The sequence below is a fragment of the Rhodoferax sp. genome, from assembly GCF_023700745.1.
Classification (GTDB): Bacteria; Pseudomonadota; Gammaproteobacteria; order Burkholderiales; family Burkholderiaceae_C; genus Rhodoferax.
Window position 1 is genome coordinate 1 of the sequence record NZ_JAMPYG010000001.1, and the last position, 55,383, is coordinate 55,383.

At 60.2% G+C, this 55,383-nt stretch carries 60 protein-coding genes (1 of these 60 only partly in view); 42 read left to right on the plus strand and 18 right to left on the minus strand.

Annotated features, from left to right (window positions below):
* On the minus strand, positions 1-558 hold a 558-nt coding region (locus NDJ10_RS00005), incomplete at its 3' end, for an NAD(P)/FAD-dependent oxidoreductase (RefSeq protein ID WP_296158973.1).
* Positions 559-802: 244 nt separating this feature from the next.
* Here NDJ10_RS00005 and NDJ10_RS00010 point away from each other — a divergent pair.
* From NDJ10_RS00010 to NDJ10_RS00020, 3 genes are read left to right on the plus strand one after another with little or no spacing between them, the layout of a single operon-like run.
* On the plus strand, positions 803-1,702 hold the full coding sequence (locus tag NDJ10_RS00010) for a DMT family transporter (RefSeq protein WP_296158974.1): 900 nt from the start codon (positions 803-805) through the stop codon (positions 1,700-1,702).
* Positions 1,702-2,286, plus strand: coding sequence for a chorismate lyase (locus NDJ10_RS00015; protein WP_296158975.1), 585 nt, complete (start codon positions 1,702-1,704; stop codon positions 2,284-2,286). The genes NDJ10_RS00010 and NDJ10_RS00015 overlap by 1 nt, the downstream gene beginning before the upstream one ends.
* The gene (locus NDJ10_RS00020; RefSeq protein ID WP_296158976.1) at positions 2,283-2,702 is read left to right on the plus strand and encodes an acyl-CoA thioesterase; all 420 of its coding nucleotides are present in this window, start codon (positions 2,283-2,285) and stop codon (positions 2,700-2,702) included. The genes NDJ10_RS00015 and NDJ10_RS00020 overlap by 4 nt, the downstream gene beginning before the upstream one ends.
* A gap of 27 nt (positions 2,703-2,729) precedes the next feature.
* Here NDJ10_RS00020 and NDJ10_RS00025 read toward each other — a convergent pair whose 3' ends face one another.
* On the minus strand, positions 2,730-2,882 hold the full coding sequence (locus NDJ10_RS00025) for a DUF2934 domain-containing protein (protein WP_296158977.1): 153 nt from the start codon (positions 2,880-2,882) through the stop codon (positions 2,730-2,732).
* A gap of 10 nt (positions 2,883-2,892) precedes the next feature.
* Between NDJ10_RS00025 and NDJ10_RS00030 the strand changes: the two genes are divergently transcribed.
* Complete coding sequence (locus NDJ10_RS00030; protein ID WP_296158979.1) at positions 2,893-3,114, plus strand: hypothetical protein; 222 nt, start codon at positions 2,893-2,895, stop codon at positions 3,112-3,114.
* Here NDJ10_RS00030 and NDJ10_RS00035 read toward each other — a convergent pair.
* The gene (locus NDJ10_RS00035) at positions 3,111-3,665 is read right to left on the minus strand and encodes a PAS and helix-turn-helix domain-containing protein (protein ID WP_296158980.1); all 555 of its coding nucleotides are present in this window, start codon (positions 3,663-3,665) and stop codon (positions 3,111-3,113) included. The genes NDJ10_RS00030 and NDJ10_RS00035 overlap by 4 nt on opposite strands.
* Before the next feature lie 114 nt (positions 3,666-3,779).
* On the opposite strand from NDJ10_RS00035, the gene NDJ10_RS00040 reads away from it, so the two are divergent.
* A complete protein-coding gene (locus NDJ10_RS00040; protein ID WP_296158981.1) occupies positions 3,780-4,496 on the plus strand; it encodes a CoA transferase subunit A in 717 nt (238 codons plus the stop codon).
* Between the two features lie 2 nt (positions 4,497-4,498).
* The gene (locus NDJ10_RS00045; protein ID WP_296158982.1) at positions 4,499-5,137 is read left to right on the plus strand and encodes a 3-oxoacid CoA-transferase subunit B; all 639 of its coding nucleotides are present in this window, start codon (positions 4,499-4,501) and stop codon (positions 5,135-5,137) included.
* Here the strand turns inward: NDJ10_RS00045 and NDJ10_RS00050 are convergent, their stop codons facing one another.
* The 3 genes from NDJ10_RS00050 to NDJ10_RS00060 form a co-directional block, all read right to left on the minus strand.
* Entirely contained in the window at positions 5,138-6,571 is a 1,434-nt protein-coding gene (locus tag NDJ10_RS00050) for an MATE family efflux transporter (RefSeq protein WP_363318676.1), read from the minus strand.
* A gap of 11 nt (positions 6,572-6,582) precedes the next feature.
* Positions 6,583-8,418, minus strand: a complete 1,836-nt coding sequence (gene mutL, locus NDJ10_RS00055; RefSeq protein WP_296159402.1) for a DNA mismatch repair endonuclease MutL — start codon at positions 8,416-8,418, stop codon at positions 6,583-6,585.
* 65 nt (positions 8,419-8,483) lie between these two features.
* A complete protein-coding gene (locus NDJ10_RS00060) occupies positions 8,484-9,830 on the minus strand; it encodes an anaerobic C4-dicarboxylate transporter (RefSeq protein ID WP_296158983.1) in 1,347 nt (448 codons plus the stop codon).
* Between the two features lie 182 nt (positions 9,831-10,012).
* Here NDJ10_RS00060 and NDJ10_RS00065 point away from each other — a divergent pair, with 182 nt between their 5' ends.
* Positions 10,013-10,654, plus strand: a complete 642-nt coding sequence (locus NDJ10_RS00065) for a VTT domain-containing protein (protein WP_296158984.1) — start codon at positions 10,013-10,015, stop codon at positions 10,652-10,654.
* Between the two features lie 7 nt (positions 10,655-10,661).
* Here the strand turns inward: NDJ10_RS00065 and NDJ10_RS00070 are convergent, their stop codons facing one another.
* The 5 genes from NDJ10_RS00070 to NDJ10_RS00090 all read right to left on the minus strand — a co-directional run bounded on the left by NDJ10_RS00070 (position 10,662) and on the right by NDJ10_RS00090 (position 15,147).
* Positions 10,662-11,891 (minus strand): ROK family transcriptional regulator, encoded by a 1,230-nt coding sequence (locus NDJ10_RS00070; RefSeq protein WP_296158985.1) that lies wholly within the window; start codon positions 11,889-11,891, stop codon positions 10,662-10,664.
* The gene (locus NDJ10_RS00075; RefSeq protein WP_296158986.1) at positions 11,888-12,340 is read right to left on the minus strand and encodes an RbsD/FucU domain-containing protein; all 453 of its coding nucleotides are present in this window, start codon (positions 12,338-12,340) and stop codon (positions 11,888-11,890) included. Before NDJ10_RS00075 ends, NDJ10_RS00070 begins: the two co-directional genes overlap by 4 nt.
* Positions 12,333-13,130 carry an ATP-binding cassette domain-containing protein gene (locus NDJ10_RS00080; RefSeq protein WP_296158988.1) on the minus strand — a complete coding sequence of 266 codons (798 nt, stop codon included), beginning with the start codon at positions 13,128-13,130 and terminating at the stop codon, positions 12,333-12,335. Before NDJ10_RS00080 ends, NDJ10_RS00075 begins: the two co-directional genes overlap by 8 nt.
* Positions 13,130-14,089 carry an ABC transporter permease gene (locus NDJ10_RS00085; RefSeq protein ID WP_296158989.1) on the minus strand — a complete coding sequence of 320 codons (960 nt, stop codon included), beginning with the start codon at positions 14,087-14,089 and terminating at the stop codon, positions 13,130-13,132. The genes NDJ10_RS00080 and NDJ10_RS00085 overlap by 1 nt, the downstream gene beginning before the upstream one ends.
* A gap of 71 nt (positions 14,090-14,160) precedes the next feature.
* Complete coding sequence (locus NDJ10_RS00090) at positions 14,161-15,147, minus strand: sugar ABC transporter substrate-binding protein (RefSeq protein WP_296158990.1); 987 nt, start codon at positions 15,145-15,147, stop codon at positions 14,161-14,163.
* A 155-nt stretch (positions 15,148-15,302) separates the two neighbouring features.
* Between NDJ10_RS00090 and NDJ10_RS00095 the strand changes: the two genes are divergently transcribed.
* A complete protein-coding gene (locus NDJ10_RS00095) occupies positions 15,303-16,295 on the plus strand; it encodes a PfkB family carbohydrate kinase (protein ID WP_296159403.1) in 993 nt (330 codons plus the stop codon).
* Positions 16,296-16,317: 22 nt separating this feature from the next.
* On the plus strand, positions 16,318-16,953 hold the full coding sequence (locus NDJ10_RS00100; RefSeq protein ID WP_363318677.1) for a nucleoside/nucleotide kinase family protein: 636 nt from the start codon (positions 16,318-16,320) through the stop codon (positions 16,951-16,953).
* 1 nt (position 16,954) lies between these two features.
* Here NDJ10_RS00100 and NDJ10_RS00105 read toward each other — a convergent pair whose 3' ends face one another.
* The gene (locus NDJ10_RS00105; protein ID WP_296158992.1) at positions 16,955-18,292 is read right to left on the minus strand and encodes an N-acetylmuramoyl-L-alanine amidase; all 1,338 of its coding nucleotides are present in this window, start codon (positions 18,290-18,292) and stop codon (positions 16,955-16,957) included.
* Positions 18,289-18,783 (minus strand): tRNA (adenosine(37)-N6)-threonylcarbamoyltransferase complex ATPase subunit type 1 TsaE, encoded by a 495-nt coding sequence (tsaE, locus tag NDJ10_RS00110; protein WP_296159404.1) that lies wholly within the window; start codon positions 18,781-18,783, stop codon positions 18,289-18,291. Before tsaE ends, NDJ10_RS00105 begins: the two co-directional genes overlap by 4 nt.
* Positions 18,784-18,795: 12 nt before the next feature.
* Between tsaE and queG the strand changes: the two genes are divergently transcribed.
* Complete coding sequence (gene queG / locus NDJ10_RS00115) at positions 18,796-19,881, plus strand: tRNA epoxyqueuosine(34) reductase QueG (protein WP_296158994.1); 1,086 nt, start codon at positions 18,796-18,798, stop codon at positions 19,879-19,881.
* Positions 19,882-20,062: 181 nt separating this feature from the next.
* Here the strand turns inward: queG and NDJ10_RS00120 are convergent, their stop codons facing one another.
* Complete coding sequence (locus NDJ10_RS00120) at positions 20,063-20,977, minus strand: AEC family transporter (RefSeq protein ID WP_296158995.1); 915 nt, start codon at positions 20,975-20,977, stop codon at positions 20,063-20,065.
* A 99-nt stretch (positions 20,978-21,076) separates the two neighbouring features.
* Between NDJ10_RS00120 and xerD the strand changes: the two genes are divergently transcribed.
* Positions 21,077-22,018 (plus strand): site-specific tyrosine recombinase XerD, encoded by a 942-nt coding sequence (gene xerD / locus NDJ10_RS00125; RefSeq protein ID WP_296158996.1) that lies wholly within the window; start codon positions 21,077-21,079, stop codon positions 22,016-22,018.
* A 14-nt stretch (positions 22,019-22,032) separates the two neighbouring features.
* Here the strand turns inward: xerD and NDJ10_RS00130 are convergent, their stop codons facing one another.
* Entirely contained in the window at positions 22,033-22,863 is an 831-nt protein-coding gene (locus tag NDJ10_RS00130) for a ferritin-like domain-containing protein (protein WP_296158997.1), read from the minus strand.
* A 51-nt stretch (positions 22,864-22,914) separates the two neighbouring features.
* On the opposite strand from NDJ10_RS00130, the gene NDJ10_RS00135 reads away from it, so the two are divergent.
* From NDJ10_RS00135 to NDJ10_RS00245, 23 genes are all read left to right on the plus strand, one after another.
* Complete coding sequence (locus tag NDJ10_RS00135) at positions 22,915-23,439, plus strand: gamma carbonic anhydrase family protein (RefSeq protein WP_296158998.1); 525 nt, start codon at positions 22,915-22,917, stop codon at positions 23,437-23,439.
* A gap of 37 nt (positions 23,440-23,476) precedes the next feature.
* Positions 23,477-24,460 carry an Hsp33 family molecular chaperone HslO gene (locus NDJ10_RS00140; RefSeq protein WP_296158999.1) on the plus strand — a complete coding sequence of 328 codons (984 nt, stop codon included), beginning with the start codon at positions 23,477-23,479 and terminating at the stop codon, positions 24,458-24,460.
* Positions 24,461-24,646: 186 nt separating this feature from the next.
* Positions 24,647-25,399, plus strand: a complete 753-nt coding sequence (gene rpsB, locus NDJ10_RS00145) for a 30S ribosomal protein S2 (RefSeq protein ID WP_296159000.1) — start codon at positions 24,647-24,649, stop codon at positions 25,397-25,399.
* 89 nt (positions 25,400-25,488) lie between these two features.
* Positions 25,489-26,412, plus strand: coding sequence for a translation elongation factor Ts (gene tsf, locus NDJ10_RS00150; RefSeq protein ID WP_296159001.1), 924 nt, complete (start codon positions 25,489-25,491; stop codon positions 26,410-26,412).
* Positions 26,413-26,461: 49 nt separating this feature from the next.
* Positions 26,462-27,184 (plus strand): UMP kinase, encoded by a 723-nt coding sequence (gene pyrH / locus NDJ10_RS00155; protein WP_296159003.1) that lies wholly within the window; start codon positions 26,462-26,464, stop codon positions 27,182-27,184.
* A 67-nt stretch (positions 27,185-27,251) separates the two neighbouring features.
* The gene (gene frr, locus NDJ10_RS00160) at positions 27,252-27,812 is read left to right on the plus strand and encodes a ribosome recycling factor (RefSeq protein WP_296159004.1); all 561 of its coding nucleotides are present in this window, start codon (positions 27,252-27,254) and stop codon (positions 27,810-27,812) included.
* Positions 27,813-27,818: 6 nt separating this feature from the next.
* Positions 27,819-28,547, plus strand: a complete 729-nt coding sequence (gene uppS / locus NDJ10_RS00165) for a polyprenyl diphosphate synthase (protein WP_296159005.1) — start codon at positions 27,819-27,821, stop codon at positions 28,545-28,547.
* 11 nt (positions 28,548-28,558) lie between these two features.
* The gene (locus NDJ10_RS00170) at positions 28,559-29,404 is read left to right on the plus strand and encodes a phosphatidate cytidylyltransferase (protein ID WP_296159006.1); all 846 of its coding nucleotides are present in this window, start codon (positions 28,559-28,561) and stop codon (positions 29,402-29,404) included.
* Positions 29,405-29,412: 8 nt separating this feature from the next.
* Positions 29,413-30,624, plus strand: a complete 1,212-nt coding sequence (gene ispC, locus NDJ10_RS00175) for a 1-deoxy-D-xylulose-5-phosphate reductoisomerase (RefSeq protein ID WP_296159007.1) — start codon at positions 29,413-29,415, stop codon at positions 30,622-30,624.
* Between the two features lie 4 nt (positions 30,625-30,628).
* On the plus strand, positions 30,629-31,990 hold the full coding sequence (rseP, locus tag NDJ10_RS00180; protein WP_296159008.1) for an RIP metalloprotease RseP: 1,362 nt from the start codon (positions 30,629-30,631) through the stop codon (positions 31,988-31,990).
* A 44-nt stretch (positions 31,991-32,034) separates the two neighbouring features.
* The gene (bamA, locus tag NDJ10_RS00185; RefSeq protein ID WP_296159010.1) at positions 32,035-34,326 is read left to right on the plus strand and encodes an outer membrane protein assembly factor BamA; all 2,292 of its coding nucleotides are present in this window, start codon (positions 32,035-32,037) and stop codon (positions 34,324-34,326) included.
* A complete protein-coding gene (locus tag NDJ10_RS00190) occupies positions 34,326-34,838 on the plus strand; it encodes an OmpH family outer membrane protein (RefSeq protein ID WP_296159011.1) in 513 nt (170 codons plus the stop codon). The genes bamA and NDJ10_RS00190 overlap by 1 nt, the downstream gene beginning before the upstream one ends.
* Before the next feature lie 24 nt (positions 34,839-34,862).
* Positions 34,863-35,837, plus strand: a complete 975-nt coding sequence (lpxD, locus tag NDJ10_RS00195) for a UDP-3-O-(3-hydroxymyristoyl)glucosamine N-acyltransferase (protein WP_296159012.1) — start codon at positions 34,863-34,865, stop codon at positions 35,835-35,837.
* Between the two features lie 21 nt (positions 35,838-35,858).
* Entirely contained in the window at positions 35,859-36,296 is a 438-nt protein-coding gene (gene fabZ / locus NDJ10_RS00200) for a 3-hydroxyacyl-ACP dehydratase FabZ (protein ID WP_296159013.1), read from the plus strand.
* 10 nt (positions 36,297-36,306) lie between these two features.
* Positions 36,307-37,101 (plus strand): acyl-ACP--UDP-N-acetylglucosamine O-acyltransferase, encoded by a 795-nt coding sequence (gene lpxA, locus NDJ10_RS00205; protein ID WP_296159014.1) that lies wholly within the window; start codon positions 36,307-36,309, stop codon positions 37,099-37,101.
* Between the two features lie 18 nt (positions 37,102-37,119).
* Positions 37,120-38,265 (plus strand): lipid-A-disaccharide synthase, encoded by a 1,146-nt coding sequence (gene lpxB / locus NDJ10_RS00210; protein ID WP_296159015.1) that lies wholly within the window; start codon positions 37,120-37,122, stop codon positions 38,263-38,265.
* A complete protein-coding gene (gene rnhB, locus NDJ10_RS00215; RefSeq protein ID WP_296159016.1) occupies positions 38,237-38,896 on the plus strand; it encodes a ribonuclease HII in 660 nt (219 codons plus the stop codon). Before lpxB ends, rnhB begins: the two co-directional genes overlap by 29 nt.
* Positions 38,893-39,684, plus strand: a complete 792-nt coding sequence (locus tag NDJ10_RS00220) for an RNA methyltransferase (protein WP_296159017.1) — start codon at positions 38,893-38,895, stop codon at positions 39,682-39,684. Before rnhB ends, NDJ10_RS00220 begins: the two co-directional genes overlap by 4 nt.
* Before the next feature lie 139 nt (positions 39,685-39,823).
* Positions 39,824-41,011: a glutamine-hydrolyzing carbamoyl-phosphate synthase small subunit gene (carA, locus tag NDJ10_RS00225; RefSeq protein ID WP_296159019.1), complete on the plus strand. Its 1,188-nt coding sequence runs from the start codon at positions 39,824-39,826 to the stop codon at positions 41,009-41,011.
* The gene (gene leuE / locus NDJ10_RS00230; protein WP_296159020.1) at positions 41,008-41,688 is read left to right on the plus strand and encodes a leucine efflux protein LeuE; all 681 of its coding nucleotides are present in this window, start codon (positions 41,008-41,010) and stop codon (positions 41,686-41,688) included. Before carA ends, leuE begins: the two co-directional genes overlap by 4 nt.
* A 25-nt stretch (positions 41,689-41,713) precedes the next feature.
* Positions 41,714-45,016, plus strand: coding sequence for a carbamoyl-phosphate synthase large subunit (gene carB, locus NDJ10_RS00235; protein WP_296159021.1), 3,303 nt, complete (start codon positions 41,714-41,716; stop codon positions 45,014-45,016).
* A 106-nt stretch (positions 45,017-45,122) separates the two neighbouring features.
* Complete coding sequence (greA, locus tag NDJ10_RS00240) at positions 45,123-45,599, plus strand: transcription elongation factor GreA (RefSeq protein WP_296159022.1); 477 nt, start codon at positions 45,123-45,125, stop codon at positions 45,597-45,599.
* 5 nt (positions 45,600-45,604) lie between these two features.
* Positions 45,605-46,027 (plus strand): DUF4149 domain-containing protein, encoded by a 423-nt coding sequence (locus NDJ10_RS00245; protein ID WP_296159023.1) that lies wholly within the window; start codon positions 45,605-45,607, stop codon positions 46,025-46,027.
* 10 nt (positions 46,028-46,037) lie between these two features.
* On the opposite strand, the gene NDJ10_RS00250 is transcribed toward NDJ10_RS00245, so the two are convergent.
* The gene (locus tag NDJ10_RS00250; protein ID WP_296159024.1) at positions 46,038-46,511 is read right to left on the minus strand and encodes a YhbY family RNA-binding protein; all 474 of its coding nucleotides are present in this window, start codon (positions 46,509-46,511) and stop codon (positions 46,038-46,040) included.
* 22 nt (positions 46,512-46,533) lie between these two features.
* Between NDJ10_RS00250 and NDJ10_RS00255 the strand changes: the two genes are divergently transcribed.
* The 8 genes from NDJ10_RS00255 to NDJ10_RS00290 all read left to right on the plus strand — a co-directional run bounded on the left by NDJ10_RS00255 (position 46,534) and on the right by NDJ10_RS00290 (position 54,150).
* Positions 46,534-47,208 carry an RlmE family RNA methyltransferase gene (locus tag NDJ10_RS00255; RefSeq protein WP_296159026.1) on the plus strand — a complete coding sequence of 225 codons (675 nt, stop codon included), beginning with the start codon at positions 46,534-46,536 and terminating at the stop codon, positions 47,206-47,208.
* 118 nt (positions 47,209-47,326) lie between these two features.
* Positions 47,327-49,246 (plus strand): ATP-dependent zinc metalloprotease FtsH, encoded by a 1,920-nt coding sequence (ftsH, locus tag NDJ10_RS00260; protein ID WP_296159027.1) that lies wholly within the window; start codon positions 47,327-47,329, stop codon positions 49,244-49,246.
* Between the two features lie 72 nt (positions 49,247-49,318).
* Entirely contained in the window at positions 49,319-50,182 is an 864-nt protein-coding gene (folP, locus tag NDJ10_RS00265) for a dihydropteroate synthase (RefSeq protein ID WP_296159028.1), read from the plus strand.
* Between the two features lie 37 nt (positions 50,183-50,219).
* Positions 50,220-51,551, plus strand: a complete 1,332-nt coding sequence (gene glmM / locus NDJ10_RS00270; protein WP_296159029.1) for a phosphoglucosamine mutase — start codon at positions 50,220-50,222, stop codon at positions 51,549-51,551.
* Between the two features lie 7 nt (positions 51,552-51,558).
* Positions 51,559-52,062, plus strand: coding sequence for a GNAT family N-acetyltransferase (locus NDJ10_RS00275; RefSeq protein WP_296159030.1), 504 nt, complete (start codon positions 51,559-51,561; stop codon positions 52,060-52,062).
* Between the two features lie 21 nt (positions 52,063-52,083).
* Positions 52,084-52,419 carry a hypothetical protein gene (locus NDJ10_RS00280; RefSeq protein WP_296159031.1) on the plus strand — a complete coding sequence of 112 codons (336 nt, stop codon included), beginning with the start codon at positions 52,084-52,086 and terminating at the stop codon, positions 52,417-52,419.
* 16 nt (positions 52,420-52,435) lie between these two features.
* Positions 52,436-53,875 carry an exodeoxyribonuclease I gene (gene sbcB / locus NDJ10_RS00285; RefSeq protein WP_296159032.1) on the plus strand — a complete coding sequence of 480 codons (1,440 nt, stop codon included), beginning with the start codon at positions 52,436-52,438 and terminating at the stop codon, positions 53,873-53,875.
* A 29-nt stretch (positions 53,876-53,904) separates the two neighbouring features.
* Entirely contained in the window at positions 53,905-54,150 is a 246-nt protein-coding gene (locus NDJ10_RS00290) for a hypothetical protein (RefSeq protein WP_296159033.1), read from the plus strand.
* 54 nt (positions 54,151-54,204) lie between these two features.
* On the opposite strand, the gene mog is transcribed toward NDJ10_RS00290, so the two are convergent.
* Positions 54,205-54,819: a molybdopterin adenylyltransferase gene (gene mog, locus NDJ10_RS00295; protein WP_296159035.1), complete on the minus strand. Its 615-nt coding sequence runs from the start codon at positions 54,817-54,819 to the stop codon at positions 54,205-54,207.
* Positions 54,816-55,383: the 3' portion of a ribosome biogenesis factor YjgA gene (gene yjgA, locus NDJ10_RS00300; protein ID WP_296159036.1), read on the minus strand. It continues 86 nt past the right edge of the window; 568 of the gene's 654 nt are visible here — the last part of the coding sequence; its start codon lies beyond the right edge, outside the window; its stop codon occupies positions 54,816-54,818. The genes mog and yjgA overlap by 4 nt, the downstream gene beginning before the upstream one ends.

The window sequence follows — 55,383 nt, forward strand, 5'->3', positions numbered from 1 at the left end:
GGGGCCGGGCTCGCCATTCTTCTCCACGCCCATGTTGCCGGTGGCCACGCCTCTTACCGCAGGTAAGTTCCCGTCCTTGGCACCGGCTTCGTCGTAGAGCACTTCGGCGGCGGCAAAGCCGGGGAAGATTTCGACGCCCAGGCTTTCGGCCTGTTGGGCCAGCCAGCGCGTCAGTGCGCCCAGGCTGATGATGTAGTTGCCGTGGTTCTGGCTGCATTCGGGCAGGAACATGTTGGGCGTGTGGTAGCCAGTGGTCTGCGAGAGGAACATCATGGCCTCGTCGGTGACGGGCTGGTTCAGGGGCGCACCCATGGCTTGCCAGTCGGGGAACAGCTCGGTCAGCGATCGGGGGTCGAGCACCGCACCCGAGAGGATGTGGGCGCCGGGCTCGGAGCCTTTTTCCAGCACCACCACCGACACCTGCTGGCCTTTCTCGCTGGCCAGTTGTTTCAGGCGGATGGCGGTCGAGAGGCCGGCGGGGCCGCCTCCGACCACGACCACGTCGTATTCCATCGATTCTCGGGGACCGTATTGGGTCAGGATGTCTTGGGGGGTCATGGTAGGACTCGCTTTATCAATTGATTAAACTCAGGCTCGGCAAGATCGGCTAAAACAGTTGTGAATTGTCTTCGAATAAGCCGGATTTTAGGCAACAGTTTGACCGCCCTGAAACGATCCTTCAATTGACGATCAAGACATGACCATCGCTTGCAATATTGACACCTCCTGCCGGTTGGCTTTGATGACCAGAACCGGGGCCGTAAGCACCGCGGCTGACGATGGTTTTCCGGTGTAAGCCTGCATGTTGACCGGTGTGATCGCGGGCCTGGCAGCAGGCGCCTTGTGGGGCCTGGTGTTTGTGGTACCACGTTTGACGCCGGGTCTGAGTTCGGTGGATCTGACTGCGGGGCGCTTCATCAGCTATGGCGGTATGGCGGCGTTGGCCATGCTGCTGACCTGGCGCCGCCATACCTGGCCCACCGCCCGCCAGGCGGTCAGTGCTTTGGGCATGAGCCTGCTGGGCGCCACCGGCTACTACCTGTTGTTGGCGCAAAGTATTGTCTATGCCGGTACCGAGGTGCCCACACTCATCATTGGCACCATTCCGATCTGGGTCATGCTGCTGGGCAAGCCTGCGCGTCTCAAATGGACGGGTTTGTTGCCGGGGCTGCTGCTGACTTTGAGCGGGTTGGCACTGATGATGCAGTCGACATTGAGCCATGCAGCGCAATTGCCAGCCGGGGGCGGCCAATTCTGGTGGGGCGTGCTGCTGGCGTTGGGCGCCATGTTGTGCTGGACCGCCTTTGCCTTGATGAACGCGGCCTGGTTGAAACGCCACCCCGAGGTCAGCGCCACCGAATGGACCAATTGGCTTGGCGTGGCGACCGGCGTGGGTGCTTTGCTGTTGTGGTTGTTGCTGGGTTCCGATCGACAGGCCCTGTCCAGCCTGGACAATCAGGCGCTGATCGCGATGGCCTGTATTGGCACCGGCATTGGCTCTGGCTGGGTTGCCAGTATTTTGTGGAATATGGCGAGTCAACGCCTGAGCGTCAGTTTGTGTGGTCAATTGATCGTGAGTGAGACCTTGTTTGCCTTGTTTTATTCTTTTGTTTGGGACGGTGTCTGGCCTGCGGCTGCGCAAGCCTGGGCGGCTGTATTGTTCACGCTGGGCATTTTGGCCTCGATCAGGGCGCATCGCTGATGGACTGGCAAACTTTTACCCCGGCGCGGGGCGGCTTGCGCCGCTGGCTGCAGGCCTCGGGCTCACTCAGTGCGCGGCTCGCGGCGACCGGCCAGGTTTTCAGTGTGCAGGTGCTGCGGCAGGGGCGTCAGCCGCTCACGCCCGATGAGTCGCTCGCTTTGGGTTTGGCCGGGTACCGCATGGGCTATGCACGTGAGGTCGTGTTACGGGTGGATGACCAGCCGCTGGTATTTGCCCGCAGTGTGACAACGCATGCCGACTCCGTTGGAGCCTGGCGCTCGGTACGTGGTTTGCAGAGCCGGCCGTTGGCCGATGTGCTGTTCAAGCGTTCCGGCATTTCGCGTGCCCCCCTGGCATACAGACAACTCCAGCGGCACAGCGCCTTGCAGCGGCATGTCGACCGATCCTGGCTGGCCGCGACGGGTTTTGCCTTGAGCCACCAGGCCTTGTTCGCGCGCCGTTCGGCGTTTACCCGCCATGGCGCGGCGCTGCTGGTGATGGAAGTGTTTGCCGCTCCTGCGCGCTGCTGGCGTTGGCCAGAGGATGCAACGTTGAAAAATATCAAACCAAGGAGATTGCGATGAAATATGACATTCCAGAACAAAAAAAGCTGGTGTTCGAGATGGTGATTCCGATCCGCTGGGGCGACATGGATGCCATGGGCCATGTCAACAACACCACCTATTTCCGCTACCTGGAGACCTGCCGGATCGACTGGATGCGGGCCACGGGTGGCATGCCCAATCCGATTGGTGAAGGGCCGGTGATCGTGAACGCGTTCTGCAATTTTTACAAGCAGCTGGAGTACCCTGGCGATGTGTTGATCAAGATGTACGTCAGCGACCCCGGCCGCACCACGTTCGAAACCTGGGCCACCATGGAAATGACCGATCAGCCCGGCGTGATTTGCGCTGCGGGCGGGGCGACCACAATTTGGGTGGATTTTCCAAAGCAGAAAGCGATGGACCTGCCGGACCGAATACGCGCCCTGGTGTCGTGAGGCCGCAGGCCAGCGGGCTTGTGGCGCTTACTTGGAAAAATGCCCTGATGCAATCAGGCGATCCACCTCGAGTTCGGCCATGGCCCAGTCATCGACAGGGTTGCCGGGAGCGAAGCCACGCCGTTGCGCCACATAAAAAGCGGCCACTTCAATATAGTTGTGACGCTGCTCGGCAGTCACGGCGTGCAGCGTGGCAGTTGGTGTGGCGCTTGTTTTGACGGGAACCGATTTTTTGGCCGGGACTTTTTTGACGGCTGCCTTGGGTACTGCGTTTGTTTCTGTCGCTGACACGGCGAGAGTTTTTTTGGCAGCTGCCTTTGGCTTGGGCGAGATTTTTGTGGTGGTTGTGCCTGTTTTGGCGGGGCTTGATTTTTTTGCGGTAACCATGGGTTTTTCCTTGGGTTCGAATTAGCCTGACATCAATTTGTGCACCAGATCACCGGTATTGGATGCCTTGTATTTTCGCATCAGACGGGCGCGGTAAATTTCGACGGTACGGTGACTGATTGCAAGCGCTCTGCCGATCTCTTTGCTGGTCAGTCCATCCATCAACAAGGCCGCTACTTCACGTTCACGGGCTGTCAGTTCGGCCTTGACCGGGCGTCTGGCACTCAAGTCTTCAAAAGTCCAGATCCCGGCTTCATGCGGCGCAGCCTGATTGAAGGCGTGGCCGGTGACGTGACACCAGAAGGTTTCACCCTTGAAGCGGCCTGCCACCCGTTTCATGATACGGTCATCTGCATAGGTGCCGTTGCGGTTGAGCAGCGGCGCGATGCGCTGGCCGGTGCGCTCGAACTCAAGGGCGCTGGGGTAAAGTACCTGGAAGGATTGGCCAATGAGTTGATCGGGCGCGGCACCAAACATTTCGCACAGGTGCCGGTTGCAGTCCACCATGATGCGGTTGCGCGACAGGGCCAGCCCCACAGGGGCCATCTCGAAAGCGAGCCGGTAATTGATGTCCATGGTGTCAAGAGCCGCTTGTTAGGGTTTATCCGTTAAGAAAAACTACGTATTTAGTTAAGTAGTATCGTACAGTTTCTTGGCAGTTCAGGACAAACTTTCATTGGAGACTTCAACGTGAACAAAATATATCCTTCCGCAGCCCTGGCGCTGAAAGACATTGTCAGCGACGGCCAGTTGCTGGCCGTCGGTGGCTTTGGCCTGTGCGGCATCCCCGAAGCCCTGATTGACGCCCTGCGTGACACCGGGGTCCGTGACCTTACCGTGATTTCAAACAATGCCGGCGTGGATGGTTTCGGCCTGGGCAAGTTGCTGGAAACACGCCAGATCAGCAAGATGATTTCGAGCTATGTCGGTGAGAACAAGGAATTCGAGCGCCAGTACCTGGCCGGTGAGCTGCAACTCGAATTCACCCCCCAGGGCACCCTGGCCGAGAAACTGCGCGCCGGTGGCGCCGGCATTCCGGCGTTTTACGTGCGAACGGGGGTGGGCACGCTGGTGGCTGAAGGCAAGGAAAGCCGTGTCTTTGATGGCCATGTCCATATTCTGGAACAGTCCCTGGTGCCCGATGTGTCACTGGTGAAGGCCTGGAAAGCGGACAAGAGCGGCAACTTGCTGTTCCGTCGTACCGCGCGCAACTTCAATCCGGCGGTGGCCATGGCCGGCAGGATCACCGTGGTGGAAGTTGAGGAAATCGTGGAAACCGGTACTTTTGATCCCGACAGCGTGCACTTGCCCGGCATTTACGTGAACCGCATTGTGCTCAATGCCACGCCTGAGAAGCGCATTGAAAAGCGCACCATCACCGAAAAATCTAACAAAGCAGGAGTTTGATCATGGCTTGGACACACGACGAGATGGCCGCTTTGGCCGCCAAGGAATTGCAGGACGGTTTTTATGTGAATCTGGGCATTGGCCTGCCTACACTCGTGGCCAATTTTGTCTCGCCGGACATCGAGGTCTGGCTGCAAAGTGAAAACGGCATGCTGGGCATTGGCCCGTTTCCTACCGACGACGAGGTGGATGCCGACCTGATCAACGCCGGCAAGCAGACCGTCACCACCATCCCCGGCTCCAGCATCTTTGGCAGCCATGACAGCTTTGCCATGATTCGCGGCGGCAAGATCAACCTGAGCATTCTGGGGGCCATGCAGGTCAGCGCAAGCGGCGACCTGGCCAACTGGATGATTCCGGGCAAGATGGTCAAGGGCATGGGCGGTGCCATGGACTTGGTGGGTGGTGTGAAAAGTGTGGTGGTGCTGATGGAGCACGTCGCCAAAAAGAAAGACGGCACGATCGATCTGAAAATTTTACCCAGCTGCACTTTGCCGCTGACCGGCGTCGGCGTGGTGGACCGCATCATCACCGACCTGGCTGTGATGGATGTCACGCCGCACGGGCTCAAGGTGGTGCAGCTTGCCCCGGGTGTGAGCATGGAAGAGTTGCAGTCCAAGACGGGCGTACCGTTGCACTGATCACTCGATCCGACCCAGGTCGAGTGAAGGCTTGGGCAGTCTGCTGCGCGCCACATGGCGCAGCAGCACAGTGAGCCCCAGCGCGGCAACTGTCAACCCCAGTACCAGCGCAATCCAGAAACCCTGGGCGGCCATGGCCTGTGCCGGTGCCCAGGGGGCCCAGGTTGGCGCCAGTCCCAGGATGTAGCCCAGTGGCAACGAAAATACCCAGAAGGCGGTCAGGTGAATGACCATGGGTGAGCGGGTGACCTTGTAGCCGCGAATGGCGCAACTGGTCACCACCTGGGTCGCATCCGAGAGCTGGAACAGGGCTGCCAGCATCAGCAGCTGCGCGGTGAGCGCAATCACCGCTGCATCGCTGGTGTAGGCCCGGGCGATCTGCTGGTTCAACAGGGCCATCAGCGTGGCCGACATCACCGCAAAACCCAGACCCAGTGCCACGCCCACCCAGGCCTGGTAACGCGCCAGCACCGGGTTGCCTGCCCCCAGCGACTGTCCGACACGGGTCAGCAGTGCCAGCCCCAAGCTGAGCGGGACCATGAAGACCAGTGACGTGAAATTGAGCGCGATCTGGTGTGCCGCCATTTGTGTGCTGCCAAATTCGGCAATCAGCAGGGCAATCAGGCTGAAGGCACTGGCTTCGGCAAAATAGGTCACCCCGATCGGCAGCCCCAGCTTGAGCAGGCTTTTGATTTGCGGCCAGTGCGGTGGCTCAAAGTGTCCAAATGGCCAGCTGGCGCGGTACGCCGACGAACGTTGCATCCACCACAGCAAGGCCAGCAAATTGAAGGTCACCGAGATCAGCGTGGCCCAGGCACAACCCAGTCCGCCCAGTCTGGGAAAGCCAAGCAGGCCAAAGACCAGCAGACTGTTGACGATGATGTTGAGTCCCAGCGACAGCAGCGCAATCACCATCAACGGCTTGGTTTGGTTGATGCTGGTGCTGTAGCCATAAAGCGCCCGGTAGCAGGCAAAAAGCGGCATGGCGACGCTGGTGATGCGGACAAAACCAAGCGCCAGTTCGTGCACATAGGGTTCCAGCGTCATGTGGTCAAACAGCAGGGCTGCCAGGTTCGCCACAGCGGCAGCCAGCAGACCCACGGCCAGTGCTTTCCACAACGCCTGCCGCACCACATGGGGGACCCGTGTCAGGTCACCTGAGCCCACCTGGTGTGCCACCACCGGGTTGATGGCCATCATTACCCCCATCATGCTGATGATCAGCATGTTCCAGATCGAGACGCCCAGCGACACGCCAGCCAGATCCTGCGCCGAGGCATGGCCGGCCATGGCTACCTCGACCACCGCCATGCCCACGTAGGCCAGTTGTCCCACCAGAATCGGCCAGGCCAGCTGCCACAGGCCACGCAGTTCGGTACTGAGCCGGTTGCGCTGCGCCGGGTTGCGCACGAGATGTTTGAGAGGGGTTAGCAAGATGGTTCGGCTTAACGTCCGCGCATGAACAGCGTATCGAGCGCGCGCAGGCTGATGGGCCGCCAGGTGGGGCGACCATGGTTGCACTGGTCGCTGCGCTCAGTGGCTTCCATCTGGCGCAACAGCGCGTTCATTTCCTCCAGCGTCAGTTGCCGGTTGGCACGCACCGCGCCGTGGCAGGCCATGGTGCCGAGCAGTTCGTTGTGTGCGCGTTGCACCACGGTACTGGCTTCATGCCGGCACAGCTCGGCCAGCACACTGCGCGCCAATTCGACCGCATCACCTTGCGCCAGTGTGCTCGGAACCGCACGCACAGCCAATGTTTTTTCCGAGAATGGCGTGACATCAAGTCCTAGCAGATGCAGTGTGGCGGCGTTGGCCTCTGCGGTGGCGACCTCAAACGTGGTTGCTGCAAAGGTGGCCGGGATCAGCAGGGGCTGGCTGGGCAGGCTGGCGGTGCCCTGCGTCTGCGACCACTGTGCCTTGAGCCGTTCATAAACGATGCGCTCGTGCGCTGCATGCATGTCGACAATCACCAGGCCCTGGGCATTTTCCGCCAGAATGTAAACGCCCTTGAGCTGCGCCAGAGCCCGGCCCAAGGGCCAGTCATGTGCTGGCTGCGGTGCTGCAATTGGGGGGGGTGGGACTGTCCATAGAGCCTCCATGTCACTGACCCGATGACCCACCGGGTCTGGAAAACGCATCGCTGACTGACCCCAATCGCTGACCTGGGCAGGGGCGACAGGTTTGTCCACAACGGCGGCGTTGTCTTGCGTCGCATGCCCGGCACGCGGTGCCGCCAACGCACTTTCAACCGCATGGCGCACCGCCTGGTGCACCTCGCGGCTGTCGCGAAAGCGCACCTCGATCTTGGTGGGGTGCACGTTGACGTCGACCCGGGTCGGGTCAAGTGTGATGTAGAGTGCATAGACCGGCTGGCGCTGGCCGTGCAGCACGTCTTCATAAGCGCTGCGGGCAGCGTGGCTGATGACCTTGTCGCGCACGAAGCGGCCGTTCACATAACAGAATTGCTGGTCCGAGCGGGCGCGGGCAGCATCTGGTATGCCGGCACGACCCCAGACCTTGATGACGGGCGCATAGTCTGGGCGGCCCGGTGTGGCGCTGGTGGAAAAATCGACCCAGACCGAGCGCTCGACAAAGTCGCTGCCCAGCACATCGGCCAGGCGCTGCTCCAGCGCCGGCAGATGATCCAACGCACCGCAGCGCCGCCATTGCTCGACCGGCTTGCCTTCATGCCAGATGGCAAAACCGACATCGGGCCGCGCCAGTGCGTGGCGGCGTACCGCCTCGACGCAATGCGCCAGCTCGGTGGCATCGGTTTTCAGGAACTTGCGCCGTGCGGGTGTGCTGAAAAACAGCTCCTTGACCTCGACGGTGGTGCCGGTGCTGCGTGCCACCGGTGAGATCTCGCCGGTCTGGCCTTCGAGCAGGTAGGCGTGGGCCTGGCCACTGACGCGCGACAGCAGGGCGCAGTCGGCGATGGCATTGATGGCGGCCAGCGCCTCGCCGCGAAAACCCATGGTGCCAACCGACTCAAGGTCGGCCAGGCTGCCGATCTTGCTGGTGGCGTGGCGCTTGAGTGCCATCGGCAGTTCTTCGGGCAGGATGCCCGCGCCGTCGTCTTCGACGCTGATCAGACGCACGCCGCCGGCCAGCAGCCGCACCGTGATCTGGCTGGCCCCGGCGTCGAGGGCATTGTCCACCAGTTCGCGCACCACCGAGGCGGGCCGCTCCACCACTTCACCAGCGGCAATCTGGCTGATCAATGTATCCGGCAGTTCCCGGATGGGGCGGCGGGGACTATTTACAGGAGAAGTTGTATCAATGTTCACCCGGCCATTTTAGGTGTCCGGGTGTTGGGCAAACTGCGCTGTTTGCCCATTTTCAAGGGTTAAATCAATCCGCTCGCCGATGCCAGCAGGTAGCCCATGACGCACGAGGTGGCCACGCCGATGAGCCCCGGAATGATGAAGCTGTGGTTGATCACATACTTGCCGATGCGGGTGGTGCCCGAGCGGTCAAACTGGATAGCGGCCAGATCGCTGGGGTAGGTGGGCAGGATGTAATAGCCATAGGAGGCGGCAGCAAACGCCACGATGTAGCCGGGCGGTACGCCAATGGCCAGACCCACCGGCACCATGGCGCTGATGGCTGCGGCCTGCGAATTCACCAGCTTGGACACCAGCAGCAGGGCGATGGCGTAGGTCCAGGGTTGGGTCTGGACCAGTTCAGAAAGCGCAGTTTTCAACTCGGGCAGGTGGGATTCGAACACGGTGTCGGCCATCCAGGCGATACCAAACACCGCCACCACGGCGATCATGCCAGCGCGAAAGACCTCGGTTTTGCCAATGGTTGACGGATCGGTTTTGGTGAACATGATCATCAGGGCGCCGGCCAGCAACATGAACATCTGGATCGTGAGCACCATCGACAAGGGCTTGCCGTCGAAGGCCGGACGCAGGCTGGGGTAGGCTCCCAAAAAGGCCACCAAGGCAATGGCACCGAGGAAAATCCACATGGCGGTCCATTGGTCTTTACTCAGCGTTTTGCCCATCAGCGTCGTGCTGTCGCCATAGACAATCTGACGTTGTTCCGGATCGGCAATGCGTTTCTGAAATTCAGCATCCTGGTCCAGCTCTTTGCCGCGGAACCAGCTGAAGATGCCAATGATCAGCACGCCGGCCAGCGTGGAGGGAATGGTGATGGACAGCACCTGGATGAAGTCAATCACATGGCCATCGACCGGCACCTTGGCCAGAAACGCCACCAGTGACACCACGGCCACCGACACCGGACTGGCCAGAATACCCATCTGGCTTGAAATGGACGATGCGGCCATCGGCCGTTCCGGGCGGATGTTGTTCTTGATGGCAATGTCGTAAATGATCGGCAGCATGGTGTACACCACGTGGCCGGTGCCGCACAGAATGGTCAGGAAACAGGTCACGAACGGGGCCAGGATCGAGATGTATCTGGGGTTGCGGCGCAGTACTTTTTCAGCGCCCTTGAGCATGACCTCCAGGCCGCCCGAAGCTTGCAGCGTGGCAGAGGCCGCCACCACCGCGATGATGGTCAGCATCACATCGACCGGTGGCTTGCCGGGTTTGAGGCCAAAGACAAAGGTCATGATGACAATGCCGATACCGCCCAGCAGCCCCAGCGCCACGCCGCCCTTTCTGGCACCATAAAACAGGCAGACCAGGATCACGATCAGTTGCAGAAATATGTCCACGTGCATCTCCTTCTAAGAAGGTTCTACTTTAATGGTGATTAGGGTAAACCCTAGGTTTTGGTTTCTGCTTTGCTTGATGCAAATCAAACACCAATCAGAAATGTACTAATTAGTTCATTTTTGTGGTGGGTTGGCGTGCTGGTTGCATCCAAACTGAGGTGTGTGCTTGCCGGGGATAATGCCGATCCATGGAAATCATCTCTTTTCTTCTTGACTTCATTCTCCATGTGGACAAACACCTGGAGGCCTTCGTGCAGAGCTACGGCATGTGGGTCTATGCGCTGCTGTTTTTGATCATCTTTGTCGAGACGGGCGTGGTTGTGATGCCGTTTTTACCCGGTGATTCGCTGTTATTTGTGGTGGGCGCCATGTGTGGTGTCGGGCTGATGAGCTATCCACTCTCCGTGGGCTTGTTGTTTGCTGCGGCCGTGCTGGGCAACCAGTCCAATTACACCATCGGACATTACTTTGGACCCAAGGTGTTTGGCTGGGAGGACTCGCGCTGGTTCAACAAGAAGGCCTTTGACCAAGCCCACGCCTTTTATGAAAAATATGGTGGCATCACCATCGTGGCGGCGCGCTTTATGCCTTTTTTGCGCACTTTTGCGCCGTTCGTGGCGGGCGTCGCGCAAATGACGCGCAGCCGGTTTACGTTTTTTGATGTGCTGGGTGGTGCGCTTTGGGTGGGCGGCATCGTCACCGTGGGCTATTTCTTTGGCAACATTCCGTGGGTCAAGCTGCACCTGGACAAGATCATCTGGGCGATGATTCTGGTGCCGGGTTTGGTGGTACTTTATGGTGCCTGGAAGGGACGAACAAAGATCGCTTGACTTTGGATCAGGTGCCTGTTTTCAGAAATAGATCCTGATCCGGCGCAAAGTTGGCGTGCAGCGGCATCAGCGCGCCGCCCAGTGCCCGCGCATCGGGACCGACCTCACCGGCGATCACATTGGCTTGCCACAGGCCCTCCCAGTTGTAGCGTTCCAGTGCTTGCCTGGTTTCTGCAATCAACAGTGTCAGCAAGGGGCGACAAAAAGAGCCATCAATCACGACGGCTTCGATGTCCAGAAACGCGGTGCCACTCACGACGGCATGTGCCAGCGCGTTGGCAGCCTGTTTGACCCAGGCGCGGGTTTCAGGCTCGAAGCGGGCTGTTAGCGCACGCTTGTCGTAAGCCGCATGCGGGTCGAGTCCCTTGGCCATCAGCCGGTGCTCAAGTTCCCAGAGGGATGCGTGGTGGATCAGTTGCGTCGGTGTTGTGTTGTCTTGCGCCAGACTGGAGGGCAGGGAAGCCACGGCGCCTGCATTGCCATGGACACCACCGTGCAAATGCGAGTTGATGACCAGGCCACCGCCGACAAAGGTATCGACAAACAGATACAAGAAATTCTTCAGGTCGCGCCCGCGCCCTGCCACCAGTTCGGCGACGCAGGCCGCCGAGGTGTCCTTGGCAAAGCCGACGGGCACGTCCGTCATGGTCTGTACCTGGGCACGCAGGTCGATCTGGTTCCAGGCTTCTGACTGGGCCTCTGACAGGCCCAGAATCTTGTGCCAGCCGCCGAGTTGAAAAGGGGCCGCCACGCCGACGCCGATCAGACGGTTTTTCAGCTTGCCAAGCTGATCGCGCATGGCGTTGAGTCGCTGATGGATATCGGGCAGCAGGGTGCTGGCATCCGGGAACACGTAGTCCAGGCTCTGGCGCTGGCGCACCTGGCCGGCAAAATCGACCAGCAACCAGTCTGCACGGCGCCGGCCGATATTGATGCCAATGGAGAAAGCACCGTCAGGATTGAGCGACAGCGGCACGGAGGGCTGGCCGATGCGCCCGCGCACTGGGGCTTGTTTGAGAATCAAGCCGTCTTCTTCGAGCCGGGTTGTGATCAGTCCGATGGTTTGTGCTGTCAGGCCTGTCAGTCGGGCCAGATCGGCTTTGGGCAAACTGCCGTTCAGGCGAATGGCCTGCAGTACCACCCGTTCATTGAACTGGCGCATGCCTACATGGTTGGAACCGCGCGGGCGCAGCAGCGTGGGGCTTGCAACCGGAGGGGCAGGGCGGGAGGGTGTCATGGACGCAGATTTTCGCCGATCACACCCTTGCGCAATATAAAGTTGCCAAATGGCTGCTTTTCGCCTGTGAGGACGATGGCATAGGCGGCGCGGGCACGCGTGTAAAAAGCAAAACGCTCGACCGGTTCGACACTTTGACCGGGCAACAAAGCGGGAGCGAGGAGCGCAATCACCTCGCGCTGCAGGGCGGAGCGGTAACTGTCAGACTCGCCAACCACCGCCATGAAGGCCGCCGGGTGCGCCACGTCTGTTGCCAGCGGCAGCAGCGAACTCACCGCCTGCACCGCGTCCAGCATCGGGACACCGGACAGCCGGATCACCGGCTTGCCTGCTGCAATGCTTTGGGCGGTGAAGTTGGCGTCGGCCAACACCAGGGCGTCGTCATGGCCCATTTCCATCATGACTTTGAGCAGCTCGGGGGTGAGCAGGAGGCTGATACCTTTAAGCATGGGCGTTGGCGGGGAGTTCGTCCACCGTCTTCGCACCGGTCATGACCGCCACGGTGTCGCTCATGCTGATGGTTTTGGGGTTGACCACGGCGGCGCGTTTGCCGAGCCGCTGGATGTGGATGCGGTCGGCCACCTCGAACACATGCGGCATGTTGTGGCTGATCAGAATCACGGACAAGCCCTTGTCACGCACCCGACGGATCAGCTCCAGCACCATGTTGCCTTCCTTGACGCCCAGGGCGGCGGTGGGTTCGTCCATGATGACGACGTGCTGGGCAAAAGCCGCGGCGCGGGCCACGGCGACGCACTGGCGCTGGCCGCCTGAGAGGGTTTCCACCGCCTGGGTCATGGAGCGGATGCCGACCTTGAGTTCCTGCATCCGGGCAATGGCCTGGGTCAACATTTCCTTCTTGTCCAGCAGGCGCAGCAGTTGGCCCACAAAGCCGGGCTTGAGCAGCTCACGGCCCAAAAAAAGATTTTCGGCAATGCTCATGGCCGGGGCCACGGCCAAATCCTGGTAGACGGTCTCGATGCCGGCGCGGCGCGCGTCGATCGGCGACTTGAAGCGCACCGGCTTGCCGTCGAGCAGCAGTTCGCCTTCGTCGGGCACCGTGGCGCCCGACAGCGCCTTGATCAGCGACGACTTGCCGGCGCCGTTGTCGCCAATGATGGCCATGATTTCACCGGCACGGAGTTCGAAGTCGGTACCGTCAAGCGCCGTGACCTGGCCATAGCGCTTGACAATGCCCTTGGCCTGCATGATGAGGTTGGGTTGGCTTGCAGTGTTCATCAACGTGCTCCCTTGCGCGACATCTGGTCGGCAGCGACTGCCAGAATCACCAGGATGCCGGTAATCAATGTCTGGTAAACCGAGGCCACGCCCATCAGGGTCAGGCCGTTGCGGAACACGCCCACAATCACGGCGCCCACCAGCGAACCCAGAATAATGCCGCGCCCGCCGAACAGGCTGGTGCCACCCAGCACCACCGCCGTGATGGCATCAAGGTTTTCGGTCGTACCCGCATTGGGGTCACCGACACCGGTGCGGGCGACCGAGAGCAGGGCGGCAATGCCGTAAAACAGACCGGCCAGCGCATAGACAAACAGCAGCACGCGGTTGACGTTGATGCCGGTCAGGCGCGCTGCTTCGGGGTTGTTGCCCACGGCGTAGAGATGGCGGCCGGGTGCGGTATCGCGCAAGACAAACCAGGCCAACGCATACAAACCCAGCATGGCCACTGTCCCCAGACTGACTTCGGTGCTGCCCAAATTGAAGGTGTTGCCCAGGAAAGTCATAGCCGGGGGCAAGTCGGTGATGGTTTGTGCCTCGGAATAAATCTGGGTGATGGCAAAAGCAATGTTCAGCGTGCCCAGGGTCACGATGAAGGGCGGCAGCTTGATGCGTGTCACCAGCAGGCCGTTGAGCAGACCGAAGCCCGTGGTGACGGCCAGTCCGCAAAGAATGGCCGCATAGGGGTCGATGCCGTAATTGACCGCAAATTTGGTCATGACCACACCGCCCAGGGCCATCACCATCCCGCACGAAAGGTCAATCCCCGCGGTCAGAATGATGAGCGACTGGCCGATGGCGATCACGCCCACCACCATGACCTGCTGTAGCACCAGCGAGAGATTTTCGCCGCTCAAAAAGCGGTCGGACTGGCTGGTGAAAAACAGGCAGGTGACCGCCAGGGCGATCCACGGGCCCAGTGCACCCCAGGGAATGTTGGTCTTGTTTGTCGTGGCCATCAGGGACTCCGGATTCAAGTGAATGGATAGCCCGGTCGTTGCAGACGCACGCCGGGTAGTTTGGGGTTGGTTTACTTGTTGCCCCAGCACTGGTCCAGACCGAGCTTGGTGTCCTTGCTGTCCACGCCGGCCACGGCCTTGGCCGCGATCAGCGTCACGCCGGTGTCTGTGTAGCCCGAGACTTTCTTGCCAGTTTTTGCGTATTCCACGCCGGCGGCCACGCCCATTGAGGCCATTTTGAGCGGGTATTGCTGCGAGGTGGCGGTGATGATGCCGGCCGCAGTGTCCTTGATGCCTTGGCAGCCACCGTCCACCGACAGGATCAGCACGCCTTTTTCCTTGCCCGCTTTTTTCAGTGCGTTGTAGGCACCGGCAGCCGCCGGCTCGTTGATGGTGTAGACCACGTTGATGCCGGGGTCTTTTTGCAGGCAATTTTCCATCGCAGTCTGGCCCTTGGCACGGTCACCATTGGTGTCATTGGCGCAGACGATTTCCGGCGCGGTGGAAAGCTCGTTGGACTTGGCGTCGTTGGCCTTCAAACCGAAGCCGGCCAAAAAGCCGTTGTGCCGCTGCGCGCCCACCGGGTGACCGGGGAACAGGTCAAGCATGGCGATCTTGGCGGGCTTGCCAGCCAGGGCGGCTTTGGCGTATTGGCCAATCAGCACACCGGCCTTGTAGTTGTCGGTGGCAAACAGCGCGTCGGCCCCGTCAAACGGGCTGTCCAGCGCAATCACTTGCACACCCTTGGCCTGAAGTTTCTTCACCGTCGGGATGATGGCGTCGCCCGCCGAGGTGATCATGATGGTCTTGGCACCGGCCGAGGCCATGTTTTCCAGCGCGGTGATCTGACCCGCAGTGTCGCCGTCGATTTTGCCTGCGGCCGACATCAGCTTGGCACTAGCCTTTGCGGCTTCGGCCCTGGCACCTTCCTTCATCTTGACGAAAAACGGGTTGGTTTCGGTCTTGGTGATCAGGCCGATGATGGGTACATTGGCAGCGAAGGCGGCGCTGGTCGCCAGGGCCAGTGTGCTCAGCAGCAGGGCGTTTGAGAATTGCATTGTGGGACTCCTCGATGAAGGTGGCGGGGTTCGGTCGTTGGCAGGGGCATGGTGCGACCTGCGGGAAATTACGCTTGTGAAGTTGGCGTGGCTGAACTATAGTCGCAATGAAGTTATTAAATCAAGTTGTTTTAATTATGGAAAACCCTAACATGATGCAAATAAATTCTTCGATTCAGGTGGCCACGGCGGGCGAAGCCCTGATTGATCTGATTAACAACGCCGATGGCCGGTTTGAGCCCTGCCTGGGTGGCGCGGTCTACAACCTCACGCGTGCCATTGCGCGCCAGGGCGTGACCACGCTGTACCTGAATCCGCTGTCGCGGGACCGTTTTGGTCGCCGCCTGGCGCAGGGTTTGCTGGACGATGGTGTCCATCTGGCAGCGCCGCAGGCGGTCCAGGAGGTGACCTCATTGGCGGTGGTGAATGTCAACGCGCAGGGCCATCCCGACTACGCCTTTTACCGTGAAGGCGTGGCCGACCGTGCCACCTCGGCAGACGCCCTGACACAAGCCTGTGCGCCGCTGGACAATTTGTCACTGGTCTGCACCGGCGCGCTGGCCCTGTCGCCCGATGATGCCGAGATCTACCTGCCCTGGCTGGCAGCCCAGCGCCAGGCCGGCCGCACGGTGGTGATCGATGCCAATCTGCGCCCCTCGGTCATGCCGGATCTTGAAAAATACCGACGCCATGTACTGGCTGCGTTGCAATACGCTGATGTCATCAAGGCCAGCGACGAAGACCTGGTTTGTCTGGAACTGCCGGGGGACGGCGCCCTTGCCCAGGCGCAGCACTTGTTGCAAAGAAGCCGTGCCAGCGTCATGGCGCTGACCCTGGGCCCGGAGGGGGCGGTCTTGCTGACACGCCATGGCCAGGTGTTCGCAGCGCGTGAAATGGAACCGATTGTGGTGGTGGACACGGTGGGTGCCGGTGACTGTTTTCTGGCGGGTCTGGTGGTGGCCATGCTGACGCACCAATTGCCCTCGAACTGGGGTGCCAGTGCTGTGTCTGCCGAGGTGGCCAGCCAATTGCTGACCAGTGCCATCGCCAGCGCCAGTCTGTGCGTGATGCGCCGTGGCTGCGTGCCGCCGACACGCGCAGAGGTGCTGGCGCGGCTGGCAGGAGTGCCTTATTCCTTTACCCGTTGAGCTGCTGATAGAACCGTCTATCGTGTTGTCTTCAGCACATCGGTTGCCCGCCCTTTGTCAGCAGCGCGTTGCGCAATTGATGGTCTCCGGGACTCGGAAAATTCTGGGTCTGGTGGCACCGCCGGGGGCCGGTAAATCCACCCTGGCCGCGGCTCTGATGGCGCATCACCCCCAACAGGTGCAAGGGGTGCCGATGGATGGTTTTCACCTGGCCAACAGTGAACTGGTGCGTCTTGGGCGCGAGCAGCGCAAGGGTGCGCCCGATACCTTTGATGCTGCGGGCTTTGTCAATCTGTTGCGTCGCCTCAAGAACCAGTCAGCTTCTGAGACCATTTATGCCCCCGAGTTCAGCCGCGATATTGAAGAGGCCATTGCCGGTGCGATCGCCATTGAGCCAGACACGTCCCTGGTCATCACGGAAGGCAATTACCTGCTGCTCGATGAACCGCCCTGGGTCGAGGTGCGTGAGGTGGTGGATGAAATCTGGTACCTGGATGTGCCGGACGAATTGCGCCTGGAGCGCCTGCTGGCGCGCCATATACGGTTTGGCCGCAGTCGTGCGCAGGCGCTGGACTGGATTGCCCGCACCGACGAGCCCAATGCCATGCGGATTGCCGCGACGCGTCAGTATGCAGACGTTTGCGTGCCGTGGGTCTGAATCAGGTTGACCGGTTGCGTGCCAGCGGCGGGTTTTTGGAGAAATAGGCTTCAATGCCGCGCATCAGGGCATCCGCCAGTTGTTCCTGGTAAGCATCGCTGTTGAGCTTGGCCTCTTCATCGGGGTTGCTGATAAAGGCGGCTTCGACCAGCACACTGGGAATATCGGGTGCCTTGAGCACAGCAAAGCCGGCCTGTTCAACGCGCGGCTTGTGGAGTTTCCCGACGCGGCCAATCTCCTTGAGCATGGCGCCGCCCAACTGCAGACTGTCCTTGATCTGAGCGGCCGTGCTCATGTCGAGCAGGGCGCGCTTGACCTGGGCATCTCTGGCGCGGACGTTGAGTCCACCCACTATGTCGGCCTTGTTTTCCTTGGCCGCCATCCACCGGGCTGCGCTGCTGGAGGCGCCGTCCTGGCTTAGGGCAAAGACGCTGGCACCCTGCGGGCGCGGCGTGAAAAAAGCATCGGCATGCAGGCTGATGAAGAGGTCGGCCTGGACCCGGCGCGCCTTGTCGACCCGGGTGTGCAGCGGCACGAAAAAATCGGCATCACGCGTTAAAAAAGCCCGCATCGGATTGCCATTGCTGGAGGCGGCGTTGATGCGTTCGCGCAGGCGGTGGGCCAGGCGCAACACCACGTCCTTTTCCTGGGTGCCGCCGGGGCCAATGGCGCCGGGGTCTTCGCCGCCGTGGCCGGCATCAAGCGCAATGATGATGAGCCGGTCGGTAGCTGCCGGTGCCGGCGCGGTCATGCTTTGCGGCGCGAGCCGTTTGGCTTCTTTCTGCGGTACGGGCGTTTCTGGTGGGCGCACCTGGGATTTTTGTGCAATCAATTCGCCCAGCGGGTCCGCCGCTGGCGGTGTTGCGATGCGCGTGCTGGTGCTCTCCATGAGACGCTCGGCAATCAGGGCTTCCAGTGGATCCGCCACTTGTGTCGGGTACAAATCAAACACCAGCCGATGCTGGTAGGCAGCGACCGGTGTCAACGTGAATACCTGCGGTGCAATGGCCTGTTTGAGATCGAACACCAAGCGTACCACGCCGGGGCCAAACTGGCCGACGCGAATGCCGGAAATGGTGGGGTCGTTGGGGCCGACCTTGGCGACCAGTTCCCGTAGCGCCGGATTCAGGTCGATGCCTTGCACATCCACCGCCAGTCGCGGCGGATTGGGCACAAAAGTCTGGTTGAAACTCAGGCGCGCGTCGGATTCGATGGTGACGCGTGAGTAGTCGGGTGCCGGCCACACCCGCACCGCCACGATGGTGGCGCCACGGGCCAGATGCTGTGCGCCCAGCAACAGCACCAAGGTGCCCGACTGCAACAGATGGCGGCGTTTCATGGGCCTACTTTAGCAAGGTTGGGAGCTTCGAGGTGATGAAGCAAATGGGCCCCCAGCGTTGTTTGTGCCGTCAGCCTCACCCGGCGCGACGCATCATCATCCACTTCGAGACGCACCACCAGGTCGGCCTGTGGCACGCAACCGGCGGCTTTTTCGGGCCATTCGGCCAGTTTCAGGCCGGAGCTGGCAAAGATGTCGCGAAAGCCGGCGTCGGCCCACTCGCGCGGGTCGTTGAAACGGTAAAAGTCAAAGTGCCAGACATTGAGGCCAGGCGGTTCATAGGGCTCCACCACCGCGTAAGTCGGGCTTTTGATCCGTCCCTGCACGCCCAGGGCCCGCAGCAGATGTCGCACCAGCGTGGTCTTGCCCGCGCCCAGATCGCCCTGCAGTTCAATGTAGGCTTGGCGCAGTTCGGGCAGTGCCGCCAGCGCACGGGCAAATTTCTCAGTGGCGCTTTCATCGCGCCACAGCAGGGTTTTTACAATCGGCAGGTGATCAACACCATGCAGCAACTCAACGGCAGTCAATGGGTCTCCAGAATTCAGGATTGGGGGCGGGCATTGGGATTTTCACAAATTGGTGTGGCGGGTGTCGATTTAAGCGATGCAGAACCCGGATTATCGGCATGGCTGGCCGCCGGTTTCCATGGTGACATGTTTTACATGGCGGCGCATGGCCTCAAGCGTGCGCGCCCGGCCGAGCTGGTGCCGGGCACTTTGCGTGTGATCACTGCCCGCATGGATTATTTGCCTATCGACACGCCCGAGGGCTGGCAGGCCCTGGAGCTGGCGCGACTGAGTCGGCCGGCAGAAGGCATTGTCTCGGTCTATGCCCGTGGCCGCGATTACCACAAGGTCATGCGCCAGCGCCTGCAAAGGTTGAGCGACCAGATGGCGGCTGCTTTGGGGCCGCTGGGTTACCGGGTGTTCACTGACTCGGCCCCAGTGCTCGAAGTCGAGCTGGCCAGTTCAAGCGGGCAGGGCTGGCGCGGCAAGCACACACTGCTGCTGAGTCGCGAGGCAGGTTCGACGTTTTTTCTGGGCGAGATTTTTGTCGATATGGCTTTGCCCGTGACCGCGCCCGTGGTCAGCCACTGCGGCAGTTGCAGCGCCTGCCTGGACATCTGCCCGACCCGGGCCATCGTGGCCCCGTACCGGCTTGATGCCCGGCGCTGCATCTCCTACCTGACGATAGAACACGCCGGGCCCATCCCGCTGGAGCTTCGCCCCTTGATGGGCAACCGGATTTACGGTTGCGACGATTGCCAGCTGGTTTGTCCCTGGAACAAATTTGCCCAGCGCAGCGCCTTGCCCGACTTTGACGCCCGTGCCGGGCTGGCAGGCAGCCAGCTGATTGAACTCTTTGGCTGGACCGAAGAAGCGTTTTTGCGCTTCACCGAAGGTGGTCCGATCCGGCGCATTGGCCATGAACGCTGGTTGCGCAACATTGCGGTGGCGCTCGGCAATGCGCTGCGTGTGGCTGATGCGGAGTCAGCCAGGCCGTTGGTCACTGCGCTTGCGTCGCGAACCGAACATCCCAGTGCCTTGGTGCGCGAACACGTGGCCTGGGCTCTGGATCAGAAGAATTAATTGGAATCTGACCCCAATTAACTACCTAAATTTCCCGTCGGTTCACCTTACCCGCGCAGTGGCCGCCCCTGCCGGTTACCACGCGAAGCACATCACCGCAGTTCGATCGCAGCCAAATGAGGTGGCCATCCTTTGCAAGTGGCCAGGCGAAGCACGTCACCGCTGTTTGAACCTGCGTAGACTAAACAAACGCCCTCAAAACCCCGAGCGCCAATGGCAAACTCAGCATGCCGAGCAGGGTGGACAAAGTCACCAGGGCGGCCACATAGGCGCCGTCATAGCCCATGCGCGCGGCCAGAACATAGCAGCTCGATGCCGTCGGCAGGGCCGAGAACATCAGCAGAATGGTGGCTTGCACCTGATTCAGGCCAAACATCAGGCACAGGGCCAGCGCCCACAGCGGCATCAGCAAGTGACGAATCAACAGCACCGCGAGCCCCAGCAACTTGGCATGGTTCAGGGCCGCCAGTTGCAGGCCAGCTCCGGCAGCCATCAGGCCGAGCGTCAATGAGGCGCCACCGATGCGCGTCACGGTGGGCTCGGCCCAGTTCGGGATCGACAAACCGGCCAGGTTGGCCGCCAGGCCGCTGGCGGTACCAATGATCAGCGGGTTGCGCAGCAATTCACCGAGAAAACCGCGCTTGGCGTGACGCGCCATCGGCCACACGGCGCCGATGTTCATCAGCGGCACGCTGATCCCAATGAGCAGCGCAATCACCAGCAGGCCCGGGGGGCCAGTCAGCCGCTCGGCCAGTGCCAGGCCAATGAATGAGTTGAATCGAAAGGCAATTTGTGCGCTGGCGGCGTGCTGGCGTGCCGCCACATGACCTTTGAGTCCCGGCCAGTAGGGCACCGAGTAAGCCATGGCAATACCGCCCAGACCCAGCGCCCAGCCGGCTCCCACCAAGTTGCTGGCTGCGCTGAGGTCGAGTGGGCTTTTCAGGATGGAATGGAACAGCAGCACCGGAAAGAACAAAAAATACACCAGTTGCTCCACCTGCGCCCACACGGCACGGTTCAAGGGCGTAAAGCGGCAGATCAGGTAGCCGATCAAAATCAGCGAGAAATCAGGAAAGAGAAGTTGAGCGTAGTTCACGCCCTGAGAATAGCAGGACCGCCGGGTGAAAATTGTCGATCCTGACCGCAGGGGGCAGCTCGGCATAAGATCAGCGGTCTTCTGTTTGTACCCCAACCCATGCCCCAGCCCGCTGCCAATTCGAATGTTCCGGTCGTCAAAAAAGCGCCCGACCCGGTGATCGACACCTTCATTGACGCCTTATGGCTCGAAGAAGGCTTGTCCGGCAATACGCTGGCCGCTTACCGGCGAGACCTGACGCTGTTCGGCCACTGGCTGTCACGCCAGAACAGCAGCTTGCTGGGCGGAACCGAACTGCTGCTCAACAGCTATTTTGCCGATCAGCACGGCACCACCAAGGCCACCACCGCCAACCGTCGCCTGACGGTGTTCAAGCGCTTTTACCGCTGGGCTTTGCGCGAGCGCATGCTGGGCACCGACCCTACGCTGAAGCTGCAGGCGGCCAAGCAGCCCTTGCGCATGCCAAAAACCTTGACCGAGTCGCAGGTGGAGGCCTTGTTGAACGCGCCGGATACCTCCGAAGCGTTGGGCATGCGCGATCGCACCATGCTGGAGTTGATGTACGCCAGCGGTCTGCGGGTGAGTGAATTGGTGGGCCTGAAAGTGCTCAATGTGAGCCTGAACGACAACGTGCTGCGGGTGTTTGGCAAGGGCAACAAGGAACGCCTCGTGCCGTTTGGCGAGGTGGCCAGCCTGTGGCTGAAACATTATCTGGCGCAACCCAGAGCCGAGTTGTTGGCCGGCCATGCCAGTGAGGCGCTGTTTGTGACCCAGCGCGGCAGCACACCTGGTACCGCCATGAGCCGGGTCATGTTCTGGATGCTCGTCAAAAAATACGCGCTGCTGGCAGGCATCACGGCGCCGCTGTCACCGCACACGCTGCGCCATGCTTTTGCCACCCATTTGCTCAACCATGGCGCTGACCTGCGGGCCGTGCAGTTGCTGCTCGGGCATGTGGATATTTCCACCACCACCATCTACACCCATGTGGCACGGGAACGCCTGAAAACCCTGCATGCCCAGCACCACCCGCGGGGTTGAGCGCGCAGTTGCACTCAGCCGGTGGCGAGCTCGCCTGGCATCTGCAGTGCGGAGAGCTCGGTTTCGGTAAAACCGGCGGCACGGCGCGCTGTCAGGTTGAACGGGCCTTTGAGTTGCGGTGCTTGGTAGCGCTGTGCCAGCGCCGCATAGGTGCTGACCGGGTCGAGTTGGCGCGTCTCGCAAAGATAGTTGTACCAGCGGTTGCCAATGGCCACATGGCCGATTTCGTCGCGCAGGATGATGTCCAGTATTTTTGCTGCCGCCATGTCGCCCACTGACACAAGCCGGTTTCGTACCGCCGGCGTGGCATCCAGGCCGCGCGCCTCCAGCGTGCGCGGCACCAGCGCCAAGCGCGCCAGGAGGTCGTTTTGGGTGCGCTCCGCCATGTCCCACAAGCCGTCGTGTGCAGGAAAGTCACCGTAGCCGAAGCCCATCTGGTTGAGGTGGGCGTTGAGCAACTCAAAATGCAGGGCTTCCTCCTGGGCCACCCGCCACCAATCCAGGTAAAAGTCGGCAGGCATGTCAGTGAAGCGCCAGACGATGTCGAGTGCCAGGTTGATGGCATTGGCCTCGATGTGGGTCAGGGCATGGATCAGCCCGGCGCGGCCTTCCCGGGTGCCCACGGCACGGGTCTTGAGTTGGGAGGGGTGGACCAGCCGTGGGCGCTCAGGTCGTCCGGGCAGTCGGTCTGGCTCCGTGAAGGTTTCTGCCGGGTCCAGTGCGTACCGGGTTGCATCAAGTCCGCGCACCTGCACCGCTTTGTCCTGGGGCGCGTTGATTTGCAAGAGGCGCAAACAGGTCTGGCGCAAGTCGCCGGAAGGGGAAATGGTGTTGGGCGCAATCATGTGGTGTTCGGTTTACCTACAATTCTAGGTATATGAACCTGAAGGATCGCAATGGCAATCTATGAACTTGAGGGGGTGTCCCCGCAAATTGCTGAATCTGCCTGGGTGGCTGACAGTGCCGAGGTGATGGGCGACGTGGTGCTGGGTGAGGAGGTCAGTCTCTGGTTTGGCGTGGTGGCGCGGGGCGACACGGCGGCCATCCGGATTGGCGCGCAGACCAATATCCAGGACCTGAGCGTGCTGCACGCCGATGTCGGCTTACCGCTCACCATTGGCGCCGGGGTGACGGTGGGTCACAAGGCCATGCTGCACGGTTGCACCATCGGTGATGACAGCCTGATCGGCATTGGCGCGGTGGTGCTCAATGGTGCCAAAATTGGCAAGGGTTGTCTGGTCGGTGCGGGAGCGCTGGTGACCGAAGGCAAGGAATTTCCGGATGGCTCCATGATCATTGGCAGTCCGGCCAGGGTGGTGCGTCAACTCACCCCGGAGCAGTTGCAGGGCTTGCGTTTGAGCGCGCAGCATTACGTGGCCAACGCACGGCGCTTCAAGTCCAGCTTGCACAAAATTGCCTGATGGCACCGTACCATTCAATATAAGTCAGGAACGACGTTTGTCTGAAATTCACAAATTTATCTTCGAGGGCCTGCCGGTGCGCGGTGCCGTGGTGCGTCTGACCGATGCCTGGGTTGAGATCTTGCGCCGGCGCGCCAGCAATACCACCCATGGGGCCTACCCGCCGCCGGTGCAGGCCCTGCTCGGTGAGATGACCGCGGCTGCCGTGCTGATGCAATCCAATATCAAATTCAACGGCTCGCTGATCGTGCAGGTGTTTGGCGATGGCCCGGTCAAGCTGGCGGTGGTGGAGGTGCAAAGCGATTTTTCCCTGCGCGCTACCGCCACGGTCAACGGCGCACTCAGTCCGGACGCCAGTTTGAGCCAGATGGTCAATGCGGGTAATGAGGGCCGCTGCGCGATCACGCTTGACCCCAAAGACCGCCAGCCTGGTCAGCAGCCTTACCAGGGAGTGGTGCCGCTGTTTGGTGATAAACGTGAAAAGCTGGAAAAGTTCAGTGATGTGCTGCAGCACTACATGCTGCAAAGCGAACAGCTTGATACCACGCTGGTGCTGGCCGCTGACGACAAGGTGGCCGCCGGCCTGTTGATTCAGCGCCTGCCCATGGCTGGCTCGGCCAATCTGGCCGGCGCGTCCAGCCAGGCCGATGAAGACCAGATTGGTCTCAACGAACACTACAACCGCATCGCCCTGCTGGCAGCAAGCCTCAAGCGCGAAGAGTTGTTGACGCTGGATGTTGACACTATCCTGCATCGGCTGTTCTGGGAAGAACAATTGCTGCGGTTTGAACCCTTGCAAGGCGAGTCCGGTCCCCGTTTTGCCTGTTCCTGCAGTCGTGAACGCGTTACCAAAATGATGCTGGGCCTGGGGCAGGCTGAGGCTGACAGCATTTTGCAGGAGCGTGATGTGATCGAAGTGGGTTGTGATTTTTGTGGTCTGCAGTACCGCTTTGACGCCGTTGATACGGCCCAGATTTTCAGGGCTTCCCATTTTCCGCTGCCGCCATCGCCACTGCAGTGAGCCGGGCGGGACGTTGCCAGGAGCAGGAGACAGCATAGGCGCAGTGGTATACTCATTAAGCTTTGCGGCTGGGTCTGTTTCATCAGAACCTGTCGCCGAGTCAATCCGCAAACCAGTTTCATCAAGGTGTTGTCAGTTCCCTGGCAAAACGAACTGGATTTCAGACCTAACCTTTGGAGTATTTTTATGGCAGTTACTATGCGCGAGATGCTGGAAGCCGGTGTCCACTTTGGTCACCAAACCCGCTTCTGGAACCCCAAGATGGCTCCCTTCATTTTTGGCCATCGCAACAAAATCCACATTATCAACCTGGAAAAGTCGTTGCCGATGTTCCAGGAGGCCGCCAAATTTGCACGTCAGATTTCGGCCAAGCGTGGCACCGTCCTGATGGTTGGTACCAAGCGCCAGGCGCGTGAAACCGTGGCCACTGAAGCGCAGCGCGCCGGTGTTCCCTATGTTGATTCGCGTTGGTTGGGTGGCATGTTGACCAACTTCAAAACAGTCAAGACCTCGATCAAGCGTCTGAAAGACATGAAGATCCAGCAGGAAGCCGGCCTTGACAGCATGAGCAAAAAAGAACAGCTGATGTTTGCCCGTGAGCTCGAGAAGCTGGAAAAAGACATTGGCGGTATTCAGGATATGAGCACCCTGCCTGATGCCATTTTTGTGATTGACGTGGGTTACCACAAGATTGCCATCGCCGAAGCCCGCAAGCTGGGGATTCCGCTGATTGCTGTGGTGGATACCAACCATTCGCCAGAAGGCATCGACTACGTGATCCCTGGCAATGATGACTCTTCCAAGGCTGTGACGCTGTATGCCCGTGGCATTGCTGATGCCATTCTTGAAGGTCGCGCCAATGCGATGGACGATGTGGTCAAGGCGGTTGCTGAAGACAGCGCCGATGAGTTCGTCGAGGTCAATGAGGCTGCTGCCTGATTCGTTGGCGACCCCAATCCAAAGGGGGGCTTTGTTGCCCCCTTTTTTTAATTTCAATTGATAAACTGAACCAATTTCCGGAGAAAAAAATGGCTGTTATTACCGCAAGCATGGTGGCTGAACTGCGTGGCAAAACCGATGCCCCGATGATGGAGTGCAAGCGCGCCCTGACCGAGGCCGAGGGCGACATGGCCAAGGCCGAAGAGTTGTTGCGCGTCAAATTGGGCAGCAAGGCTGGCAAGGCTGCCAGCCGGATCACCGCCGAAGGCGTGGTGGTCTACGGTGTTGACGCCGGTGTCGGTGCCCTGCTTGAGGTGAACTGCGAAACCGACTTTGTGACCAAGAACGACAGTTTCCTGGCGCTGGCCAATGCGGCTGCGTCCCTGATCGCCAAGCACAACCCGGCTGATGTGGCCGCTTTGGGTGCCCTGGCTTACACGCAGGACGGTTTTGGTCCGACCCTGGAAGATGTGCGCAAGGGACTCATCGGCAAGATTGGCGAGAACATGAGCTTCCGTCGTTTCAAACGCTTTGCCGGCGGCAACAAGCTGGCTTCTTACCTGCACGGCACCCGCATTGGTGTGGTGGTCGAGTTTGAAGGTGACGGTACTGCCGCCAAGGATGTGGCCATGCACATTGCCGCGATGAAGCCCGTGGCATTGTCGAGCGACGATGTGCCGGCCGAACTGGTGGCGCGCGAGCGCTCGGTGGCAGCCGCCAAGGCAGCCGAAGACGCGGCTGTGGCAACGGCTGCCGGCAAGCCTGTCCAGTCCGCTGAAATTGTGAACAAGCGGATTGAAGGTGGCGTGCAGAAATACCTCAAAGAAGTGTCTTTGCTGAACCAGACGTTTGTCAAGAACGACAAGCAGACGGTCGAGCAAATGCTCAAGGCGACAGCGACCACTGTCAAGTCATTCACGCTCTATGTGGTGGGTGAGGGCATTGAGAAAAAGGTGGACGATTTTGCCGCCGAGGTGGCTGCCCAGGTGGCTGCTGCGCAACAGGCTGCCTGATCGGACTCTTGTCGTTTTATTGAATTCCCCTAGACCCAAGGAGTCACCCATGTCAGATGTCAAGCCGGCTTACAAGCGAATTTTGCTCAAATTGTCGGGTGAGGCACTGATGGGTGATGACCAGTTTGGCATCAATCGTGACACCATTGTGCGCATGGTCGATGAAATCGTGGGTGTGACTGCCCTCGGTGTTCAGGTCGCTGTGGTCATTGGGGGAGGCAATATTTTTCGTGGTGTGGCGGGTGGGTCGGTTGGCATGGACCGTGCCACGGCCGACTACATGGGCATGCTGGCAACGGTCATGAATTCACTGGCGCTGGGCGATACCATGAACAAGGCTGGCTTGACGGCGCGCGTGATGTCGGCCATCGCCATTGAGCAGGTGGTCGAACCTTATGTGCGCCCCAAGGCCTTGCAGTACCTCGAAGAGGGCAAGGTGGTGATTTTTGCGGCTGGCACGGGTAATCCGTTTTTCACCACCGATACCGCTGCCGCGTTGCGTGGTGCCGAAATTGGCGCCGAGATTGTGCTTAAGGCCACCAAGGTTGACGGCGTTTACAGTGCGGACCCCAAAAAAGATGCCGCTGCAACCCGTTACAGCAAGATTTCATTTGATGAGGCCATCTCGCAAAACCTGGGCATCATGGATGCCACGGCGTTTGCCTTGTGCCGCGATCAAAAACTGCCGGTCAAGGTGTTTTCGATTTTCAAGCACGGCGCGCTCAAGCGCGTGGTGCTGGGTGAAGATGAGGGTACCTTGGTGTATGCCTGAGCGTGACGGCCTTGACCGCCACAGCCCATCTGTTTTTTTATTTTGAACCCTGAGTGAGGAATGACCCATGTCAGTCGCCGAAATTAAAAATATTGCAGAAACCAAGATGGACCAATCCATTGAGGCTTTCAAACATAACTTGACCAAGATCCGTACTGGTCGCGCCAACCCCGCCATTTTGGACACAGTGCACGTCGATTACTACGGCTCCCTGGTGCCGATCAGCCAGGTGGCCAATGTGTCGCTGCTGGATTCCCGCACCGTCAGTGTGCAACCCTGGGAAAAGGGCATGGGTGCCAAAATTGAAAAAGCCATTCGTGACAGCGATCTCGGTTTGAACCCATCTTCCATGGGCGACCTGATCCGTGTGCCGATGCCACCGATGTCCGAAGAACGTCGCAAGGAATTGACCAAACTGGTGCGCAACGAGGGCGAGGGCGCCAAAATTGCCGTGCGCAATTTGCGCCGCGATGCCAACGAGGGCGTCAAGAAACTGGTCAAGGACAAGTTGGCATCCGAAGATGATCAAAAGCGCTGTGAGACCGACATTCAAAAAGTGACCGATAAACACATTGGTGTCATTGATCAACTGGTGGCAGCCAAAGAACACGACATCATGGCGGTTTGACCGGGCATGACGAACAAGTCAACGCCCACCCATGTGGCCATTGTCATGGATGGCAACGGTCGCTGGGCGTCAAAGCGGTATTTACCCCGCATTGCGGGTCACAAGCAGGGGGTCGATGCCCTCAAGCGTTGTGCCCGGGCCTGTGAGGCCCGCGGCATCAAGGTGCTCACGGTGTTTGCCTTTTCTTCTGAAAATTGGCAGCGTCCGCAAGAGGAAGTCTCCGGTCTGATGGATTTGTTTGCCTTGGCCCTGGGGCGCGAGGTGCCGCAGCTGAATGCCGATGGGGTGCAATTGCGCTTCATTGGCGAGCGCCAGGGCTTGTCGGCCCGCGTGCTCAATGGCATTGAGCAGGCTGAAGCCGCCACTGCGGCCAACCAGCAATTGGTGCTGAATGTCTGTTTCAATTATGGTGGCCGCTGGGACATCGTGCAGGCGGCTGCGCGTGTGGCTGCCCAGGGCTTGGCCATGACTGAGCAGAATTTGAGCCAGACGATGGCGTTGGCCCATGTGCCTGACCCCGATCTGGTGATCCGCACCGGCGGCGAGCAGCGCATCAGCAACTTCCTGCTGTGGCAATCGGCTTATTCCGAATTCTTCTTCTGTGACACACTGTGGCCGGACTTTGATGAGGCTGCACTCGATCTGGCGATTCATTCCTATGGTCAGCGTGAGCGTCGCTTTGGCAAAGTCCCAGGCCAGAGTGATGTGCCAACCATGCCAACTGGCCCCGATTGAGGATATCTGTCATGCTCAAGCAACGTGTGATCACGGCTGTGGTGTTGCTGCTGGTGTTGTTGCCCGCGCTTTTTTTTCATGATCCGGCCCCTTTCAATTTTCTGGCACTCCTGTTCATGGCCGCAGCTGCCTGGGAATGGGCGCGTTTGAACGGCTATCGCTTGTCCGCCAGCTACTTGGTGGGTGCCGTGTGTGGCTTGATTTGCGCCGGCTTGTGGTGGGCCGGCTGGCTGGCCAGCACCCAGCCCCGACTTTGGCTTTTGACTGGCGCTGCCTGGGTGCTGCTGGGAAGCTGGGTGTTGCACGCGGGCGTGCCGGCCTGGGGGCGGCTGCATTCCGGTTTTCGTCTGGGGCTGGGTCTGCTGGCACTGGTACTCACCTGGCTGGCGGTTGCCCAGGCCAGATTGATCGGCACCAATTTCCTGCTGTCGGTGTTCGTGCTGGTGTGGGTTGCCGACATTGGCGCTTATTTCGCCGGTCGCACCTGGGGCGGGCGGTTGGTCTCGCGCAAACTGGCGGCCTCCATCAGTCCGGGCAAAAGCTGGGAAGGGGTCTGGGGCGGCATGGTGGCGGTGTTGCTGCTGGCCTGGATCTGGACCCGGTTTGATCTGTGGGCGCAACCCGTGGCGCCCAGTTTTTACAGCCATCTGGCCGGGCGTGGCGCGGCATTCGTCGTGATCGCCTGTTTGTTCATGGCGGCCATGAGTGTGGTGGGCGACCTGTTCGAGTCCTTGGTCAAGCGCAGCGCCGGCGTCAAGGACAGCAGCAACCTGCTGCCCGGACATGGCGGTGTACTCGACCGCATCGATGCCTTGTTGCCCAGCCTGCCGCTGGCCATGATGCTCTACACATTTTGAGAGTGACGATGTTGGATTCAACCGGTTTGAAAAAACAACGGGTCGCGGTTTTGGGCTCGACCGGCTCGATCGGCGTCAGCACCCTTGAGGTGCTGTCACTGCACCCGGACCGTTTTGAAGTGTTTGCTTTGACCGCCTCAACCCAGGTTGACAAATTGCTCCAGCAATGTGTGCAGTTCCGACCCAGCTTTGCAGTCATGGCCAGCCAGACACATGGCGATGAACTGGCGCGTCAATGCCGTGACCTGGGTTTGTTGACCCAGGTGTTGTCCGGTCCGGACGCGATCACCGACATGGCCCGCCATGAACAGGTGGATGTGGTGATGGCGGCCATTGTGGGCGCGGCCGGGCTGGCTTCATGCCTGGGTGCGGCCCGGGCCGGAAAACGTCTGTTGCTGGCCAACAAGGAAGCCCTGGTGGTTGGTGGAGACTATTTTTTACAAACCGTGATGGCAGGTGGTGCCAAGCTGTTGCCAATTGACAGCGAACATTCCGCTGTCTTTCAGTCCCTGCCTGAAGACGCCACGACCTGGGCTGCGCAGATTGACAAGATCATTCTGACGGCATCGGGCGGACCGTTTCGCCGGCGTGACCCGGCCAGCTTTGCCGAGATCACGCCCGAGCAGGCCTGTGCCCACCCGAATTGGGTCATGGGGCGCAAAATTTCGGTGGACTCTGCCACCATGATGAACAAGGCGCTGGAGGTGATTGAGGCACGCTATCTGTTTGGCGTGACCCCCAGGCAGATCGAGGTGGTGATTCATCCGCAAAGCGTCATCCATTCGATGGTCCAGTACCGCGACCACTCCGTGATGGCTCAGCTTGGCACGCCCGACATGAAGGTGCCGATTGCTTACGGCCTGTCCTGGCCGCAGCGCATGACCTCGGGCGCCAGTGCGCTGGATTTCCGGGCCATGACGGATTTGACGTTTGAGTCGCCAGATGCCAACGGCCATGGCCAGCGCTTTCCCGGCCTCGCCCTGGCCTGGGCGGTGCTGGCCGCGCCTCAGGGCAGTACGGCTGTGCTCAACGCGGCCAATGAAATCGCCGTTGCGGCTTTTCTGGCCGGCCAGATCCGCTTTGATCAGATGCATGCCGTCAATCTCGAAACACTCGCCAAGGTACAACCCGCGCCGCCGGGTTCGCTCGAAGATTTGCTGGCACTCGATGCGCAAAGCCGTGATGCCGCGGCGCGTGTGGTGGCCCGGCTGGCAGCCTGATCACATGTTGACTGTCATCTCCTTCCTCGTCGCCATTGCCCTGCTGATTGCCGTTCATGAGTACGGCCACTACCGGGTGGCGATTGCCTGTGGCGTCAAGGTGTTGCGTTTCTCGATTGGTTTTGGCAAGCCATTGTTGCGTTGGCAGTCCAAAAGCAGTGGTACGGAATTTGTGCTGGCCTTGTTTCCCCTGGGTGGTTTCGTCAGGATGCTCGATGAGCGCGAAGCTCCGGTAGCACCTCTTGAACGCCATCTTGCCTTTAATACCCAAAGCCTGATGCGGCGCAGTGCGATTGTGGTGGCCGGTCCCGCGGCCAATTTGCTGTTGGCGGTGCTGTTGTACAGCGTGGTCAACTGGATTGGAGTGCAACTCCCGGCAGCCATCCTGGCGCCGCCGCAGGCTGAGTCCCTAGCCGCCAAAGCCGGGCTGGTTGGTGGCGAGCGGGTGTTGCGTGCCGCTCTGGACGGCGAGGCGGAGCTTGAGGTGCTGTCATTCGACGATCTGCGCTGGCAATTGACCCGCGGCGCGCTGGAGGGGCTGGATGTTCGGCTTTGGGTGCAAGGGGAGAAAGCCAGTACCGAGCGTGAATTTCTGCTCGGACTCTCGGGGCTGGACAGCAACGAGGTTGATGCTCGGCTGTTTCAGAAAATTGGTGTTACAGGCCCCATGACCCGCCCTGTGATTGGTGATGTCATGCCGGACTCAGCCGCTGCGCTGGCGGGTTTGCTGGCAGGAGACGAAGTCACTCAGGTCGATGGCAAGTTGATTGTGGATGGTCAACAGCTGCGGATGTTGATTCGCCAGTCGGTGACGAATCAGGTAGTGTCAAGCCAGATATGGACCATTTTGCGCGATGGCCAGCGTTTGCAACTGACGGTGACGCCACGCGTGGTGCTGGAGCAGGAGCTGCCGATTGGCCGCATTGGTGCCTATGTGGGCGCACCCCCTGAACAGGTGCTGGTGCGTTATGGCGTGTTCGAGGGCAGCTGGCAGGCACTGGATAAAACTTGGGATGTTTCGGTATTGACACTCAAGATGATGGGCCGGATGCTGATTGGTGAAGCCTCCATCAAAAATATCAGCGGTCCACTGACGATCGCCGACTATGCCGGTAAATCGGCGGGTTTGGGCCTGACCCAGTATCTGGCTTTCCTGGCGCTCATCAGTGTCAGTCTGGGTGTTTTGAATTTGCTGCCGGTGCCGGTGCTGGATGGCGGACACCTGATGTATTATCTTTGGGAGGGTGTCACGGGTCGACCTGTCTCCGATGCCTGGATGGAACGTTTGCAACAAGGGGGTGTTGCCATCCTGATGCTCATGATGTCGGTCGCTCTTTTTAACGATATTTCCCGATTGTTTGGCTGACCCTTGCCTCATTTGCCAGCACCCTTTATTTACTGAATTCAACTATGCAACTCAATCGTTTTCGTCTTACTACCTGCGCCGCGCTGGCTTCCATGATTCTTGTTGCCCAGTCCGCCTGGGCTGTTGATCCGTTCACGGTGCGTGACATCCAGATCGAAGGTTTGCAGCGGGTCGAACCAGGGACCGTGTTTGTCTCCTTGCCAGTGCGGGTGGGCGATACTTACAGCGATGACAAGGGTGCGACCGCCATCCAGAGCCTGTTTGCGCTGGGCTTGTTCAAGGATGTGCGCATAGAGGTGAAAGGTGATGTGCTGGTGGTGGTGGTCGAAGAGCGCCCCACGGTGGCCAATGTGGAGTTTGTCGGCACCAAGGAGTTTGACAAGGATGTGCTGGTCAAGTCGATGCGCGATATCGGCCTGGCGGACGGCCGGCCTTTTGACAAGGCGCAACTGGACCGTGCCGAGCAGGAGCTCAAGCGCCAGTACATCAATCGCAGTCTGTATGCCGCCCAGGTGGTGTCCACCGTGACGCCGATCGAACGTAACCGCGTCAATCTGACGTTTACCGTTGTTGAGGGTGAGCCAGCCAAAATCAGTGAAATCCGGATTGTTGGCAACAAGGCGTTCAGTGAATCCACCTTACGTGATTTGTTTGATCTCGATACCGGAGGCTGGTTGAGCTGGTACACCAAGTCCAACCGTTATTCGCGCGCCAAGCTCAATGCCGACCTTGAAACGCTGCGCTCCTATTACCTGAGTCGCGGTTATCTGGAGTTCAAGATTGACTCGACCCAGGTCGCCATGCAGCCCAACAAGACCGATATCGGGATCAACATCAATATCACCGAGGGCGAACGCTACGTTGTCAGCAGCGTCCAGCTGGCAGGTGAGTACCTGGGCAAGGAAGACGAATTCAAGTCGATGGTGACGATCCGGCCGGGTCAAGCCTACAACGCCGACGATGTCGCCAAAACAACCAAGGCATTCTCTGACTATTTTGGCAACTTTGGTTACGCCTTTGCGCGCGTCGAGGCCAAACCCGAAATTGACCGCGTCAACAACCGGGTGAGCCTGGTGCTGCAAGCCACCCCCTCGCGCCGCGCCTATGTGCGCAAGATTGACGTGGCAGGTAACACCCGCACACGCGATGTGGTGGTGCGCCGCGAATTCCGCCAGCTTGAAGCATCGTGGTACGACGGCGACAAAATTCGCCTGTCGCGCGATCGGGTCGACCGCCTGGGCTATTTTGGTGATGTGGCCATTGAAACCCAGGAAGTACCAGGGACCCCGGATCAGGTTGACCTGACCGTCAATGTCACGGAAAAGCCCACCGGCAGCCTGAGTCTGGGGGCCGGTTATTCGAGTGGTGATGGTCTGGGGCTGTCGTTTGGTCTGAAACAGGAAAATGCCTTTGGTTCCGGCAATTCCCTGGGTATTCAGATCAATACCAGCAAATTCAACCGGGTGGTCGTGCTCAACACCACCGACCCATATTTCACCGAAGATGGCGTGTCGCGCACGTTTGACCTCTATTCCAAAACCAGCAGCCCCTACCAGGATGAGGACTATTACAAACTGGAGTCCTCGGGGGCCAGTTTGCGTTTTGGCGTGCCGTTTACCGAAATCGACACCGTGTTTTTCGGCGCTGGCATTGAAAAAACGACCATTGTTCCAGGTACCCTGTTGCCCGCCTCCTACCAGAGTTACGCTGACGAATTCGGCTATTCAAGTACTGCCTTCCCACTCACTGCGGGTTGGGCGCGCGATAGCCGCGACAGCTCCCTGGCGCCCACCAGCGGGCGTTTCCAGCGGGCCAATGCCGAGTGGTCTTTCGCCGGCGATGCCAAGTACCTGCGCGCCACCTACCAGTTCCAGCAGTATTTCCCGTTGAGCAAGCAGTACACCGCTGCCTTCAATACCGAAATTGGCCTGGGCAGCGCGTCGGGTAGCCGCTCTTACCCGGTATTCAAGAATTTTTATGGCGGTGGTCTGGGTTCGGTGCGCGGTTTCGATCAGGGCAGCCTGGGGCCCCGGGATGCCACGGACACCGTGATCGGCGGCTCACGCAAGCTCAATATCAACATGGAAGTGTTGGCGCCGTTCCCGGGGGCAGGCAATGACCGTACCTTGCGGATGTATGGTTTCTGGGATATCGGTATGGTCGGGGGAGATAACGCAGTCAACGCAAATGCCAACGACCTGCGTTCGTCGGTGGGGGTCGGGATCAGCTGGATTTCCCCGGTGGGGCCATTGCGTCTGGCGTTTGCCAAACCCATTCGCAAGTTTGATGGCGATAAAATCCAAAGCATGCAATTTCAAATTGGGACCAGTTTCTAATGAATCATTTTTTACGTCATATTTGTGCTTTGAGTTTGTGCGGCCTGTCTGCCATGTCCTTGCAGGCGCAGGAGTTGCGCATGGGCTTTGTCAGCACCGACCGTGTGCTCAAGGAAGCCGGCACCGCCAAAGCAGCGCAGACCAAGCTGGAACAGGAGTTTTCCAAGCGTGAAAAAGAGCTGGTTGAGCAGGGTGCCAGCATCAAGGCACTGGCTGATAAATTTGAGCGCGAAGCGCCCACTTTGCCCGAAACCCAGCGCCAGACGCGTCAAAAACAATTGCTGGAGCAGGACCGCGATTTTCAGAGAAAGCGACGCGAGTTTCAGGAAGACCTGAATTCACGTAAAAATGAGGAATTGCAGGTGGTGATTCAGCGTGCCAACAAGGTCATCAAGGAGATTGCCGTGGCTGAAAAATACGACTTTATTTTTCAGGATGCGGTTTACGTCAATCCCAAGCATGACATGACCGACAAAGTGATCAAGGCGCTCAACACGCCTGCGGCAAAGTAATTCTGACCTCAAGTCTGGTTGCGCGTGACCCTGCGATTGGCATCCATTGTTGAAGCGCTGGGCGGCGAATTGCATGGTGACGCCAGCCTTCTGATCGAAGGTCTGGCGCCTCTTGAAAGTGCCCAGTCAGGGCAACTCAGTTTTCTCAGTCATCCCAAGTACCAGAACCAGCTGGCAGCTTCACGGGCAGCCTGTGTCATCGTCAGTCCGCAGTTTCAGGAACTCGCCTGTGCGCGGGGTGCCTGCATCGTGACCGACCAGCCCTATTTGTACTTTGCCCGGGTTACCCAACTCTGGAAAAAGACCTTGGGCGTTGCTGTTGGGCCGCGAATTCATCCGAGTGCCGTGATCGACCCCCTGGCCCGTGTGCACCCTAGCGCGCAGATCGGTCCACTGTGCGTGGTCGAGGCGGGTGCGGTGATTGGTGCCCTGACCGTACTCAAGTCGCGCGTGACACTGGGTGAGCGCTGTGTGGTGGGTGAGCGCTGCATCATCCACGCCGGGGTGGTGATCGGGGCCGACGGCTTTGGCTTTGCCCCCAACGCGGGTACCTGGGAAAAGATCGAGCAACTTGGTGCGGTGCGCATTGGCAATGATGTCGAAATTGGTGCCAACACCTGCATTGACCGGGGTGCGCTGCAAGACACTGTGATTGAGGACGGTGTCAAACTCGACAACCTGATCCAGATTGGCCACAACGTGCACATCGGCCAGCACACGGCCATGGCAGGTTGCGCCGGCGTCGCCGGCAGTGCCATCATCGGAGCCCATTGCACTGTGGGCGGAGGGGCGATTGTGCTGGGCCATCTGACGCTGGCCGACGGGGTTCACATTTCTGCCGCTTCAGTGGCGACGCGTTCCATTCACAAGCCGGGTCACTACACCGGCATGTTTCCACTCGACGACAACGCAGCCTGGGAAAAAAACGCCGCATCGCTCAAACAATTGGCCAGTCTGCGCGAGCGCATCCGTGCGCTTGAGGTGCAACTCAATAAATAAAATTCGAACCAAGGACCCACGATGGACATTTACAAGATTCTCACCAAATTGCCACACCGCTACCCCTTTTTGCTGGTGGATCGGGTGCTCGCGATTGACAAGGGCAAAACCATCAAGGCACTGAAGAATGTCACCATCAATGAGCCCTTCTTCCAGGGGCATTTTCCGCACCGTCCGGTGATGCCGGGTGTGTTGATGCTCGAAGCGCTGGCACAAGCAGCTGCCTTGCTGGCCTTTGATGCCATGGATTCTGGCGCCACCGACGACATGGTCTACTACTTTGCCGGCATGGAAGGGGTTCGTTTCAAGCGTCCGGTGGAACCCGGTGACCAGCTGATCCTGGATGTCGAATTGCTGCGCATGAAAGCCGGTATTTTCAAGTTCAAGACCTGCGCCACCGTGGACGGTGTGCTGGCCGTTGAGGCCGAACTCACCTGCGCCATGCGCAAGATAGCCTGAGGAGGCGCAATTGACCGCCATTCATGCCACAGCCCTGGTGGATAGCGCTGCCGAACTTGACAGTTCGGTCACCGTCGGACCCTACACTGTCATTGGCCCACACGTCAAAATTGGCGCCGGCACCACCGTTGGCCCGCACTGTGTGATCGAAGGCCACACCACCATTGGTTGCGATAACCGCATTTTCCAGTTTGCCTCGCTGGGTGCCATTCCGCAAGACAAAAAGTATGCCGGTGAACCCTGCGAGCTGGTCATCGGCGACCGCAACACCATCCGCGAGTTTTGCACCTTCAACATCGGCTCGCCCGGTGATGTTGGCGTGACACGCGTCGGTGACGACAACTGGCTGATGGCTTATGTGCATCTGGCGCATGACTGCCAGGTGGGTAACCACACCATTTTTGCCAACAGCGCGCAATTGGCGGGTCATGTGCACGTGGGCGACTGGGCGATTCTGGGTGGTTTTACCGTGGTGCACCAGTTTGTCCGCATCGGCGCGCACAGCATGACGGCCATGTGCGCGTTGCTGTTTGCCGACTTGCCGCCCTTTGTCATGTGCCAGGGGCAACCGGCAGCGGCGCGTTCGATGAACTTTGAGGGTTTGCGCCGCCGCGGTTTTTCGCCTGACCGCATCAGCGCCGTCAAGGCCATGCACAAAGCGCTTTACCGTGATGACCTGACGCTGCAGGCGGCCCGGGAGCGGATTGAAAATTTAACGCAAACTTATCCCGAATCCCTGCCAGACGTGCAGATGATGGTCGCGTTCCTGGATCAGACGTCGTCCCAGCGCGGCATCGTGCGCTGATTTTTTTACCGCCACCCCATGCAAGTCGCCCTGGTCGCTGGTGAAACCTCGGGTGATTTGCTGGCCGGTTTATTGCTGGTTGGCTTGCAGCAGCGCTGGCCGGGTTTGCAGTCGGTGGGCATTGGTGGCCCGCAGATGGCACAGCGTGGTTTTGAGGCCTGGTGGCCGCACGACAAGCTCGCCGTCCATGGCTTTGGCTGGGAGGTGCTGCGCCGGTACCGTGAGATTGTGGGCATCCGCAGCCAGCTCAAAGCGCGCCTGTCACAAAACCCTCCAGACGTTTTTATCGGCGTGGATGCACCCGACTTCAATCTGGATCTGGAAGCGGCTTTGCGGGCCCAGGGCGTCAAGACCGTGCATTTTGTCTGCCCGTCCATCTGGGCCTGGCGACCCGAGCGGATTGAGAAGATCAAGCGCAGCGTTGACCATGTGCTGTGCATTTTTCCGTTCGAGCCGGCGCTGCTGGCCGCTCATGGCATCGCCGCCACCTATGTCGGTCACCCTTTGGCCAACGTGATTCCGATGCAGCCTGATCAGCTTGCGGCGCGCGCCAGACTCGGTCTGACCCAGCAGGACACGGTGGTAGCCATTTTGCCGGGCAGCCGCGATTCTGAAATTTCCCATCTGGCATCGCATTTCTTCGCGGCGGCCAGGCTGATCCGGCAGGTACGGCCTGAAACCAAATTCATCGTTCCTGTGGTGCCGGCACGCCAGGCACAAATCGAGGCGGCGTTGCAGGGCAGCGGCATGGCTGACCAGGTGCAACTGGTAACGGGTCAGTCCCACACGGTGCTTGCTGCCTGCGACGTGACCCTGATCGCCAGCGGCACGGCCACGCTGGAGGCCGCCCTGTTCAAACGTCCGATGGTCATCGCCTACCGTATGGGCTGGTTGTCGTGGCAAATCATGCGGCGCAAGAAACTGCAGGCGTGGGTCGGGTTGCCCAATATCCTGTGCCAGGATTTTGTCGTGCCGGAGCTGCTCCAGGATGCGGCCACGCCGCAAGCGCTGGCGCATGAAGTTTTGCAGTGGCTTGACGCAAAAGCCCGTCAGCCTGAGAAAATACAGGCTCTTGAACAACGCTTTTGCGCACTGCACGCCGAGTTGCAGCGCGACACACCCCAACTTGCTGCCCATGCCATCGCGCAACTCCTCTCCTCATAAGTCTGGCACCAAACGGCCAGCCAACCTGCAGCAGGTCTCGCTGCAATGGGATGTGACCGGCCTGATCGCCGGGGTCGACGAGGCCGGTCGTGGTCCGTTGGCGGGTCCGGTCGTGGCTGCTGCAGTCATTCTGGACGAACTCCATCCGATCAGGGGTTTGGCCGACTCGAAAAAACTCACGGCAGGCAAACGCGAGGCGCTGTTTGACGAGATCCGGGCCAAGGCCCTGTGTTTTTCTGTGGCGCAAGCCAGCGTGCAGGAAATTGATGCAATCAACATCCTGCAGGCGACCCTGCTGGCCATGCGCCGCGCCGTCGAGGGCTTGCGCCTGAGCCCCAAACTGGTGCTGGTCGACGGCAACCGCCTGCCGGTGTTACCCATGCGCGCCGAGGCCATCGTCAAGGGCGATGCCCTGGTAGCGGCCATTTCGGCTGCATCGATTCTGGCCAAGGTCACACGTGACCGCTGGTGCCAGGAGGTCGATCCCTTGTACCCGGCCTATGGCTTTGCCCGACACAAAGGTTATGGCACCTCGGTACATCTGGCGGCCCTGCAAGCGCATGGCGCCTGTCCGGAGCACCGCACCAGTTTCCGGCCGGTGACCGAGGTGCTGAACGGAGCCATGCCATGACCTCGCCGCAGGTGCTGCACATCAGCTCGCGCGACAACGCCTTGCTCAAGGACCTCAAACGCCTGGCCCATGGAACGACCGAGTACCGCAAACAGCAGCGCATCTGGGCCGAGGGTGACCATTTGTTGCTTGCGGCCTTGGGGCGCGGTGTGCGGCCTGCACTGGGTCTTTTTGCGGCCTCCTATTGGCCGTCTGCGCCGGCGGTTTATGTGCAGGCGGCGCTGAAAAATATTGTCCTTACCGACCCGCTGTTTGATGATCTCAGCACGCTTGAGTCGCCGGCCCGCATGGGCTTTCTCTTTGATTTGCCGGCAGCGCCGGAATTCCGGCCCGATGTGGCAACCGTCATCCTGGACCGGGTGCAGGATGCCGGCAATGTGGGTGCCATTTTGCGCAGTGCCTCGGCCTTTGGTTTCAAGCAGGTCATTGCGCTCAAAGGCACGGCGGCGCTTTGGAGTACCAAGGTACTGCGCGCCGGCATGGGCGCCCATTGGGGGCTGCAGCTCATTGAGGGGGCAACCCTTGATCGGCTGGATGGAATGACTGTGCCGCTGCTGGTCACCAGCTCGCACCGCGGCAGTTTTTTGCACCAGTCGCTCCTGAAAAAGGAGCTGCCTATGCCATGTGCCTGGGCTTTGGGACATGAAGGGCAGGGCGTGAGTGCCGAGCTGGAGGCACGCGCCACCGGCCATGTGCGGATTGCCCAGCCGGGTGGGGAGGAGTCGCTCAATGTGGCGACTGCCGCTGCGATTTGTCTGCATGCGAGTGCCACGGTACACCTGGCCTAGGGTTGCCCCTGGGTTATAATCGAGCTCAATTTCGCACCCGCGTACGCTCACAGCAGCAGTCCACCCATCCCAGTCAACAGCCGCTTCAGGAACCGTTCCTGGGTGCGTGGGCGTACCCGCAACTATTTCGGAGAACCCAGTGCTTTTGTCTCTCAAGGGAAATACCCCATCGGCCATTCTGGCGCTCGCAGACGGCACGTTCTATCTTGGTAATTCCATCGGGGCCACGGGTTCCACGGTGGGGGAGGTGGTTTTCAACACCTCCATGTCCGGCTACCAGGAAATCCTGACCGACCCCAGTTACTGCCAGCAAATTGTCACCTTGACCTATCCGCACATCGGCAACTATGGTGTCAATGCGCAGGATGTCGAGTCTGACCGCGTCCATGCCGCTGGCCTGATCATCAAGGACTTGCCTTTGCTGGCGTCCAACTTTCGTTCCAGTCAGGCGCTCGATGCGTATTTGCGTGAACAGGGCACGGTGGCGATTGCCAACCTTGACACTCGCCAGTTGACGCGCCAACTGCGCACACAAGGCGCGCAAAACGGCTGCATTCTGGCCCTGGCCGCCGGTGAGGTGGTGACGCAGGCGGTGATCGACCGGGCGCTTGCCCTGGCCAGGTCGGCGCCGGACATGGCGGGTACCGATCTGGCCAAGGTGGTCAGCGCCAAAGCGGGTTATGAATGGACGCAGACCGAGTGGGAGCTATTCAACCCGGCGCTCGGTGGCGGCGCTGGGTACGGCGAACAAACCGCGCCACGTTTTCACGTGGTCGCTTATGACTTTGGCGTCAAAAAGAACATCCTGCGCATGTTGGCCCAGCGTGGCTGCAAAGTCACCGTGGTGCCAGCGCAGACCTCGGCAGAGGACGCCCTCAAACACCAGCCCGACGGTATCTTTTTGAGCAATGGCCCCGGTGACCCCAAGCCTTGCGACTACGCCATTGCCGCCGTTGCCGAGTTGATCGACAGCGGCATCCCGACCTTCGGTATTTGCCTGGGGCACCAGATCATGGCGCTGGCCTCCGGCGCCAAGACATTCAAGATGAAGTTCGGTCACCACGGCGCCAACCATCCGGTCAAAGACCTGGACAGCGGCCGTGTCAGCATCACCAGCCAGAACCACGGATTTGCAGTGGATGAAGCAAGCCTGCCGACCCATCTGCGTGCCACCCATGTCAGCCTGTTCGACGGCACCTTGCAAGGTCTGGAACGCACCGACAAGCCGGCTTTCTGCTTCCAGGGCCACCCCGAGGCCTCACCCGGCCCGCATGACATCGGCTACCTGTTCGATCGCTTCATCACCGCCATGGAGTCACGCGGATGAGTTTTTACGGTGTCACTGACCTGTGGACCTATGTGATTGGTGCCTTTGGCATTGTCTTGCTGCCCGGGCCCAACTCACTGTACGTACTGTCGGTGGCGACTGCACGCGGCGTGCGCGCCGGATTCCAGGGCGCTTACGGCGTGTTTGCGGGCGACACCATTTTGCTGTTGTGCACCGCGTTGGGCGCGGCCGGCGTGTTGCGCACTTACCCGGCCATGTTCATGGTGGTCAAGTACGTGGGCGCAGCTTATCTGGCGTGGGTCGGATTTAATCTGCTGCGCGCGGCCGTTGCCGGTTTGCGTGCACAGCCCGAGCTGATGGGCAGCGAGAGAAATGACGCCCATCGCACAAGCCCCGCCAACACCGCACATTTACAGCGTCCGTTTCGGCGCGCCCTTGTCATCAGCCTGCTCAATCCGAAGGCAATTCTGTTTTTGCTGTCGTTTTTTGTCCAGTTCATCGACACCAGTTATGCCCATCCAGAAGTGCCATTTTTGATTTTGAGCGCCATCCTGATGACATTCAGCGCTCTGTATCTGTCGGTGCTGATCTTCACCGGGGCCAAACTGGCACAAGGTTTTGCGCAGCGTAAAAAGCTGTCGGCCGGGCTGTCAAGCCTGGTGGGCGGCCTGTTTCTGTGGTTTGGGGCCAAGTTGGCCACCGCCAGCCTGAATTAATAAATCAAAAGAGTCGTCCTTCAACATGCCAAAACGCACTGACATCAAAAGCATCCTCATCATTGGCGCAGGTCCGATCATCATCGGCCAGGCCTGCGAATTTGACTACTCCGGCGTGCAAGCCTGCAAGGCGCTGCGTGAAGAAGGCTACAAGGTCATCCTGATCAACAGCAATCCGGCCACGATCATGACCGACCCGGCCACGGCCGATGTAACCTATATCGAGCCGATTACCTGGAAGACGGTCGAAAAAATCATCGCCAAGGAGCGTCCGGATGCGATTTTGCCGACCATGGGTGGCCAGACCGCGCTCAACTGCGCGCTCGACCTCTGGCACAACGGCGTGCTTGCCAAGTACACGGGTGCGGCCACCGGCTTGCCCGTTGAGTTGATCGGGGCCAAGCCGGAGGCGATTGACAAGGCCGAAGACCGCCTCAAGTTCAAGGATGCGATGACCAAGATTGGTCTGGGCTCTGCGCGTTCGGGCATCGCCCACAGCATGGACGAAGCCTGGGCAGTGCAAAAAACGGTAGGCTTCCCGACCGTGATCCGCCCCAGTTTCACGCTCGGCGGCACCGGCGGCGGCATTGCCTACAACCCCGAAGAATTTGTCGTGATCTGCAAGCGCGGCCTCGAAGCCTCGCCCACCAACGAGTTGCTGATCGAAGAGTCGCTGCTCGGCTGGAAAGAGTACGAGATGGAGGTGGTGCGCGATACCGCCGACAACTGCATCATCGTCTGCTCGATTGAAAACCTGGACCCGATGGGTGTGCACACTGGCGACTCGATCACGGTCGCACCGGCGCAGACCCTCACCGACAAGGAATACCAGATTCTGCGCAACGCGTCGCTGGCGGTGCTGCGCGAGATTGGCGTCGATACCGGTGGCTCCAACGTGCAGTTCTCCATCAACCCCAAGGACGGGCGCATGGTGGTGATCGAGATGAACCCACGCGTCAGTCGCTCCAGTGCGCTGGCTTCCAAGGCCACGGGTTTCCCGATTGCCAAGGTGGCGGCCAAACTGGCGGTGGGTTACACGCTGGACGAACTCAAGAACGAGATCACCGGGGGAGCCACGCCGGCCAGCTTTGAGCCCAGCATCGACTACGTGGTCACCAAGATTCCGCGTTTTGCCTTCGAGAAATTCCCCGCTGCCGACAGCCGCCTGACCACCCAGATGAAGAGCGTGGGTGAGGTCATGGCCATGGGCCGGACCTTCCAGGAGTCGTTCCAGAAAGCCCTGCGTGGCCTTGAAGTCGGCGTCGACGGCATGAACGAAAAAACCCAGGACCGCGAAATCCTGGAGCGCGAACTCGGCGAACCCGGGCCCGACCGCATCTGGTACGTGGGCGACGCCTTTGCTGCCGGCTGGAGCGTGGACGAGGTGTTTGAACTCACCAAGATCGACCGCTGGTTTTTGGTGCAAATCGAACAAATCGTCAAAATCGAACTTGAAATCGAGCAGCTGCCGCAGCCTGCCGTGGGTACGGCATTGGATGCAATTGATGCAGCCACGCTGCGCGCCTTGAAGCAAAAGGGTTTTTCCGACCGCCGCCTGGCCAAGCAGTTCAAGACCAGCGACACCGCGGTGCGTGCCCGCCGCCACGCCCTGGGCGTGCGCCCGGTGTACAAACGGGTCGATACCTGCGCGGCTGAATTCGCCACCAACACGGCCTACCTCTACTCCACTTATGAGGCCGAGGGCTCCGAGTGCGAAGCGGCACCCACCAACAACAAGAAAATCATGGTGCTTGGTGGCGGCCCGAACCGCATCGGTCAGGGCATCGAATTTGACTACTGCTGTGTGCACGCGGCCTTGGCCATGCGCGAAGACGGTTTCGAGACCATCATGGTCAACTGCAACCCCGAGACCGTTTCCACCGACTACGACACCTCGGATCGCCTCTACTTCGAGCCGCTGACGCTCGAAGACGTGCTGGAAATTGTCGACAAGGAAAAGCCTTATGGTGTGATCGTCCAGTACGGCGGTCAGACCCCTCTGAAGCTGGCGCTCGACCTGGAAGCCAATGGCGTGCCCATCATCGGCACCAGCCCCGACATGATCGATGCCGCAGAAGACCGCGAGCGTTTCCAGAAGCTGTTGCACGAACTCCAATTGCGCCAGCCACCCAACGCCACCGCGCGCACCGAGGCCGAAGCCTTGGAGAAAGCCGCTGCTCTGGGTTACCCGCTGGTGGTGCGCCCGAGCTACGTGCTGGGTGGCCGCGCCATGGAAATCGTGCACGAGCAGCGCGACCTGGAGCGCTACATGCGCGAGGCGGTCAAGGTCAGCAACGATTCGCCGGTGCTGCTGGACCGATTCTTGAACGATGCCATCGAGTGCGACGTGGACTGCGTGCGCGACGCCACCGGGCAAACCTACATTGGCGGTGTCATGGAACACATTGAACAGGCCGGCGTGCACAGTGGCGACTCAGCCTGCTCGCTGCCGCCCTACAGCCTGTCTGCCGAAACAGTGCGAGAGATCAAGCGCCAGACCGCCGCCATGGCCCATGGCCTGAACGTGGTAGGTCTGATGAACGTGCAGTTTGCCATTCAGCACCTGGACGGCAAGGATGTGATTTTTGTCCTTGAAGTCAACCCGCGGGCCTCGCGCACCGTGCCTTTTGTCTCCAAGGCCACGGGCGTGCAACTGGCCAAGGTGGCGGCACGCTGCATGGTTGGTCAGACGCTGGCCTCGCAGGGCATCAGTGGCGAGGTGGATCCGCCTTATTTCAGCATCAAGGAAGCCGTGTTCCCGTTCGTCAAGTTCCCGGGTGTGGACACCATTCTGGGGCCCGAGATGAAGTCCACCGGTGAGGTCATGGGCGTCGGAAAGACCTTCGGCGAAGCCTTCGTCAAGTCGCAAATGGGCGCGGGCAGCAAGTTGCCACGGCCTTTCATGGCCAACGGCGAGCCTTCCGGCAAAGTGTTTTTGTCGGTCAAGAACAATGACAAGCTGCGGGCTATCGACGTTGCCAAGTCGCTGGTGGCGATGAATTTCAGCGTGGTGGCGACCAAGGGAACGGCTGCTGCCATCAATGCCGCCGGTGTGCCCTGTGGCGTCGTCAACAAGGTCACCGAAGGGCGTCCGCACATTGTTGACATGCTGAAAAACAACGAGATTGTGCTGGTCATCAACACGGTCGAAGAGCGTCGCAACGCGATTGCCGATTCGCGCCAGATCCGCACCTCGGCGCTGTTGGCCCAGGTCACCACGTTCACCACCATTGCCGGCGCAGAGGCGGCGGTGGAGGGCATGCGCTACATGGATGCGCTCGATGTGATTTCTGTGCAGGAGATGCATGCGCAATTGAACGCAGGGTAAACCTTTGCCTGTCAGCCGCATATTCGCGGCATAATTCAATCCATACCGCCGGACGGCAACGTTCGGCGGTTTCATTTTGTGACCTTTCATTTTCACGGAGCTTGACGTGGCGACCCTTCCCCTTACCAAACGTGGTGCTGACAAACTCAAAGCCGAGTTGCATCAACTCAAGGCATTTGAGCGCCCAGCGGTCATCAACGCCATCGCCGAGGCGCGCGCGCAGGGTGATCTGAGCGAAAACGCCGAATACGAATCGGCCAAGGACAAACAGGGTTTTGTCGAAGGACGCATCAAGGAAATCGAAGGCAAGCTTTCGGCGGCGCAAATCATCGACCCGACCGAGCTCCATGCCGATGGCCGAGTGGTTTTTGGTGCCACCGTGGAGCTCGAAGACGAAGAATCCGGCCAAAAAGTCACTTACCAGATCGTCGGCGAAGACGAGGCGGACCTCAAACTTGGTCTGATCAACATTAACAGCCCGATTGCACGCGCCCTGATCGGCAAGCTTGAAGGCGACACGGCTGAGGTGCAGGCGCCCGGTGGCTTGCGCCACTACGAAGTGGTGGCGGTCAGCTATATCTGATCGGAATGGCTGCGCGTTTTCAGGCTTTGGCACCCTGGCTGGCCGCCTTGTGGTGGGGCAGTCTGACCACCTTGGGCGCAGTGGTCGTGCCTTTGCTGTTTGTGCATTTGCCCAGCCCGGCATTGGCGGGTGGCATGGCGGCCAAATTGTTCACCGCGCAAACCTGGCTCGGTACCGGCTGTGGCCTGTTCTTGCTGTTGCTGAGCCGGTCGAGCCAGGGGCAGCCCACGACCGGACGCTTGCAGTCCGCCATGATGTTCATCATGCTTGGGGTGTTGCTGGCGCTACTGTCGGAATTTGCGGTTGCCCCCAGAATTGTGAGCCGGGATAATTTACGTCTTTGGCACAGTGTTGGCAGCGCGATGTTTGCGCTGCAATGGCTGTGCGCCGGGGTGACGTTCTGGAAGATGACCCGGACGCAGGGCTAGGGGCAACTTATCAGCCCTGGCTGCGTTTCTTGATGCTGACCTGCTTGGGCTTGGAGCGTTTCACCTGGCCGCCTGAGGTCAGGCGCTGGTTGCCCAGCACGCGCAGGGTTTTGACTTCAGGACGCTGGCCGCCGCGGGTGCTGTACTTGAGCACTTTGACATCGCGCGGGCCGGGCTTGCGGTCTTCGTCAGCGGTTTTTTCGCGCTCGGGCAGCGGCCGCCACAGCACCAGCAGTTTGCCAATGTGCTGGATTGGGGCGGCGTTCAGTTCGTCGGCCAGGGTTTGAAACATGGCTTCGCGAGCGGCACGATCGTCAGAAAAAACGCGTACCTTGATCAGGCCATGGGCCTTGAGCGCGGCGTCGGCTTCTTTTTTGACGGCAGCGGTCAAGCCATCGCCACCGACCATGACCACGGGGTCGAGGTGGTGGGCTTCGGCGCGATGAACTTTGCGTTCGGCAGGGGTCAGTTGAATTTGAGACATAACAGTATTATCGGTGAGAACTATGAAATCAGCAGTTAAAAGCAGCAAGGTCAACCGGGCCTGGCTCAATGACCATGTCAATGACACCTACGTCAAGCTCGCCAAAAAGGACGGCTACCGGGCGCGGGCAGCCTACAAGCTGCAGGAAATTGACGACACCCTGCACCTGATCAAGCCGGGCCAGTTGGTGGTGGACCTGGGTTCGGCCCCGGGGGCCTGGAGCCAGTATGTACGGCGCAAGCTGTCGCCCAAATCAGCCACCGGTGGCGGCGCGGCCGCGGGCGAGCTCAATGGTCGCATCATTGCGCTTGACTTGTTGCCGATGGAGGCGATTGAAGGCGTGCTGTTCATCCAGGGTGATATACGCGAGGATGCCGTGTTGGCGCAATTGGCAGAGCACATGCAGGGCCAACTGGCCGATGTGGTGATTTCCGACATGGCGCCCAATTTGTCGGGCATCAGCTCGGCGGACGCGGCGCGCATTGAGCATTTGATTGAACTGGCGCTGGAATTTGCGCAAGACCACCTCAAACCCGAAGGGGCGCTGGTGGCCAAGGTGTTTCATGGCGGCAGTTACGACACGCTGTACCAGCGCTTTCGGGACACCTTCGTCACGGTCAAGCGCATCAAGCCTAAAGCCTCGCGCGACAAGTCTGCGGAGACCTTTTTGATCGGTCTGACTTTGAAAAACCCCTGAATTCCTTGTTGTCGCTGTGGCTGCTGCTGATGGGACTTGCCAAAGGGCAGGCTGAACAGCCTAGAATTGAGCCACTTTTTATGGCATTTGATCGAATGTATTTCTACTGGAGTTTTGCTTGAACAATCCATGGTTTTCAAAAATTGCGGTCTGGATGGTCATTGCGATGGTGTTGTTCACCGTCTTCAAACAATTTGACACGCGTCCGGCGGCCGGGGCTGGCTATCTGGGTTATTCCGACTTTCTGGAAGAAGTTCGCGGCAACCGGATCAAAAGCGCCGTTATCCAGGAAGGCCAAAGCGGTACCGAAATCATTGCGGTCACCGTTGATGACCGCAAGGTCCGCACCACCGCCACTTACCTTGATCGCGGGCTGGTCGGGGATCTGATTGCCAACGACGTCAAATTCGACGTGCGTCCGCGCGAAGAAAGCTCCCTCCTGATGACCCTGCTGGTCAGCTGGGGCCCGATGCTGCTGCTGATTGGTGTCTGGGTGTACTTCATGCGCCAGATGCAGGGCGGCGGCAAGGGCGGTGCCTTCAGTTTTGGCAAGAGCAAGGCGCGCCTGCTTGATGAAAACACCAACACCGTGACCTTTGCCGATGTGGCAGGCTGCGACGAAGCCAAGGAAGAAGTCAAGGAAGTGGTGGACTTCCTGAAAGATCCCGCCAAATTCCAGAAGCTCGGTGGCCGGATCCCACGTGGTTTGCTGCTGGTCGGCCCGCCGGGTACCGGCAAGACCTTGCTGGCCAAGAGCATTGCCGGCGAGGCCAAGGTGCCGTTTTTCAGCATCTCGGGTTCGGACTTTGTGGAAATGTTTGTCGGTGTTGGCGCCTCGCGGGTGCGTGACATGTTTGACAACGCCAAGAAAAACGCGCCCTGCATCATCTTCATCGATGAAATTGACGCGGTCGGCCGCCAGCGCGGTGCCGGTTTGGGCGGAGGCAATGACGAGCGCGAGCAAACCCTCAACCAGATGCTGGTCGAGATGGACGGTTTCGAGACCAATGTTGGCGTGATCGTGGTGGCTGCTACCAACCGTCCTGACATCCTGGATGCGGCCCTGTTGCGTCCGGGTCGTTTTGACCGCCAGGTCTATGTGACGCTGCCCGACATCCGTGGCCGCGAGCAGATTTTGAACGTGCACATGCGCAAGGTGCCCTTGAGCCCGGACGTCAACGCCGCCGTGATTGCCCGTGGCACACCCGGCATGTCGGGTGCCGACCTGGCCAACCTGTGCAACGAAGCAGCCCTGATGGCAGCGCGGCGCAATGCCCGCACCGTGGAGATGCAGGACTTCGAGAAAGCCAAGGACAAGATTTTGATGGGACCGGAACGCAAGAGCATGGTCATGCCCGAGAGCGAGCGGCGCAACACGGCTTACCACGAGTCGGGCCATGCCCTGATCGGCAAGCTGCTGCCCAAGTGCGACCCGGTGCACAAAGTCACCATCATTCCGCGCGGCCGCGCGCTGGGTGTCACCATGAGCTTGCCGGCACAGGACCGCTACAGCTACGACAAGGAGTACATGCTGAACCAGATCAGCATGCTGTTTGGTGGCCGCATTGCCGAAGAAGTGTTCATGAACCAGATGACCACCGGTGCCAGCAACGACTTCGAACGTGCCACCCACATCGCCCGCGACATGGTCATGCGCTACGGCATGACGGCAGCGCTCGGGCCGATGGTCTATGCCGAGAACGAGGGCGAAGTCTTCCTTGGCCGCTCTGTCACCAAGACCACCAACATGAGCGAAGAAACCATGCAGAAGGTCGACGCCGAAGTGCGGCGCATCATCGACGAACAATACGCCCTGGCGCGCCGCCTGATCGAAGAACACAGTGAACACATGCACGCCATGGCGAAGGCCTTGCTGGAGTGGGAAACCATCGACAGCGACCAGCTGGACGACATCATGGCCGGCAAGCCACCCCGGCCGCCCAAGGACTGGTCGCCACGCATGCCAGCCTCAAACTCGGATACCGGCAGCGGCGGCACACCCGCCGTCAATCCGGATGCAGCCCCTCACGCGGCCTGAGCGGAAAACACCAACAACGGGGCTGCGGCCCCGTTTTTTTTGACCCATCAACGATCCAACAAGGATGTGACCATGTATTGGCAGACCAGCCGCTATCAAATTGACCTGACACGACCCCAAGTCATGGGCATTGTCAACGTCACGCCCGACTCGTTCTCGGACGGTGGCCAGCATGACGCCACGCTGGCGGCACTGAAACACTGCGAGCAACTGATCCGTGACGGTGCCGACATTCTGGACATTGGCGGCGAATCCACCCGACCCGGGGCGCCGCCGGTCAGCCTCGAAGACGAACTGGCCCGTGTCATCCCGGTGCTGCGCGAGGCGACACAATGGGGTGTTCCGGTCTCGGTGGACACCTACAAACCACGGGTCATGCAGGCCGTGCTGGACCTCGGCGCCGACATCATCAACGATATCTGGGCCCTGCGCTGGCAGGAAGGCGGGGCGGGGAGTCTGGATGGCACAGCGGTCGTGGCGGCGCACCCCAACTGCGGTGTCTGTCTGATGCACATGCACCGCGAACCCCAGACCATGCAAGTCGCGCCCATGCAAGGCGATGTGCTGCCGCAGGTGCGAGACTTCCTGGTGCAATCGGCGCAAGACCTCCACGCACAGGGTGTGGACAAGGCCAGAATCATGCTGGACCCCGGCATTGGCTTTGGCAAGACGGTGGCCCAAAATTTTGCCTTGCTGGCACGCCAGGCCGAGTTGCTGCAAGCGGGTTACCCGGTGCTGGCGGGCTGGTCGCGCAAGTCGTCACTGGCGGGCATGGTGCCGCACCGTCATCCCGATGCCAGCCTGTCGGCCACCGAACGTCTGGCGCCCAGCCTGGCAGCGGCGCTGCTGGCCGCCGAGCGTGGCGCTACGGTGCTCAGGGTGCATGACGTCAAGGAAACCGTGCAAGTTTTGCGGGTGCTGGAGGCGATAAGATAGCCGCTGTTTGAATTTTGAATCAGGTGAAGGCATAACAATGACAAGGCAATATTTTGGTACCGACGGCATTCGCGGTACCGTCGGACAAGCGCCCATCACGGCAGACTTCACGCTCAAGCTGGCCCATGCTGTCGGCCGTGTGCTCAAGCGCCATGAGGCCAAACCCACGGTGCTGATTGGCAAGGACACCCGTATTTCGGGCTACATGCTGGAAAGCGCGCTGGAGAGTGGCTTCAACTCGGCCGGTGTCGATGTGGTGCTGCTCGGCCCGCTGCCGACGCCGGGGGTGGCTTACCTGACACGGGCGCAACGCGCCTCGCTGGGCGTGGTCATCAGCGCCAGCCACAATCCGTTTGAAGACAATGGCATCAAGTTTTTCAGCGCGCAGGGCACCAAGTTGCCCGATGCCTGGGAGCGTGACGTGGAAGCCACGCTGCGCCAGGACCCGGTCTGGGCGGATTCCGCCAACCTGGGCAAATCACGACGCCTGGACGACGCTGCCGGTCGCTACATCGAATTTTGCAAAAGCACCTTTGCCAACAACCTGACGCTCAGGGGTTTGCGCATCGTGGTCGATGCGGCCAATGGCGCCGCTTACCAGATTGCCCCCAAGGTGTTTCATGAACTGGGTGCCGAGGTGATCGCCATCGGTTGTTCACCGGATGGCCTGAACATCAACAAGGGCTTTGGTGCCACCCACCCCGAGGCGCTGATCGCAGCCGTCAAGGCGCACCGGGCCGACGTCGGCATTGCGCTGGACGGCGATGCCGACCGCTTGCAGATGGTCGATGCCCACGGTCGCTTGTTCAATGGCGATGAAGTGCTTTACCTGATGGTTGATGACCGGCTGCGCCGCGGCGAAGCGGTGCCCGGTGTGGTGGGCACGCTCATGACCAACATGGCGGTGGAGCTGGCTCTGCAGGCGCGCGGCGTGCCCCTGGTGCGTGCCAAGGTGGGTGACCGTTACGTGCTCGAAGAACTGGAAAAAAACAAGTGGCTGCTTGGCGGCGAGGGCTCGGGCCACCTGCTGGCGCTGGACCAGCACACCACCGGCGACGGGTTGATTTCTGCCTTGCAGGTACTGCAAACCAGTGTGCGCAGCGGCAAACCGCTGGCCGAGTTGCTCAGCGGTGTCACGCTGTTTCCGCAAACGCTCATCAATATCCGGCTCAAACCCGGGCAGGACTGGCAAAACAGCGCCATGCTGGAATCCGAAACGCGTGCCGTGGAAGCCGAGCTGGGCCAGAACGGCCGGGTGCTGATTCGCGCCAGCGGCACCGAACCGCTGGTGCGGGTCATGGTCGAGGCACGTGACCCGGCCCAGGCCAAAGCCTGTGCCCAGCGCATTGCCAACACCATCAGCGTTTGAGGGGCCCATGACAAACACACCTTCGTTGACGCTGTGCCAGGCCGATTACGCCCACCCGCAGCACATGCAGGCCCTGCTGGACTTGCTGGACGGCTATGCCCGCGACCCCATGGGCGGGGCTGAGCCCCTGTCTGATTTTGCCAAGGCCAACCTGCCCCAAGCGCTGGCGGCCCGGCCATTTATGTTCAGTGTGCTGGCTTTTGACGAGGCATCGGATGGCCTGCCGGTGGGCCTGATCAACTGCGTCGAGGGCTTTTCCACCTTTGCCTGCCAGCCGCTGGTCAACGTGCATGACGTGGTGGTGGTGGCGTCGCACCGGGGGCAGGGTGTGGCTGAGCAGATGCTGGGGCTGGTTGAGCAACTGGCGCGTGCGCGCGGTGCCTGCAAGCTCACCCTTGAAGTGCTGGAAGGCAATGCGCCCGCCCAAAAGTTGTACCGGCGGCTGGGCTTTGACAACTACCAGCTCGACCCGGCCATGGGTCAGGCGCAGTTCATGCATAAGTGGCTTTGATTTTTTTGATCCTGCTGCCCCATGAACTGGCTCAAAAAACTCCCCGGTTACCAGCGCACTCCTTACGGTTTTGAGTTGCGTTTGCTGCGCATGATGCCGCGCGTGCTGCTGCTGGGCACGCTGTTGCCCTTGCTGTTGTCGGGGCTGGCGCGGCTGTTTTACACCCAGGGCACGGCGGCCGAGGTTGAGCGCCATATTCAGTTGTTCGATTTCGGCATGATTGGCCTGGCTGTGCTGATCTGGACGGCCGTGGTGACGGTGTCCTTTGGCTGCGTGATCGTCTGGTTGATGAAGGGGCCTGCCTACGTGGCCGATGGTTTCGACGTCTCCCACAGCGACCAGCCCAAGCTCGACTGACCCGGAACTCACCCTGATGCACACTTTTCTCTGGCACGACTACGAAACCTTCGGGGCCAACACCCGGCAGACGCGACCGGCGCAGTTTGCCGCCATTCGCACCGACGCAGACCTCAATCCGATCGGTGCGCCGGTCATGCTGTACTGCCAGCCCGCCAACGATTTCCTGCCGGAGCCGCAAGCCTGCCTGATCACCGGCATCACACCCCAGGAGTGCCTGGAAAAAGGCCTGCCCGAATACCAGTTTGCCGCGCAGATCGAGCAGCTCTTCAGCGAACCTGGCACCGTGGGTGTTGGCTACAACACCATCCGGTTTGACGACGAGATCACGCGTTTCATGCTCTGGCGCAACCTGATCGACCCCTATGCGCGCGAGTGGCAGAACGACTGCGGCCGCTGGGACCTGCTCGACGTGGTGCGTACCGCCTATGCGCTGCGCCCGGACGGCATCCAGTGGCCTGTCAAAGCCGACGGCAAGCCCAGCTTCAAATTGACCGATCTGAGCGCTGCCAACGGCTTGCTGCACACCGCTGCGCACGATGCCCTGAGCGACGTGCAGGCCACCATCGCTCTGGCGCGGCTCATCAAGACGGCGCAGCCCAAGCTGTTTGATTTCTGTTTCGGGCTGCACAAGAAAGACCGGGTCATGGCCGAGCTGGGTTTGCCCACCAGCCTGACCCATGCCAAACCCTTTTTGCATATTTCAGGCATGTTTGCCCCCGAGCGCGGCTGTGTCGCACTGATGTGGCCGCTGGCCATGCACCCGGCCAATAAAAATGAGCTGCTGGCCTGGGACCTGGCCTTTGATCCGGCCGAGCTGGCAACTTTGAATGCCGAGCAGATCCGCCTGCGCCTGTTTAGCAAATCCGTAGATCTGCCCGAAGGCATGCGCCGCCTGCCGGTCAAGTCGGTGCACCTCAACAAGTCGCCGATGGTCATGAGCAACCTCAAGGTGCTGAGCCCGGCCATGACTGAGCGCTGGGGCATCGACCTGGCGGCCCAGCTACAGCATGCGGCTGCCGCCCGTGATTTGCCCGACATGAGCGCCATCTGGGCGCAGGTGTTTGCCAGGCCAGAGGCGGCACCGGTGGATGTTGACGAAGACCTGTACGGCGGTTTTGTCGGCAATGCCGATCGCCGCCGCCTCAACGACCTGCGTCGCTGCAGCCCGACCGAGCTGGCCACCGCGCGGCCAGCTTTTGAGGACGCGCGTTTGTCCGAATTGCTGTGGCGCTACCGGGCGCGTAATTTCCCGCAGAGCCTCAGTACGGAAGAAGCCCAGGCCTGGGAAGCCCATCGCGCGGCACGCCTGTTTGACGGTGAGGGTGGCGCGCTGACGCTCGACGCCCTGTTTGAGGAACTCGACAAGCTGGCCGACAACGCCAGCGAGCGCGACGAAGCCATCCTCGGCGCGCTGTACGACTACGCCTCCGAGATTGCACCGCAGCGCGCATAGGCTGGCGCCACCGTAAGCAAACCGTTGTGATGACCCCGCAAGACTTTATCGCCAAATGGGGCCCCGGTGGTTCCGGATTTGACCTCAACGAACGCCAGGGTGCGCAAGCGCACTTCATCGACCTGTGCCAGTTGCTGGGCGTGCCCACGCCGGGCAGCGCGGGCGACTATATGATTTGCCTGTCAGGTTCAGATCCCAAGTGCTTGCCGAGGCAAGGTCGATATGAATCAAGAACGGAGATCGTTACTGCAAGCGTAGCGCGGCAGTCCATGTAGTCGAAAGTCATGGATTGCTTCACTGCGTTCGCAATGACGCTGCATTTTCATTCGTTAATTCGTAGCGGGAAAAGTCCGGATCGCGGTTTTGGGCCGGAACGCCTTGCACACCGCCTCATCGGTTTCCAGATACGGCCCGCCGATCAGGTCGATGCAGTAGGGCACGGCGGCAAAGATGCCGGGCACCACGGATTTGCCGTCGGCGTCGCGCAGGCCTTCCAGCGTTTCGGCGATGGACTTGGGCTGGCCCGGCAGGTTGATGATGAGGGTCTGCTGGCGGATCACCGCCACCTGGCGCGACAGAATGGCGGTGGGCACAAAGTTCAGGCTGATCTGGCGCATCTGTTCACCAAAACCGGGCATTTCCTTGTGCGCCACTGCCAGCGTGGCCTCGGGCGTGACGTCGCGCAGGGCCGGGCCGGTGCCGCCGGTGGTGAGCACCAGCGCACAGCCCGCGTCCACCAGCTCAATCAGCGCCGCTTGAATAGCGGCTTGTTCGTCAGGGATCAGGCGCGGCTCGAACTGCAGCGGATTCTTCAGGGCACGGCCCAGCCAGTCTTGCAGCGCGGGCAGGCCCTTGTCGACATAAATGCCTGTGGATGCGCGGTCGCTGACCGACACGATACCGATCTTGACGGGCGGGTAGGGGTTGGCAACGGGCGTGTTCATGAGGCTTCTTTGGCGGGACTGAATGGGATAGCTCCGTCGTCGTTGGGCGGGATGGCGCCGAGCTGCGCGCGTACCAGCTGAAAGATTTCACGGTAGGCACGGCCATGGCGCGGCAGGGCGCCGGGTTTGGATGGCGTGGCGTCCTTGCGCGCCTGACGAATCAGGGCGCGCAGTTCCTGGCTGTCACAGCCGGGGTACTGGGTGATCCATTGGGCGGCAGCGTCGTCTTCGGCAATCAGCCGGTCACGCCAGATTTCGGCCTGGTGCAGCAACAGGTTGTCGGCAGCCGAGCCGTTGGCTTGCACGTCAAGCGCCTGTTTGACGGCTTCGAGCACCTCGGGTTCCAGCTTGCGCATGAGCTTGCCGATGAACTGCATCTGGCGGCGTTTGCCCTCGAAGTTGGTGATGCGTTTGGCGTCGGCAATGGCGTCCTTGAACTTGTCGGACAGGTCCAGGCGCGCCAGCAGATCGGCGCGCAGGTCGAGCAGGTCGGCGCCCAGCTTTTGCAGCTCGGTGCTTTCGCGTTTGAGGTCGGTGCGGCTTTGGTCGTCGGTGCCCTTGAGC

What these genes read in the sequence shown, in the direction of transcription:
- NDJ10_RS00085 (WP_296158989.1), bottom strand. Translation starts at nt 14,089, where the DNA reads ATGGCCACGACAAACAAGACCAACATTCCCTGGGGTGCACTGGGCCCG.
- tsf (WP_296159001.1), top strand. Translation starts at nt 25,489, where the DNA reads ATGGCTGTTATTACCGCAAGCATGGTGGCTGAACTGCGTGGCAAAACC.
- xerD (WP_296158996.1), top strand. Translation starts at nt 21,077, where the DNA reads ATGCCCCAGCCCGCTGCCAATTCGAATGTTCCGGTCGTCAAAAAAGCG.
- NDJ10_RS00220 (WP_296159017.1), top strand. Translation starts at nt 38,893, where the DNA reads ATGACCTCGCCGCAGGTGCTGCACATCAGCTCGCGCGACAACGCCTTG.
- NDJ10_RS00095 (WP_296159403.1), top strand. Translation starts at nt 15,303, where the DNA reads ATGCAAATAAATTCTTCGATTCAGGTGGCCACGGCGGGCGAAGCCCTG.
- lpxB (WP_296159015.1), top strand. Translation starts at nt 37,120, where the DNA reads ATGCAAGTCGCCCTGGTCGCTGGTGAAACCTCGGGTGATTTGCTGGCC.
- rpsB (WP_296159000.1), top strand. Translation starts at nt 24,647, where the DNA reads ATGGCAGTTACTATGCGCGAGATGCTGGAAGCCGGTGTCCACTTTGGT.
- queG (WP_296158994.1), top strand. Translation starts at nt 18,796, where the DNA reads ATGCAGCAACTCAACGGCAGTCAATGGGTCTCCAGAATTCAGGATTGG.
- NDJ10_RS00075 (WP_296158986.1), bottom strand. Translation starts at nt 12,340, where the DNA reads ATGCTTAAAGGTATCAGCCTCCTGCTCACCCCCGAGCTGCTCAAAGTC.
- NDJ10_RS00010 (WP_296158974.1), top strand. Translation starts at nt 803, where the DNA reads ATGTTGACCGGTGTGATCGCGGGCCTGGCAGCAGGCGCCTTGTGGGGC.
- NDJ10_RS00290 (WP_296159033.1), top strand. Translation starts at nt 53,905, where the DNA reads ATGACCCCGCAAGACTTTATCGCCAAATGGGGCCCCGGTGGTTCCGGA.
- glmM (WP_296159029.1), top strand. Translation starts at nt 50,220, where the DNA reads ATGACAAGGCAATATTTTGGTACCGACGGCATTCGCGGTACCGTCGGA.
- NDJ10_RS00130 (WP_296158997.1), bottom strand. Translation starts at nt 22,863, where the DNA reads ATGATTGCGCCCAACACCATTTCCCCTTCCGGCGACTTGCGCCAGACC.
- NDJ10_RS00020 (WP_296158976.1), top strand. Translation starts at nt 2,283, where the DNA reads ATGAAATATGACATTCCAGAACAAAAAAAGCTGGTGTTCGAGATGGTG.
- NDJ10_RS00245 (WP_296159023.1), top strand. Translation starts at nt 45,605, where the DNA reads ATGGCTGCGCGTTTTCAGGCTTTGGCACCCTGGCTGGCCGCCTTGTGG.
- NDJ10_RS00190 (WP_296159011.1), top strand. Translation starts at nt 34,326, where the DNA reads ATGAATCATTTTTTACGTCATATTTGTGCTTTGAGTTTGTGCGGCCTG.
- rnhB (WP_296159016.1), top strand. Translation starts at nt 38,237, where the DNA reads ATGCCATCGCGCAACTCCTCTCCTCATAAGTCTGGCACCAAACGGCCA.
- NDJ10_RS00170 (WP_296159006.1), top strand. Translation starts at nt 28,559, where the DNA reads ATGCTCAAGCAACGTGTGATCACGGCTGTGGTGTTGCTGCTGGTGTTG.
- NDJ10_RS00105 (WP_296158992.1), bottom strand. Translation starts at nt 18,292, where the DNA reads ATGAAACGCCGCCATCTGTTGCAGTCGGGCACCTTGGTGCTGTTGCTG.
- NDJ10_RS00275 (WP_296159030.1), top strand. Translation starts at nt 51,559, where the DNA reads ATGACAAACACACCTTCGTTGACGCTGTGCCAGGCCGATTACGCCCAC.
- NDJ10_RS00255 (WP_296159026.1), top strand. Translation starts at nt 46,534, where the DNA reads ATGAAATCAGCAGTTAAAAGCAGCAAGGTCAACCGGGCCTGGCTCAAT.
- NDJ10_RS00280 (WP_296159031.1), top strand. Translation starts at nt 52,084, where the DNA reads ATGAACTGGCTCAAAAAACTCCCCGGTTACCAGCGCACTCCTTACGGT.
- NDJ10_RS00090 (WP_296158990.1), bottom strand. Translation starts at nt 15,147, where the DNA reads ATGCAATTCTCAAACGCCCTGCTGCTGAGCACACTGGCCCTGGCGACC.
- NDJ10_RS00250 (WP_296159024.1), bottom strand. Translation starts at nt 46,511, where the DNA reads ATGTCTCAAATTCAACTGACCCCTGCCGAACGCAAAGTTCATCGCGCC.
- uppS (WP_296159005.1), top strand. Translation starts at nt 27,819, where the DNA reads ATGACGAACAAGTCAACGCCCACCCATGTGGCCATTGTCATGGATGGC.
- sbcB (WP_296159032.1), top strand. Translation starts at nt 52,436, where the DNA reads ATGCACACTTTTCTCTGGCACGACTACGAAACCTTCGGGGCCAACACC.
- NDJ10_RS00065 (WP_296158984.1), top strand. Translation starts at nt 10,013, where the DNA reads ATGGAAATCATCTCTTTTCTTCTTGACTTCATTCTCCATGTGGACAAA.
- pyrH (WP_296159003.1), top strand. Translation starts at nt 26,462, where the DNA reads ATGTCAGATGTCAAGCCGGCTTACAAGCGAATTTTGCTCAAATTGTCG.
- bamA (WP_296159010.1), top strand. Translation starts at nt 32,035, where the DNA reads ATGCAACTCAATCGTTTTCGTCTTACTACCTGCGCCGCGCTGGCTTCC.
- fabZ (WP_296159013.1), top strand. Translation starts at nt 35,859, where the DNA reads ATGGACATTTACAAGATTCTCACCAAATTGCCACACCGCTACCCCTTT.
- NDJ10_RS00060 (WP_296158983.1), bottom strand. Translation starts at nt 9,830, where the DNA reads ATGCACGTGGACATATTTCTGCAACTGATCGTGATCCTGGTCTGCCTG.
- NDJ10_RS00035 (WP_296158980.1), bottom strand. Translation starts at nt 3,665, where the DNA reads ATGGACATCAATTACCGGCTCGCTTTCGAGATGGCCCCTGTGGGGCTG.
- folP (WP_296159028.1), top strand. Translation starts at nt 49,319, where the DNA reads ATGTATTGGCAGACCAGCCGCTATCAAATTGACCTGACACGACCCCAA.
- NDJ10_RS00070 (WP_296158985.1), bottom strand. Translation starts at nt 11,891, where the DNA reads ATGACACCCTCCCGCCCTGCCCCTCCGGTTGCAAGCCCCACGCTGCTG.
- carB (WP_296159021.1), top strand. Translation starts at nt 41,714, where the DNA reads ATGCCAAAACGCACTGACATCAAAAGCATCCTCATCATTGGCGCAGGT.
- NDJ10_RS00045 (WP_296158982.1), top strand. Translation starts at nt 4,499, where the DNA reads ATGGCTTGGACACACGACGAGATGGCCGCTTTGGCCGCCAAGGAATTG.
- leuE (WP_296159020.1), top strand. Translation starts at nt 41,008, where the DNA reads ATGAGTTTTTACGGTGTCACTGACCTGTGGACCTATGTGATTGGTGCC.
- NDJ10_RS00015 (WP_296158975.1), top strand. Translation starts at nt 1,702, where the DNA reads ATGGACTGGCAAACTTTTACCCCGGCGCGGGGCGGCTTGCGCCGCTGG.
- rseP (WP_296159008.1), top strand. Translation starts at nt 30,629, where the DNA reads ATGTTGACTGTCATCTCCTTCCTCGTCGCCATTGCCCTGCTGATTGCC.
- NDJ10_RS00135 (WP_296158998.1), top strand. Translation starts at nt 22,915, where the DNA reads ATGGCAATCTATGAACTTGAGGGGGTGTCCCCGCAAATTGCTGAATCT.
- frr (WP_296159004.1), top strand. Translation starts at nt 27,252, where the DNA reads ATGTCAGTCGCCGAAATTAAAAATATTGCAGAAACCAAGATGGACCAA.
- ispC (WP_296159007.1), top strand. Translation starts at nt 29,413, where the DNA reads ATGTTGGATTCAACCGGTTTGAAAAAACAACGGGTCGCGGTTTTGGGC.
- NDJ10_RS00080 (WP_296158988.1), bottom strand. Translation starts at nt 13,130, where the DNA reads ATGAACACTGCAAGCCAACCCAACCTCATCATGCAGGCCAAGGGCATT.
- mog (WP_296159035.1), bottom strand. Translation starts at nt 54,819, where the DNA reads ATGAACACGCCCGTTGCCAACCCCTACCCGCCCGTCAAGATCGGTATC.